The following is a 56,154-nucleotide window of genomic DNA, read 5'->3' on the forward strand; positions in this document are numbered from 1 at the left end:
GGACGGACCAGCACTACGCAAGGCTGTCCGAGCAGCTCAATTTCGGCAACTGGGCAGCCCTCGACTGGCTGAACAGCGTCGGTGCCAATTATGACGGCTATGGTCTCGACGGCAGCCAGGTGGCGATCCAGAAACTTTCGGGCATCGTCACCCAGCAGTCCTGGCTCCTGTCCTTCATCGACGTCTTCACCATCCTCACGGTGCTGTTTGCCAGCCTGCTGGTTCTGGTGACGCTGATCGCCAAGCCCTCGGGCCAGGCTGGGGGTGGGGGCGGTCACTGAGACCGCCGCCAGTCGCCCGGGAAGAGGCGGCGCGCAGCATCCAGATCGATTCCGACCATAAATTCAGGGAGGCCGCTGTAAAAACGCGAACTTTCCGGTCTTCGACGAGTTGAGGCCAAAGAGACCCCGCAACGCGCCCGCAGCACTGGTAGTCACGGCAGCATGACCCAACTGGATCGACCCACAATGATCGTCATCGCAACGCCGGGGTCGCTCTCGTCGGCCACCGTCGAAGCCTGGCGGCAGAGCGGCATCGAGATCATCGGCCCGCTGCTTCCGGAAAGCTTTCGCCCCAAGCTTCTTCACTGCGCGATCGGTGTTGCCATCGATGTCATGGAGCCTCCGGAGGAGGTCTTCCCCATCGTGGTGACGCTCGAACGGATGGCGGTGCCACACGTCTTCGTCGTGCTCGACGATGCAATGGACGGTGACGGACCATTTCAGTTCGGCTCACACGTGGGCCAGATCGGGACCATCATCAATACCCTGGTCGACCAGCAATCCAACGGCGTCCGGCATTAGCGCAGGCCCAGCCTCTGCAGCACGATCTCATGCATGATTCGAAACAGATGGGCATCGAGCGCGGTTTTGACGGCTCCGGCCTCCAGGTCTCTCCTGGCCTTTGCAAGGGTTGCCCGGGCAAGCTCGGCTGCCGCCTCGCGGGAGTGCATGAAGCGGTCTGCCATGTGATGGACGGAGGGCGCCATTGTTTCGATCAGACGCTCCCTGTCCCGGGTCTCCGTATCAGCCGGTTTCCTGGAGGTGACGTTCATTTCGGACTCCATCAATGGAAGAAGAACGTGACACGCATTCAGGTCGTTCCGGTACGCTAGCGCACCATATCCGGGCGCTTTTGGACGCCGCCTGCGGTGGCCTCCGGAAGCCGGAGCGACTAAGAATTTGCGCCCGGAGCTTTGAGGCACTAACTATAGGTATCGTTCGCTACTGAAAGGGCATGAACGGCTGGGAGATGTCGTGCTCTTGCCCCAAGAGAGGGAAGCGCACATGTCTGCTCTCCCGCAATCGGCAGTGCGCAACAAGCTGCTGAGCCTTCTGCCCGCGAAGGACTACCAGCTGGTCGCCAGGGATCTGACCCATGTCACCATGCCACGGGGAACCCTCGTTGCAGCGTCCGGCAAGCCGATCGAGAACGTTTTCTTCCTGGAATCCGGCATCGGATCGATCCTCATCACGACACCGGAAGGGCATCGTGCCGAGGGCGGCCTGTTCGGGTTCGAGGGATACGTACCGACCGCGGCCATTGCGGATGTCGAGTTGAGCGCCCACGAGATCTGCATTCAGCTCCACGCGGAAGCCTATCGGATGGAATACCAGGCCTTTCGCGGATGGATGGAGCGGAATGTGAATTTCCGCAGGCTGATGATCCGCTCCATCGAGGCGTTCTCGGTGCAACTGGCCTATACGGCTGTTTCCAATGCCGTTCATGCCGTCGACGAAAGATTGGCGCGCTGGCTGCTGATGTGCCACGACCGGGTGGCTGGGCATGAGATCCAGCTGACCCACGACTACATCTCGCTGATCCTGGCCGTCAGGCGGCCGAGCGTGACCACGTCGCTGCATGTGCTGGAAGGCAATGGCTACATCAAGGCCGAGCGAGGTGTCATCACGATCCGGAACCGTCCGGGCCTGGAGGAATTCGCCCGCGATGCCTACGGCCGGCCGGAAGAGGAATACCGGCGTCTGATGAAGGATCTGTTCTGAGGCCTTGCGCTGCACGCGCCTTCGCTGGCGGTCTCCTGCAGCAGAGAACTTGATCAATGATCGCCCCTCAATGGCATGAGGTGCGCCACCAATCGCATCCGATGATCTTCCCAGCCGTCTCGTTCGAGAGGTCCGTGTAAACCTGATGAAGGCTCCCTCCTAGAAGTCCCCGATCAGACGCCGGTATTCCTCTTCCGGCCGGCCGTAGGCATTGCCCGCAAACTCCTCGAGGCCGCTGCGGTCCCGGATCGTGATGCGGCCGCGTTCGGACCAGATCAGCTTCTTGCCCTCCAGCACGTGCAGCGCGGTGGTCACGCTCGGACGACGGACGCCGAGCATCAGCGAGATGAAGTCATGGGTCAGGGCAATCTCGTTGCCATCGACCCGGTCGTGGCACATCAGCAGCCAGCGTGCGAGCCGCTCGTCCACCTGATAGCCGACGTTGCATAGCGCGGTATAGGATATCTGCGTGGCGAAAGCCTGGATGAAACGGGCGAGCAGGTTTACAAGCGTCGGGCTTTTCGGAAGCAGGGCGTCAAACGCGCTGATGGTCACGCGGTGACCATGACCCGCGACCTGCATGAAGACTTCGTGGACGCTGCTTCTTCCGCCGACGCCTGCAGTTGTCGGGGAAAACCCCTCCCGCCCGAACATTCCCGCCTCGGCCTTCTGGCCGTCGGGCGAGACCGTGACAACCGAGCCGATGCCGCAGCAGAGAAAGTATACGTAATCGATCACGCCATCCGCCGCCACGATCAGGAAGCCTCGCGGAAGGTCGACCGGCTCCAGGACCTCGGACAGCTTCAGGAACTCGAGTTCGGGCAATGAGGCCAGAAGCCGATTGCGTATTTCTGATTGCATCGAAACAGACACGCTTTTCACTGATGAGGGAGAGAGCATTTCACTCCCAACCGCCATGATTGAGCCAAATCGGACGGGTGGCGAATCTATAGCATCCTGTTGTTCCCGTTGATTTTGTGTACGCTGGCAGACGATCCGCTTGCCGTCCGGCAGGCGTGGCGACCATGCGCCCCTGAGTTGCGAAGACCGGCCATGCCGAGGCAAAAGGGACGAGGCTTCCCTGCTGGTCTAAGATCCGGCGCGGATCGTGTCTCCGTGCAGTCGCTTCTTCAGCTGGTGGGCTGCGATCACATGCTCCGCGAGCCGTTTCGGATGAACAAAACCGCAGGCCGGGGGTTGAAGGCCCATTGTCGGGAAAGGACCTTGCCGTGGAGTTCACGACGCTAGTCCGCGATCTGGAAGTCTGGTTCAGAACCTTCGTTCTGAACGAATGGACACTCTATCAGGCCGCCATCATTGGGGTCGGCGTCATCGTGTCCGTGCTGCTGGGCTTCCGCACGGAACCGCTCGTCGAGGCCCGGGCGCGCCGGATCAAGGGCAACCCCGATCTGCTGCGCGTCATCATTGCCTTCATGCGCCGGCTGAAATGGCTTTATCTGGTCGCGTGGCTGTGGCTCTCCACGGTGATCATCGCCCGCTATACCTGGCCGTCACAGAGCTGGATCCTGGCGACGGCGCTGACGCTGGTCGCGGCCTGGTTCGTGATCTCGGTGCTGACCAAGATTATCCGCAACCCGACGCTGTCGCGTCTCGTTGCCTTCGCCAGTTGGGGCTATGTTGCCATTCACGTCCTGGGTCTCGACGAGCCGCTGTTTTCGGCACTGGATCAGGCCGCGCTGACGGTGGGTTCGCTGCGGCTCTCGCTTCTCGTCATCCTGAAGGCAATCTTCTTCACCGTTGCGCTCATCTGGCTTGCCGCCTTGACCGGCAATGTGCTGGCGCACTGGATCCAGCGGTCTGCAGATCTTTCCCCGTCGTTCAAGGTCCTGATCAGCAAGCTCGTCAAGATCGGGCTCATGACGGTGGCGGGCGCCATTGCCCTGTCGGCGACCGGTATCGACCTCACCGCGCTGACCGTTTTTTCGGGTGCCGTCGGCGTCGGCATCGGCTTCGGGCTGCAGAAGGTGGTGTCGAACTTCATTTCCGGCATCATCATCCTGCTCGACAAGTCCATCAAGCCCGGCGACACCATCACGCTTGGCCATACCTTCGGATCGATAAGGGACCTGCGCTCGCGCTTCGTCTCGGTCATCACCCGGGAGGGCAAGGAATATCTCATCCCGAACGAGGACTTCATCTCGCAGCAGGTGGTCAACTGGTCGTTCTCGAGCGATTTCGTCCGCATCGATGTGGACTTCGGCACCTCCTACGAGGACGATCCGCATGAGGTGATCCGCATTGCGCTGGAAACGGCCGCCGCCGTGCCGCGCGTCGCCAACGCCTACAAGGCGCCGGTCTGCTGGCTGACCGGCTTTGGCGAATCCTCCCTCGACTTCAAGCTGCGGTTCTGGATCTCCGACCCCGCCAACGGCCTCACCAATATCCGCGGCCAGGTGCTGCTGGCGCTCTGGGATGCCTTCAAGGCGGCGGGCATTTCGATCCCGTTCCCGCATCGCGAGATCATCATGAAGACGCCGGTCGAACTGACGCGCCGCCGGCCCGTGGACGACGCGGACTAGGCCGGGTGCGATCTCAGCGGATCAGCCAGGCGGCGGCGATCGGCACCACCGCGGCGGTCGCCACCGCATTGAGCGCCATGGCGATGCCGGCAAACAGCCCCGCCGTCTCGTCCACCTCATAGGCGCGGGCCGTTCCGATACCATGCGATGTGAGGCCGACGGCAAAGCCGCGGGCGGCATAGTCGCGGATCTGCATCAGGTTCATGAACGGCGTGACGATCAGGGCGCCGATGATGCCCGTGAGGATGACCAGGACCGCCGTCAGCGACGGATTGCCGCCGAGCGAGGCGGAGATCGCCATGGCGACGCCCGCGGTTGCCGACTTCGGCAGGAAGGAGATCATCACCTCGTCCGACAGCCCGAGCAGAGAGCCCAGCGCGACGACGGAGAGGACGGCCATCAGCGAGCCGACCATCAGCGCCGCCGCAATCGGCAGCAGCAGTCGCTTCACCCGCGCCCACTGCCGGAACAGAGGGACGGCGATGGCAACCGTCGCAGGGCCGAGCAGGAAGTGCACGAACTGAGCCCCTTCGAAAAACCGCTCATAGGGAATGTCGAAGATCGTCATCACCAGCGACAGGAACAGGATCGAGGTCAGCACCGGATTGGCGAGCGGATTGCGGTCAAGCCGCCGCGAGATTTCCGAGGCGCCGATCCAGGTGCAGAGCGTCAGCGTCAGCCAGATCAGCGGCGAGGTGGAGAGATAGACCCAGAGATCGACGGGGCTCCTCATGCCTCGCCCGCCTTCCGGCCCAGCAGTCGACGCACCGCGAGGAAGGTCCAGACCGTGACGGCGAGGGTGAGGACGGCGGAGATCACCAGCACGATCGCGATCGCCGCGCCCTCCGACTGCACGACGCCCCAGAGCGCCACCACGCCGACGCCGGCCGGTACGAAGAAAAGTCCGAGATTGCCGAGCAGGGCGCCTGCCGCCGCTTCGATGGCGGGCGCCGAGTCCCGCCCGCGTCCTCTGGCAAGCTGCAGCGCGGCAAAGAGAAGAACCAGCCCCACGACCGGGCCCGGCACCGGAAGCTTGGTGAGGAAGACGAGGCTTTCGCCGAGAAGCTGGAAGAACAGCAGTGCTGCTATGCCGCGTAGCATGAAGACCTCCGGAGGTTGCGGGAGGCGGAGACTAGCGGATCGGTGCAAGGAGGTCACGCCCGCGAAAGGCGAGCGCGGGCGTGACATCGTCGGATACGTGTGATCGCGAAGGTCAGGCCGGAAGGCGCCGGTCGTAGTCGTCGCGAAGGCGTGACCAGCCGTCCCAGAACGTCTCCGGCTTCCTGTTGGAAAGCCGTGCGGCGAGGATGTTGAGGTGCATGTGCCAGCCGGCGCCGATCATCACCGTGTTCGCCCGGTCCGAGATGCGCCGGTGGATGATGGTGAGCAGCACCTGGTCTCCCTTCGGCGTCAGCTGGAAGGAGACCTCGCCCTGGCGCCAGGCGAAGGTGAGACGATGCGGCGGCTCGGCTTCGATGACATGGCTCTCCATGCGCTGTTCTTCCGGAAAGCCCTCCGGCCGCTTGCCCGGCGGATCGGACAGCTCCTCGTTGCGCCAGACGAGCTCGAAGGCCGCGCCCGCCTTCATCGGCATGTCTCCCGAGGCCAGCCAGAGGCGACGGAGTTCGCTTTGCGTGAGATAGGCCCAGATGCGCTCGACAGGACCCGGCAGCAGCCGTTCGATTTTCAGCGTGGCCGGTTCGATGAGAACGCCATAGGCGTCGAGACGGGCGGTATTGGTGTCGAGGGTGGCGGTATCGTTCATGTGCTTTCTCCTGTGTTGTCATGGGCTGTCAGGGGGCGGGTTTGCCTTGGTCCTCCTCCCGGAGGATGCGATCGAGCACGTCGAGGCGGCTGTTCCAGAAGCGCTCGTAGAAGTTCAGCCATTCCTGGGCGGCGGCGAGCGGCCCGGGATCGAGGCGGCAGATATGGGTGCGTCCGCGCACCTCGCGGCGGATCAGCCCCGCATGCTCCAGCGCCTTGATGTGCTTGGAAGCGGCGGCAAGCGAGATCGAAAACGGCTCGGCGAGCTGGCTCACGGTTCTCTCGCCGTCGGAAAGCTCTCGCAGCATGCTGCGGCGCGTGGCGTCGCCGAGGGCGTGGAAGACAGTGTCGAGCTGGGGTGCGTGTAATTCAACCATGGGGTTGAATATCGGTTAGATTGAAAAAATAGTCAACCAGATGGTTGAATAATTTTCGGAGGCGGGAGGCGTGTGGCCTGCGGAGGACGGAGAGGCGCGGAGATGGCCTTGACAGCGTCAGGCGGCGGCATGCAGGGGGACGACAGCAAATTACCAAGTCGAGGACTGACCGTGAAATCTCTTGCATCCTTCTCCGCCTTTGTCGGCAAGACCTTTGCCCTGTGGGTCATCCTGTTTGCACTGGCCGGCTTCTTCTTTCCGGAAACCTTCCGGCAGCTGGCGCCCTGGATCGTCACCCTGCTGGCGATCATCATGTTCGGAATGGGTCTGACCATTTCCCTCGACGACTTCCGCGAGGTGGTGAAGCGGCCGATGGAAGTCGGCATCGGCGTCGTGTCGCAGTTCCTGATCATGCCGCTGCTCGCGGTTCTCCTGACCCGGATCATCCCGATGTCGCCGGAAGTCGCGGCAGGCGTTATCCTGGTCGGCTGCTGCCCCGGCGGCACGTCGTCGAACGTCATGACCTACCTCAGCAAGGGTGACGTCGCCCTGTCGGTCGCCTGCACCTCGGTGACGACGCTGGCTGCGCCGATCGTCACGCCCTTCCTGGTCTGGATGTTTGCCAGCCAGTATCTGCCGGTCGACGCGATGGCGATGTTCATCAGCATCGTCAAGGTCGTGCTGGTGCCGCTGGCGCTCGGCTTCGCGCTGCAGAAGCTGGCTCCAGGCCTGGTTCGCGGTGCGCTGCCCGTGCTGCCACTGGTCAGCGTCACCGGCATCGTACTCATCGTTGCCGCCGTCGTTGGTGCCAGCAAGGGGGCGATCGCCCAATCGGGCCTGCTGATCTTCGCCGTCGTCGTCCTTCACAACGGACTGGGATACTTGATCGGCTTCTTCGCCGCCAAGGCGTTCGGCCTGTCGCTGGCCAGGCGCAAGGCGATCGCCATCGAGGTCGGCATGCAGAACAGCGGCCTGGGCGCGGCTCTCGCCAACGCCTATTTTTCGCCGGTCGCCGCCGTGCCGAGTGCCATCTTCAGCGTCTGGCACAATATCTCCGGCGCCTTGCTGGCGAACTGGTTCTCCAGCCGCACCGAGGGTGAGGGCGAAGCCGGGATCGCGCCGCCGCGCATCTGAAAAAAGGGGAGCGCCTTCCGGGTAACGGCAGGTGCTCCCGCCATCGCCGCGCCCTTGGCGGCGATCCCGCTTCCGGCTTGCCACCGGGATGTCCTAAGCATACCATTGACAGGTTGTCAGACATCAATGTATGACTTTCGGTATTGGTAAGGCCAGCTTACCAATACGCGTCGTGGAGGGCGCGTTCGGGAGGGGTCATGTTTTCGGTCGTGGAATCACGCCGCCTGTATCATCAGGTCGCGGATCAGATGCGCAGTCTCATCGACAGGGGGGTATTCCCGGATGGTTCACGGCTTCCGGCCGAGCGCGAGCTTGCCGAGCTGCTGGCCGTATCCCGCCCCACCGTCCGCGAAGCCTTGATTGTTCTAGAGGTCGAAGGGCGCGTCCAGATCCGCATGGGCTCCGGCGTCTACATCATCTCGCAAAAACCGGCCGCTGCCGAACCCGTTGCGATGGATGAGCTCGAGGGTCCCTTCGAACTCCTGCGGGCCCGCGCCATCGTCGAATGTGCGATTGCGGAGGAGGCGGCCCGGGTGGTCCGGCCTGACCAGATTGCCGTTCTGGACAATATTCTCTCGCGCATGGAAGTGAGCCTCGAGGATCGCCCCATGGCGCTGGCGCTCGATCGGGACTTCCACATCGCAGTCGCCGCCATCATCGACAACGGCACGTTGAACCGCTTCGTCGGCAGCATTCACGACCTGCGCATGACGCCCTACTTCGAAAAGCTCGCGAGCTACTTCGAAAATCCTGCCACATGGCGTGCGGCGATGGAGGAGCATCGGGCAATTCGCGATGCCATTGCAGCCGGCAGCCCGGTGGGCGCCCGCGCCGCCATGCGCGCCCATCTGGACCAATCCCAGCTTCGCCTGTCGGAAAGTTTCGAGGAGGAACCGACTGACGGCGTCATCCCTGCCGCATGGAGACATGCCGGCGGACAGTAGCAGACCCTACAGACTTCAACCGGGAGGAAAAACGATGAAGTTCAAGCTCACCACCATTCTAGGCGCCACCGCGGCGGTCCTGGCCTCGGCCCTGGCGGCCCAGGCGCAAACCGCGCTCAAGTGGGCCCATGTGTATGAAACATCCGAGCCGTTCCACACGGAATCGGTCTGGGCGGCGGAAGAGATCGCCAAGCGCACCGACGGCCGCTACACGGTCGACGTCTTCCCGGCCTCGCAGCTCGGCAAGGAAGCCGACATCAACCAGGGCCTGAAGCTCGGCACCGTCGACATCATCATCTCGGGCTCCAGCTTTGCGTCCCGCGAGTATGCGCCGATCGGCGTCACCTACTTCCCCTACATCTTCCGCGATCCTAGCCATCTGATCGCCTACACCAAGAGCGACGTGTTCAAGAAGCTCTCCCAGGGTTACGAGGAAGCGTCCGGCGGCAACCACATCACCGCCGTCACCTACTACGGCACGCGCCACACCACGGCGAACCGGCCCATCGAGAAATGCGCTGACATGCAGGGCCTGAAGATCCGCGTTCCGGATGTTCCCGCATACCTTGCCATGCCGCGCGCATGCGGTGCCAACACCACCCCGATCGCCTTCGCCGAAGTCTACCTTGCGCTGCAGAACGGCACTGTCGAGGCACAGGAAAACCCGCTGACGACCATCGAGGCCAAGAAGTTCTACGAGGTGCAGAAGCACATCGTGCTGACGGGCCACATCGTCGACCACCTGAACACGGTCGTGTCGCCGACCCTGTGGTCGAAGCTGTCGGATGAAGACAAGCAGATCTTCACCGAAGTCATGCAGGAAGCCGCCGAGCGCAGCACCAAGATCATCGAAGAGCGCGAGGCAGCGCTGGTCGGTAAGTTCAAGGCCGACGGCATCACCGTCACCGAAGTGGACAAGTCCGACTTCGAAAAGACCGTCATGGAAAAGGTCACCTTCGAGGAATTCGGCTACGACAAGGCCGATTGGGAAGCCATCCGCGCCGTGAAGTAACCATGCCACTGGGCGCCCGGTAGCAGTTGCCGGGCGCCCGCTCCTTGTCTGAGATTGGCGGAGTTTTCCGATGAACGAACACAAGCACGCTCCTGTCAGCGTCGAAGAAATGGCGCACGCCTTCGAGGGCAACACGGGCCCGGTCAATCTTTCTCCCTATGCGGTCGAGGACTGGCTGAACCTGGCGATCTTCTGGGTCATGGCCATCTGCGTCTTCCTGCAGTTCTTCACCCGCTATGCCTTGAACAACAGCCTTGCATGGACAGAGGAAATCGCCGCCAACTGCCTGGTGATCATTGTCTTTCTGGGATCGGTGATGTGCGTGCGCATGGCGCGGCATATCGCGGTCGACCTTCTCCACCGGCTCCTGCCGCACAGGGCCAGCCGCGCCATGGAGCTCATCGTCGACGTGATCGTCATCGGCTTCTTCGCCTATACCACCTGGCTGATGTGGCGATATGTGGCCATCGTCGGCAACGAGCGCATGGTGACCGTCAACCTGCCGCGCGGCTACGTCTTCTATACGGTTCTGGCCGCCTTCGCGCTGATGCTGGCGCGCTCGGTTCAGAACTTCATCAAGGACTTGATCAACGAAAAGACAGTTCGCGAAACCGCGAGCGAAACCGGCATTCAGGGGGTCTGACCAGTGCTGCTTCTCATAGGATCCTTCCTGCTTCTCATGATCGTCGGCGTACCGATCGCGGTCTCGCTCGGCGTTTCGTCCCTGCTGTATCTGGTTCTCTACGGCGTTGCGCCCGACATCATCGCTGCCCAGCGGATGATTGCCGGCGTCGAAAGCTTTCCGCTGATCGCCGTGCCCTTCTTCATCCTCGTCGGCAACCTGATGAACATCGCCGGCGTCACGGGTCGCATCTACCATTTCGCGCTGTCGCTGGTCGGCTGGATGAAGGGCGGCCTGGCCCAGGTCAACATCATCGGCTCGGTCGTCTTCTCCGGCATGTCCGGCACGGCGCTCGCGGATGCCGCTGGCATTGGCACCATCGAGATCAAGGCGATGAAGGATCACGGCTATCCGGTCGAGGCCGCGGTCGGCGTCACGGCTGCTTCGGCCACGCTCGGGCCGATCTTCCCGCCCTCGCTGCCCTTCGTCATCTACGGCATGATGGCCAATGTCTCGATCGGCGCCCTGTTCATGGCTGGCATCCTGCCCGGCATCGTCATGACGGTGCTGATGATGCTGACCGTCTACATCTTCGCCCGCCGCAAGGGCTGGGGGTCGGACACGCCGTTCGAACTGAAGAGGCTGGCCGCTGCCTCGCTCGAGGTCGGCATCGTTCTCTGCTTCCCGGCCGCGGTCTATCTGCTGATCCTCGCGGGCCTGTCGATCAACATCGCCGTCCTGATCGCGCTGGTCGTGCTGATCGCCCTGGATTGGTACTTCGATTTCTCCGCCGTCATGGCGCTGATGACCCCGGTGCTGCTGATCGGCGGCATGACCATGGGCTGGTTCACGCCGACGGAAGCAGCCGTTGCCGCCGTCATCTGGTCGCTCTTCCTCGGCCTGGTGCGCTACCGCACCATGACCCTGCGCACGCTCGCCAAGGCAAGCTTCGACACCATCGAGACGACCGCCTCGGTGCTCTTCATCGTCACCACGGCCTCGATCTTTGCATGGCTGCTGACGGTCAGCCAGGCGGCCCAGCTGTTCTCCGACTTCATGTTCTCGCTGACGGACAACTGGTGGACCTTCCTGATCATCGTCAACATCCTGCTGCTGATTGTCGGCGCCTTCCTCGATACGATCGCGGCGATCAGCATCCTGGTGCCGATCCTGATGCCGATCGCGGCCCGCTACGGCATCGATCCGGTCCACATGGGGGTGATCTTCACGCTGAACCTGATGATCGGTCTCCTGACGCCGCCGGTGGGCATGGTTCTCTTCGTGCTGTCGCGCATATCGAAGCTCTCGGTCGAACGAACGACGCTGGCGATCCTGCCCTGGATGATCCCGCTCTTCGCCGCTCTGCTGCTGATCACCTTCATTCCCGCCATCACGCTGTGGCTGCCGACGCAACTCGGGCTGTTGCGATAAGGGAGGGCAGACGATGCAGACGCGGTTCGCTCGTCTCTACGGCCAACGCGACCTGAAGGTCGAAGACGCGCCCGTGCCCTCTCCCCAGGCGGGCGAGGTGCTGCTGAAGATGGCCGCGGGCGGCATCTGCGGCTCCGACCTGCACTACTACCAGGATGGCGGTTTCGGCCCCGTGCGGGTGCGCGAACCGATCATCCCGGGACACGAGGCTTCGGGCCATGTGGAGGCGCTGGGAGACGGCGTGTCCGGCCTTGCCATCGGCGATCTGGTGGCGGTCAATCCGAGCCGGCCCTGCGGCAGCTGCCGCTTCTGCCGGGAGGGACTGGCGATCCACTGCCTGGACATGCAGTTCATGGGCAGTGCCATGCGCCTGCCGCATGCCCAGGGCATGTTCCGGGACTGGCTGGTGGTGCCGGCAATTCAATGCGTTGCGGTGGGGCCTGAGGCGACGGCGGGGGAGGCGGCCTGTGCCGAGCCCCTGGCGGTCTGCCTCCATGCCGTCTCGCGGGCAGGCGACCTGCAGGGCAAGCGGGTGCTCGTCACCGGCGCGGGTCCCATCGGGGCGCTGACGGTCGCCGCCACCCGCCATGCGGGTGCAGAGGAGATCGTCGTCACCGACCTGGCGGATGCGGCCCTGCAGCGGGCTGTGGACATGGGGGCAACGCGCGTCATCAACGTCGCGACGGACGCCGCGGCATTGGCGGCCTTCGAAGAGGACAAGGGCTATTTCGACGTCGCCTTCGAATGTTCGGCAGCGGCGCCGGCGATCCGCAGCGCGATTGCGACCGTGAGGCCGCGTGGCGTGATCGTCCAGGTCGGGGTCACCGGCGATGTCACCGTGCCGCTCAATGCCCTGGTCGGCAAGGAGCTGCAGTGGATCGGCTCGCAGCGCTTCGACAGGGAGTTTGCAGAGGCCGCCGATCTGATCGGCCGGCGGGAAATTGACGTGCGGCCGATCATCTCGCACAGTTTCCCGATCACCGATGCGGTGGCCGCTTTCGAACAGGCCGGCGACCGTTCCGCAGCCTGTAAGGTTCAACTTACGTTTCTCTCCTGAGGAGTTTTCATGCGGCATACGTGGCGATGGTTCGGCCCGGTCGACAAGGTCGGCGTACAGGATGCGGCGCAGGCCGGCGCGAAGGGCATCGTCAGCGCGCTCCATCACATCCCGACCGGTGATGTCTGGCCCGTCGACGAGATCGCCCGGCGCCATGAGGAGATCAAGGCCGGTGGCCTGGTCTGGGATGTTGTCGAAAGCGTCCCGGTCTCCGAAAGCATCAAGACGCAGACGGGCGACTGGCGCCAGCATGTCGCCAACTGGCAGGAAACGCTGCGCCGCCTCTCGGCGTCCGGCATCCGCACCGTCTGCTACAACTTCATGCCGGTGCTCGACTGGACCCGCACCGATCTGCGCTGGGAGACGCGCCACGGTGCCCGTGCCATGCGGTTCGACCTCGTCGATTTCGTTGCCTTCGATATCCATCTCCTCCAGCGTCCCGCGGCAGCGGAAGACTATGACGAAGCGATCCGCGACAAGGCGGCCAAACGTTTCGCCGAGATGCCGGACGAGCGCCGCCTGTCGCTATCAAAGAACGTCGGGGCCGGTCTTCCGGGCTCCGCCGACGGCTACACGCTGCCGCAGCTGCGCGATCATCTGGCGACCTATGATGGCATCAGCCGCGAAAAGCTGCAGCAGCATCTGATCGACTTCCTTGCCGAGGTGACGCCGGTCGCCGAAGCGGTGGGCATCAACATCTGCGCCCATCCGGACGATCCGCCGTGGGCACTGCTCGGCCTGCCGCGTATCCTCTCGACCGAAGCGGACTATGCCCACATGCTCGACTACGTTGACAGCCGGGCCAATGGCATGACCCTCTGCACCGGGTCGCTGGGGGCACGCGCCGAAAACGATCTGCCGGCGATCGCCCGGCGCTTTGCCTCGCGCATTCATTTCGTGCACCTGCGCAACGTCCACCGTGAAGAGGAGGGCGCGCCGTGTTCCTTTTATGAGGACGAGCACCTGGAAGGTCACACCGACATGGTTGCGGTCATCGCCGAACTACTAAAGGAGGAGAAGCGTCGCCGGTCGGAAGGCCGTTCCGACCACGAGATCCCCATGCGCCCCGACCATGGCCAGGAGATCCTCGACGACCTGACCCGCGGCGCCCAGCCGGGCTATCCGGCGATCGGCCGCCTCAAGGGTCTGGCCGAACTGCGCGGCATCGAACGCGCGCTGACACACTCGAACTACGGAATGGAATGACGATGGAAAGACTCTCTGGTGCAACCCGCTTTGCCAATCCGGTCGCGACGCCGGATTACGACCGCAAGGCCCTGAAGCCGGGCATCCTCCATTTCGGCCTCGGCGCCTTCCACCGTGCCCACCAGGCCGTCTACAACGAGGCGGCGCTGTCGCAGAACTTCGGTGACTGGGGCATCGTCGGTGTCAGCCTGCGCTCGCTCGACATCGTCCGGGACCTGCGTGCGCAGGACCAGCTCTATTCGGTCATCACCCGCAGCGGTGCCGGCGACAGCGCGCAGGTCGTCGGCTCGATCATCCGGGGCATTTCGGCCGTGGAAGATCGCGACGAGCTGCTGGCGCTGCTCGTCGATCCGGCCATCAAGATCGTCACCATCACCGTCACGGAAAAGGCCTATGGTCTCGATCCCGTCACCGGCGGTCTCGACCGCAACCATCCGGCGGTGGCAGCCGATCTCGCCAATCCGACCGCGCCCACGGGCGTCATCGGCTATATCGTCGAAGGGCTGGCGCGCCGCCAGCAGGCCGGCATGGAGCCCTTCACGGTTCTCTGCTGCGACAACCTGCCGAGCAACGGCCGCGTCGTCCGCCGGCTCGTTCTCGAAATGGCGGAGGCGCGGGACGCGGCGCTCGCCGGCTGGATCGCCGAGCACGGCGCCTTCCCGTCGAGCATGGTCGACCGCATCGTGCCGGCCGCGACCGACGAAGGGCGTGCCAGGGCGGCACAGATGCTTGGCGCTGAGGATGCCCTGTCGCTGGAAACCGAGCCCTTCATGCAGTGGGTCATCGAGGACCACTTCCTGTCCGACCGGCCCGCATGGGAGGCCGCCGGCGCGCTCTTCGTCGATGAGGTCGAGCCCTACGAAAAGATGAAGCTCCGGCTGCTCAACGGCGCCCATTCGATGATCGCCTATCTCGGCCAGTTAAGGGGACTGGAATATGTCCGCGACGTCATGGCGGTGGCGGAGTATCGGGACCTTGCCCGTCGGCACATGAAGTCGGCGGTGAAGACGCTCGATCCGGTCCCCGGCATCGACCTCAATCGCTACATCGACCAGCTGATCGAGCGCTTCGAGAACCCGACCATCGCGCACCGCACGAAGCAGATCGCCATGGACGGCAGCCAGAAGCTGCCGCAGCGCATCTTCGCCGGCACCGTCGAAGCCCTGAAGGCAGGGGACGAGGCCGACACGTCGGCGCTGGCGACGGCGCTCTGGATCGCCTACGCGAAGCAGACGCCCGACATCGACGATCCCCGCCGCGAGGAATTGCGCAAGGCGGCGGCCGTCCCCGCCGGCGACGACGCCTCGGCTGCCTTCTTCGCTGTGCCGGGCCTCTTCCCGCAGGCGCTGATCGACAACCGCGCCTGGCGCGACCGGGTCAATGGCAAGCTGGCGGATATCGAAGCGGGGCGGATCTAGGCCTACAAGTCGTGCCCCTCACCCCAACTCTCTCCCCGCTTGCGGGGAGGGGACGTGCCTTGCTCGGCGTTGAGAGGGAAGGGACCATAACCACGAGCACCTTCTCCCCCCAGCGGGGAGAAGGTGGCGGCAGCCGGATGAGGGGCGCTGCCTCGGTGGCACTCACCCCCGGAACGTATATTCCGCGATCGACTCCGGCTTCATTTCAATCGAGAAGCCCGGCCGCGATGGCGGCATGTAGGCGGCGTCCTTGATGATGCAGGGGTCGATGAAGTGCTCGTGCAGGTGGTCGACATATTCGATCACGCGGCCTTCCTTGGTGCCGGACACGGCGACGTAATCGATCATCGACAGGTGCTGCACGTATTCGCACAGGCCGACGCCGCCGGCATGCGGCCAGACCGGCAGGTCGTATTTCGCGGCAATCAGCAGCACCGCCAGCACCTCGTTCAGCCCGCCCATGCGGCAGGAATCGATCTGCACGATGTCTATCGCGCCCTCGGCGATGAACTGCTTGAACATGATGCGGTTCTGGCACATCTCGCCGGTGGCAACCTTCACCGGGCCGATCGCCTGACGGATCTTGCGGTGGCCGGCGACATCGTCGGGGCTCGTCGGCTCCTCAATGAAGAAGGGATTGGCGAAGGAGAGTTTCTTGACCCAGTCGATCGCCTGGTCGACCTCCCAGACCTGGTTGGCGTCGATCATCAGGTAGCGATCGGGACCGATCACCTCGCGGGCGATGGTGAGCCGGCGAATGTCGTCCTCGAGATCGCGGCCGACCTTCATCTTGACGTGGTTGAAGCCGGCATCGACTGCCTCCTGGCAGAGGCGCCGCAGCTTCTCCTCCGGATAGCCGAGCCAGCCGGCCGACGTCGTGTAGCAGGCATAGCCTTCCCGCTGCAGTGTCGCGATCCGCTCTGCCTTGCCGGTTTCCGCCTTCTTGAGGATCGCAACCGCCTCGTCGCGGGTCAGCACGTCGGTGAGGTAGCGGAAGTCGACGATATCGGCGATCTCGTCGGGCGAAAGTTCGGCGACGAGCTGCCACACCGGCTTGCCCTGCTGCTTGGCCAGGAGATCCCAGAAGGCGTTGACGACGGCGCCGGTGGCCAGATGCATGGCGCCCTTGTCGGGGCCGATCCAGCGCAGCTGGCTGTCGCCGGTCAGATGCCGCCAGAATTTGCCGGGGTTCCGGCGGAAGCTTTCAAGCTCCTGACCGACCACGAGATGCCGCATCGCCTCGATCGCCATGCAGCAGATGTCGTTGCCGCGGCCGATGGTGAAGGTCAGCCCGTGCCCGTTCAGACCCTCGGTGTCGGTATCGAGGATGACATAGGCCGCCGAATAGTCGGGATCCGGGTTCATCGCATCCGAGCCGTCGAGGCTTTGCGAGGTCGGAAAGCGCAGGTCGAAGACGCGAAGATCGGTAATGCGGGTCATGGCAATCTCTGTGGTCCGTAAGAGGTCAAATGGTCCAGCCGCCGTCGATGCAGAAGGCTTGGCCTGAGGTATAGGTGGCGCCGGCGATGTAGACGGCGAGATCGGCGATTTCCTCCGGCGAGCCGAGGCGGCCCATCGGCTGGCGGGCGATGAAGGCGGCGCGGGCCTCGTCGTAATTGCCCTGGGCGCGCATGCGGTCCTGCAGCGACGGGCTTTCGACGGTGCCGGGGCAGATGCAGTTGCAGCGGATGCCCTGCGTCACGTAATCGGCGGCGACATGCTTGGTCAGGCCGATCACTGCGGCCTTGGTGGTGCCGTAGGCGAAGCGGTTGGGCACGCCCTTGATGCTCGAGGCGACCGAGGACATGTTGATGATCGCGCCGTCCTTGCGTTCCAGCATGCCGGGCAGCACCGCGCGGATGGTGCGGATCATCGCCTTGACGTTGAGGTCGAAGGCGAAGTCGAGGTCGCTGTCCTTCATCTCGAGAATAGAGCCGCCATGCACGACACCGGCGCAGTTGAAGAGGATGTCGACCTGGCCGATCTTGTCCACGGCAGCGTTCACCGCCGCCTCGTCGAGGACGTCGAGCTTCATGGTCGAGAGGTTGGCGAGCTGCGGCAGTTCGCCGAGCGCCTTCTCGTTGATGTCGGTGGCATGAACCGTCGCGCCGGCGGCGGCAAAGGCGAGCGCCGAGGCGCGGCCGATGCCCTGGCCGGCGGCGGTGATGAGAACGGTCTTTCCTTCAAGCATCTTGGTCATGTCGTTCCTTGCATGTGGCTCTGGCCTTGAATTGGCTCGCGTGGCGGTTCAGTCGTGGTGGAAGACCTCTTCCATCATCGCCCACCACTCCCCTTCCTTACGGCTTTCGAGCGGCTTTTGGCAGGGGATGGTGAACGCCCACCACTCCTGGTTCTTGGGGTCGGCGGCCATCTTCGCCATGTCGGCTTCGAAGTCCGTGCCGTGATACTCCCAGGTGCCGAACAGCAGGTTCTCCGGCTCGCGCAGGAAGATCGTGTAGTTCCTGATGTTGCAGCGGGAAATCAGGTCGAGGATCTCCGGCCAGACGGCGACGTGCAGCCGCTTGTATTCTTCCACCATGCCCGGCGCGACGCCGATCACCATGCCCATGCGTTGCATTGCCGTTCCCTCAGATTTCGACGATGGCCTTGACCACCCCGGCGGCCGGGTCGGTCAGCCCGGAAAACCGCTCCGGAACCTCCGAAAGCGTCATGCGATGCGTGATCAGCGCTTCCGGAATCGCACCGGCGCGCATCGCCTCCATCACCCGCTCGAAATCCTCCACAGTCGCGTTGCGGCTGCCGAGCAGGGAAGTTTCGCGCTTGTGGAATTCGGGATCGGAAAAGCGGATCTCGCTGGAAACGATCGAGACGAGCACATAGGTGCCGCCATGGCCGACGAAGCCGAAGCCGCGCTCCATGGCTTTCGCGTTGCCGGTGGCATCGAACACCACGTCGAAGAAGTCACCGCCGGTGATCTCCGAGAGTGTCTCCGTGTCGTCGTCCCCGAGCTTCACGGTGTGCGGGACGTCGAGATAGTTGGTCGCGAAATCCAGCCGGTCGGTGCGCCCGTCGAGGAATGTCACCTCGCCGCCGTTGAGGCGCGCGAAGATGGCCACCGCCATGCCGATCGGGCCGGCGCCAACGACGAGCACCTTCTGGCCGTCTTCGACCCTTGCCCGGGAAACGGCGTGGGCGCCGATCGCCAGGAATTCCACCATGGCGGCCTGATCCAGGCTGAGGCCGTCCGCCTTCAGCACGAATTTTTCCGGCAGGCTGAGGTATTCGGTCATGCCGCCGTCGCGGTGGACGCCAAGCACGCCGATGTTGCGGCAGCAGTTGGTCATGCCCTTGCGGCAGGCGCTGCAGTGGCCGCAGGAGATATAGGGGACGATGGAGACGGTATCGCCGACCACCAGATGGCTGGAGGCCGATGTCTCCTCGACCACGCCTGCGAGCTCGTGGCCCATGACGCGTGGATAGGAGAGGTAGGGCTGGTTGCCCGTGAAGATGTGGAGGTCCGTGCCGCAGACGCCGACCCGCCTGATCTTGACCAGCACTTCGCCTTCCCCGCGGGTGGGCTTGGGCCGGTCGATGGCGGAGAGGGTTCCGGGGGAATCGCAGATGATTGTCAGCATGGGAGGAGGCCCGTCATAAGGTTTTGCGGCGCTGGCCGCCGAGATTGTAGAAACGGAAGGCATTGCTGCCGAAGACCGCGTCGTGATGTTCGGCCGGCACGATGTCGAGGCATTGCGCCAGCCAGCGCTGGTAGTCGCCGGCAAGCCGCAGGACCGGCCAATCGCTGCCCCAGATCACCCGTTCCGGGCCGAACAGCTCGAGCACGGTTTCCGCGTAGGGACGCACCGCCTGCGGCTTCTGTTCGCCGGCTTCCGTCAAGAGACCGGAGAGCTTGCAATGGACGTTGGGAAGCGCTGCCAGCGCCGCCATTCCCTGGCGCCAGTCCGAATAACGGCCCTCGGAAATCTGCGGCTTGGCGGCATGGTCGATGACGATCGGCAGCCGGGTGGAGCGGCGCGCGAAATTGAGGAGCGGTCCGAGGTGCCGCGGCAGGACCAGCGCGTCGAGGACCAGGCCGTGATCGATCATCGCCGAGACGGCGGGCTTCAATCCGGGATCGTCGATCCAGTCGTCGTCGTCGATGTCCTGGAGCATCGGCCGAAGTCCCTTGAGCTTCGGGTGCTGCGCCAGCTCGGCGATCGCATCGGGCGCATCCTCTGCCTTCATGTCGGCCCAGCCGACGACGCCGAGGATCGAGGGTGTGCGGTCTGCAAGCTCGAGCATGAACGCCGTGTCGGCCTCGCTCTCCATCGTCTGCACCAGCACCGTCCCGTCGACATCCGCCTCGGCGAGCAGCGGCTGCAGATCCTCCGGCATGAAGTCGCGGTGGATTGCGGCAAGCTCTGCCGGAGGCCATTGGCCTTGCCGGTCGGCGATCCGCCAGAAGTGCTGGTGGGCATCGATCCGCATCGCCTCAGGCTCCGGCACGCGGAAGCGGCACGCCTTCGGCGATCAGGCCGCGATGACGCAGCTCGGTCCAGAAGGACGCCGGAATGATTTCGGAAAACCAGGCGACATTGGCAGTGATCTGCTCGGCGGTCCGTGCACCGGAGACAACCGTCACGACGGCGGGATGCGTCAGCGGGAAATGCAGCGCAGCCGATTGCAGCGAGACGCCCTGTTCCTCGCAAGCCGCCCGCAAGCCATCGACGCGGGCGAGGATGTCGGCAGGCGCATCCGCATAGTTGAACTTCCTGTTGCCGGCGAGGATGCCCGAGTTGAACGGCCCGGCGACGACGATCCCTATGCCGCGGCGGGCGCATTCGTCCATCAGCGGCAGGCTGTCCTGCTCCAGCAGGGTATAGCGCCCGGCGAGCATCGAGACGTCGATGTCGAAGACGTCCATGGCGTCGCGAACGGCCTGCCATTCATTGACGCCGAGGCCGATGGCCCTGGTGGAACCCTCGTCGCGCAGCTTGCCCAGCGCGCGAAAACCGCCGCCGTCGGTCAACTGGCTCCAGTAATGATCGTGACGGTCGCCATGGGTCATGCGGCCGATGTCGTGCACATAGAGGATGTCCGGCTTCAGGATGCCGAGCCGCTGCTGGCTTGCCTCGAAGGACCGCATGATCCCGTCATGGGTGTAGTCGTAGACGGGACGGAAGGGCAGCGGCTGGATATATCCGTCCTCCTCCTCGCCCACCGTCTCGTCCGGCGTCATGATCCGCCCGACCTTGGTGCTGAGCGTGTAGCTGTCGCGGGGGAGGTCCGTCAGCATCGTCCCGACCCGGCGTTCCGAGCGGGTGTAGCCATAGAAGGGTGCGGTGTCGAAGTAGCGGATCCCCGCATCCCAGGCAGCCTTGAAGGCGCCCTCGGACTCGGCGTAGCTGGTCACCCGGTAGAGGTTGCCCATCTGGGCGCAGCCGAGGCCCATGAGGGTGACTTCGACGTCGGCGCGCGGGAGCTTGCGGGTATCGGCAACATTCATGATGGCATGTCCTTGGTAAATGGATGCGCATCCATCATGGATGCGCATCCAGCGGGAGGAGGTTCAGTAGAGAACGTTTTTCGCTTCCGGCTTGTCGATATTGTCCTTGGTGACGATCACGACACCGGTATCGACGAACTTCTCGACCTTTTCCTTGTTGATCAGCTTCGTCACGGTGTCGATCCCGAGTTCGCCCATCTGGAAGGAGCCCTGCACGGCGATGCCGGCCAGTGTGCCATCCTTGACGAACTCCTGAAGGTCCTGGTTGCCGTCGAAGCCGAAGGCCACGACCTGCCCGGCCTTGCCGGACTGCTTGAGCGCGCGGCCCATGCCGATGGCGGTCGGCTCGTTGGCACCGAACATGCCCTTGAGGTCGGAATTCGCGGCCAGAACGTCCGTCGTCTGGTTGAGAGCGGTCGCCATCTGGGACTGCGAGTAGTAGGGCCCGACGATCTCCAGCTTGGAGTTGGCCTTGATGTAGTCGGTAAAACCGCCGACGCGACCGATTTCGGAACCCGCACCCGCGACATAGGACATGATGGCAATCTTGCCTTCGGTGCCGACCTTCTCGATCAGCGCCTGGGCGGCCAGCTCGCCGGCCTTCTTGTTGTCGGTGGAGAGGAACGACTGGTAGTACTGCTCCGCACCCTCGGCGAGCATCGAGTCGATGATTACGACGGGGATGCGGTTCTCCCAGGCCTTCTTCACGGCAGGCACCAGCGCGTCCGGATCGGACGGTGCAAGCACGATGCCGGCAACGCCGCGGTTCACGGCGTTCTCCACCATGTTGACCTGATCGGCGATCGCCGATTCCGATGCGGGACCCTGGAAGGTCATCGTATGCTCCGAGACGTCTTCCATCGCCGCATCGGCGCCCTTCTGGACGTTCTGCCAGAAGGTGGAATTGACGGTCTTGACGATGACGGCGATCTCGCCGGCCTGAGCGGCCGAAAAGGTCCCGAGCGCAATGGCGGATGTCAGTAGGGCAGTTGCAAGCTTCTTCATGTTGTCCTCCAGTGGAATTGGCCTGACCGGCCGTGGTTTCGAGAGCTCCTCACTCTCAAGTTCGTGCGGAACGGGTCCGCACCCCCTTCATCGACGGTTGCGCAACTGGTCGATCCAGACGGTGCCCAGAATGACGAGGCCGATGATGATCTGCTGCGTGAAGGCGGAGACGCCGTTCATGTTGAGGCCATTGCGCAGGATGCCGATCACGAAGGCCCCGATCAGCGTCCCGGAGATCGTGCCGACGCCGCCGATCAGCGAGGTGCCGCCGATGACTGCGCTGGCAATCGCGTCCAGTTCGTACATGACGCCTTCATTCGGCTGCGCCGTGACGAGGCGGGACATCAGCACGCAGCCCGTCAGGCCGGCGAGCGTGCCCGACAGCACATAGGTGAAGCTGACGACACGGCTGACGTTGACGCCCGACAGGCGCGCGGCGTCGGCGTTCGATCCGACCGCATAGATATGGCGGCCGAGCACCGAGCGGTTCAGCATCAGCGCGACGGCGACAGCGATCACCACCATCAGGATGACCGGATAGGGGATGCCCGGGAACACCACGTTGGGAAAGCCGTCGTCGCCGATGGTGACGACGCGAAACAGGGAGCCGTTGCCGAGCACGCCGAAGGATTCGCCAAGGCCGGAGACGGCACGGGCGCCCGTGATCTGCAGTGCCAGGCCGCGGGCAATCAGCATCATGCCGAGCGTTGCGATGAACGGCGGCAGCTTCATCTTCGTCACCAGAATGCCGTTGATCCAGCCACAGGCCGATCCGGTCAGGATGCCGATCAGCATGGCGAAGGGAACGGGAATGCCCCAGTCGCGGACGGCAAGGGCCGCAACGACACCGGCGAGCGCCAGCACGGATCCCACCGACAGGTCGATGCCGCCGGTGATGATGACGCAGGTGGCGCCGATCCCGAGGAGAGCGATCGACGTCACCTGGAGCGCGATCGTCATGCCATTGTTGACGGTGAAGAAGGCGCTGCTGGTGGTCGAGAACACCGCCACAAGGGCAAAGAGGCTGCCGAGCGCGGCAAACTTCTGGATGATGTCCTTCTGACGGTCGCTCAGCCGGCCGCTTTTCTGTTCGCTTGTATCCGCCATTGTCACCTCAGTGCGCCGTCGGGCCGTAGCCGGAGGCGTATCGCATGATTTCTTCCTGATCGGTCTTCCGGGTTTCCAGAACACCGGTGATGCGCCCGCCGTGGAAAACGGCGACGCGATCGGTCATTCCCATGATTTCGGGCAGTTCCGAGCTGATGAGGACGACCCCGATGCCCGCCGCCGCCAGTTCGTCCATGATCTTGTAGATCGCGAACTTCGCGCCGACGTCGATGCCGCGGGTGGGTTCGTCGAAGAACATCACCTTCGGCTTGCGGAACAGCCACTTGCCGATGATGATCTTCTGCTGGTTGCCGCCCGACAGAAGCCGCACCGGCTGCTTGATCGACGGAGTACGGATATCGAGGAGCTCGACATATTCGTCGGCGACCTCGTCGTGCCTGTTGAAGTCGATGAGGCCGAAGCGGCTCGACACTGCTTCCATGTTGGCGAGCGTCATATTGGCGTCGACCGGCATCTTGATCGCCAGCCCCTGCGCCTTGCGGTCTTCCGAGAGATAGGCGATGCCGGCGGCGATGGCATCGCGCGGCGAGCGGATAGTCAGCGTCTCGCCATGCAGCGTGATCGTGCCGGAATCGAGCGGGTCGGCGCCGAAGACGGCGCGGGCGACCTCGGTGCGCCCGGCGCCCATGAGGCCGGAAAAGCCGAGGATCTCGCCGCGCTTCAGGGAGAAGCTGACATCGGAGAATACGCCCTCGCGCCGCAGACCCGAGACGCTGAACAGCACCTCCTCGGAGGGAATGGAGGTGCGCTCGGGAAACTTCTCCTCCAGCGAACGGCCGACCATCTTGGCGACGATGTCGTTGACGGTCGTCTCCGCGAAGCGGTCGGTGGCGATGTAGCGCCCGTCGCGCAGCACCGTGACGCGATCGACGATCTCGGCCATTTCGTCCAGTCGATGGGAGATGTAGGCGATGCCAACGCCGGACGCCTTGAGGTCGCGGATGACCTGGAACAGCAGCCGCGTCTCCTGCTCGGTGAGCGATGAGGTCGGCTCGTCCATGATCAGGACTTCGGCATCGAGAGACAGGGCCTTGGCGATCTCGACCATCTGCCGTTGCGCCACCGACAGCGTCCGCACCTGCACGTCCGGGCTGATGTCGACGCCGAGGCGGTCGAGGCAGCGCTTGGCGTCGGTGCGCAGCTTCTTGCGGTCGACGAGGAAGCCGCGACGGGGCTCGCGCGCCAGATAGATGTTCTCGGCAACGGTGAGATGCGGAACGAGGTTGAGTTCCTGGTGGATGATGGCAATGCCTGCGGCTTCGGATTCCAGCGGCGAGGCGAAGCGGCTTTCCTTGCCCTTGTAGACGATCGTACCGGAAGTCGGCTGGTAGACGCCGCTGATGATCTTCATCAGGGTCGACTTGCCGGCGCCGTTTTCGCCGCAGACCGCATGGACTTCGCTTGGCAGGAGGTCGAAACTGACGCCTGACAGCGCCATGACGCCGGGAAATTCCTTGGTGATGCCGTCGAGGCGCAGCAAGGCGGCGCGATCGCTCGATCGCGGGTCCAGATGCTGAATGTCAGCCGATGTCTGCACGACGGCCTCCTCCCTTTTTCGCTGGCCAAGCTCCAACCGCCAACTGCTAATGGGTAAACCCCCAGACCAAAACTGGTCAAGCCAATTTTTGCGATTAAACGGTTCGGATCGGAAAGGAGTGGACGAAGAGGCCGCAAAACAGGCGGTTCCGTCTGCGGATCGACCTTGCTCAGTCAGATGCGAATGGGTATGGTAAGGCCAGATCGACAAATGGCGTGGACATGAACGGACCCATCAAGGCGGCTGAGCCGCGCAGGCTCTACCAGCAGATCGCCGACCAGATCCGTGCCCTGGTCCAGGGTGGCCATTTCGCGCCCGGCGCCCGGCTGCCGGCGGAACGGGACCTGGCACAGCAGCTCGGCGTCTCGCGGCCGTCTCTGCGGGAGGCGCTGATCGCGCTGGAAATCGAAGGCAGCGTCGAGATCCGCATGGGGTCCGGGATCTACATCACAACCGAGCCGGATCGTCGTCCCTGGCAGACGCGCTCCATGGGCGAAAGTCCTCTGGAGCTGATGCAGGCCCGCGCCGCAGTCGAGGGGACCGTCATCACCCTCGCGACCGCCCGCATGACCCCGGAGGCGCTGCAGTCCATCCGCCAGACCCTGGACGACATGCGCGTCGAGATCGAGGAAGGCCGCAAGCCGCTCGACCAGGACCGGCAGTTCCACCTGACGATCGCCGGCCAGAGCGGCAACAGCGTGCTGTCGCGCATCGTCGGCGAGCTCTTCGACGAGCGCCACAGTCCCCTGTCGGCGCAGATCCGCACCCGCTTCGAAACGCCGGAAACCTGGAGCTTCGCCCTCTCCGAGCACGAGGCGATCTTTGCAGCACTCGAGGCAAGGGATCCGCTGCAGGCGCAGGCGGCGATGCGGGCGCATCTGGAGGAGTCCAAGCGCCGCTGGATGGAAAACGAACCGCGCTAGTCACAACCGAACTTGAAGAACACACAGGAGTCCCCTCCTGGGAGGAGGAAGCAGTCAATGGATGTCATCGTATCACCCATCATCATTCTGAACGCAGCCGACGACGTCGGCGTCGTCCGGCGCACCGTCCAGCCGGGCAATCTCGTCGGGCATGGTGACCTTATCGCCCGCGGTCTGGTCGGCCGTGGCCACAAGGTTGCGATCAAGCGGATTCCATCTGGGGGGGAGGTCAGGAAATACGGCCAGGTCATCGGCGTTGCCACGCAGGATATCGAGCCCGGCGACCACGTGCATCTGCACAACCTCGCCATGCTGCCGTCCGAGCACGTGCATCAGTTCAGCGTCGACATCGAGGAAAAGGGCATGCTGCCCGAGGCCGAGCGGCGCACCTTCATGGGCTACGATCGCGGCATCGGCGGCGCCGGCACCCGCAACTACATCGGCATCATCTCGTCGGTGAACTGTTCCGCCACCGTCTCGCGCTACATCGCCGACTACTTCAACCGCATGGGCGGGCTCGACGGCTTCGACAACATCGACGGCGTCGTCGCCCTGACGCATGGCACGGGTTGCGCCCTCAACAACAAGTCGGAAGGCTACCGGGTGCTGATCCGCACCATCCAGGGCTATGCCAAACATCCGAACTTCGGCGGCATCCTGATGATCGGACTCGGCTGCGAGACCAACCAGATCGGACCGATCCTCGAACACTACAAGATGGAGGAGGGCGACAGGCTGCGGACGATGACGATCCAGCAGCACGGCGGCACCCGCAAGACGATCGACGCGGCCATCGAGATCATCAAGGAGATGCTGCCCGGAGTGAATGCGGCGGTGCGCACGCCGCAGCCGCTGTCGAAGCTGAAGGTCGCGTTGGAGTGCGGCGGTTCGGACGGCTATTCCGGCATCTCGGCCAATCCCGCCCTCGGCTATGCCTCCGACCTGATGGTGCGCAACGGTGGCACCACCGTGCTCTCCGAAACCCCCGAGATCTACGGCGCCGAGCATCTGCTGACGCGCCGTGCCATCACCCCCGACGTTGCCCGTAAGCTTCTGGAGCGGATCGACTGGTGGCGGGACTATACCGCCCGCAACGGTGACGAACTCAACAACAACCCGTCGCATGGCAACAAGCTCGGCGGCCTGACCACCATCCTGGAGAAGTCGCTCGGTGCTGTGGCCAAGGGCGGCTCGATGCCGCTGAAGGCGGTCTACGAGTTCGGCGAGACCGTGACAGAGCAGGGCTTCGTCTTCATGGACACGCCCGGCTACGACCCGGTCGCGGTGACAGGCCAGGTGGCCGGCGGCTGCAACGTCATCTGCTTCACCACAGGCCGCGGTTCGGTCTCCGGCTTCAAGCCGTCGCCCTGCATCAAGATCGCCACCAACTCCGAAATGTACGAGCACATGAAGGAGGACATGGACATCAACTGCGGCGGCATCGTCACCGGCGAGGAAACCATCGAGCAGTCGGGTCAGCGGATTTTCGAGGATATCATCGCGGTGGCGTCAGGGCGCAAGACGCTGAGCGAAATCTACGACTACGGCGACAACGAGTTCGTGCCGTGGCAGATCGGGGCGGTGACCTGAGCCACCGCCCGCGGATCTCTATCAGTTGGCGACCTTCGCCTGCGGCTTCATGCGGGCAGGCGGAGTTTCAGGCGTCCCGAAGAACTTCTCACGCTCGCGCCAGATGGCCGGGACTGCCAGAAGCCCCACGCCGACGAGCGCGATCGCCGTCTTCGTCAGCTCGCTGAGTTCCGGCGAGCGACCGTCGAAGTAGTAGACGGCGTAGACGATGGCGACATGCCAGACGTAGACATAAAGGGAGTGGCGGCCGATCAGCTGCAGGAACTTCAGCGAGAAGATCCAGGTGAGGACGCCGGCGGCATTGCGCACGAAAGTCGACGGGTGCCTGGGGCCGGCGGCCAGAAGCCATGTCACCAGGGCCGCGACAGCCAGGAAGTTCAGAAGGTAGACCGGGCCGAAGTCCGCGCGCACTTCCATGGACGCGAACTTGCCGAGCATGAAGTCGGGCATCAGGCCGTTGGCTGTCATGATCCGCAGCGGCAGGAAGAACAGCACGACGATCAGGGCCATCTTCGGAATGAAGGTGTTTTCCGGCGTCAGGATCCGGCCCCAGTCGATCTTGCCGGCAGAGGTCATGGCACCCAGAACCAGACCCGAGTAGAACACGATCTGCCAGCCGAGCAGGTTGAAGCTTGCGCGAATGCCCTGGTCGTCAGGCCCCATCACGATCTGGTGCAGAGGATCGGTCACGATCCGCTGCAGCCCGAGCTGAGCCGCCATCCACAGGACCAGCGAGCCGGTCAGCACGTAGACCCACTTGTCTTCCAGCACGAGCTTCACCAGCCAGGGCGCAAACAGCATGTAGACGATGTACTGCGGCAGGATGTCCATGAAGGTGGGCTGGAACAGGAAGGTCGCGATGGCGGCCAGCCGCAGCGGGTCGTCGAAGGTCGTATAGCCCAGCCAGTTGTACCAGACGGTATAGGCGTCGGGCAGGAACATCTGCGCGACGAGCACGGCGAGCACGATCCCCATCGCATAGCGGTAGAGTTCGAAAGCGCGCGAGTAGATCGCCTGACGGCCCGCGGCATAGCCGTTCTTCACCATCTTGCGGGCATAGACCATGCCGATCAGAAGACCCGACAGGAAGACGAAGCCCTGCGCATCCTCGACGAAGGCGAGCTGGTTGTGGTTGACCTTCACCAGCCAATAGCCGCCGGCAAAGATCAGGTGGTTGATCAGCATGAAGACGAGGAAATATCCCCGCATACCATCAATGATATCAAACCGTTTCATCGGTCTCGGTCTCCGTTCTGCCGATCCGATGCGCTTGGGTCGCCCGGTTCGTCAGGCCTCTCAGGGGCCAGAAATCATGCGCGCTTAACGCAGCAATCGGCGAGAGTGTTCCGCAGATGCGTCGCGCGATCTGCTTCCTAGGCGAGGCTGGATGACTGGTGGATGAACGGTGCGCGCTATTCCGCGGCAATTCTCTTGATGCCGGCGACCTGCGTCAGATAGGCGCGCAGGGCGGCGGGGCGCACGGGTTTATGTTGCACTGCAATGTCGTAACGCTCTGCTTCTGCGCGCACTTCCGGCGTGCGGTCGGCGGTCAGCAGCAGGGCAGGGATCTCGGCCTGATACAGCTGCCGAAGCCGGACGATCGCCTCCACGCCGTTGCCGTCGCCGAGATGAAAATCGGCAACGATGACCTCCGGCGGCGGCTCCCTGGCGGCCACGATGGCCTCGATCCCCGCAAGCGATGTCAGCTGGCCCACGGTGCAGCCCCAGCCTGAAACGAGCAGGCTCATGCCCTCCAGAATCTTCGGCTCGTTGTCGATGCAGAGCACCCTCAGTCCGTTGAGCGGTTGCGACCGGCGCCGCCGCTCCGGCTGTTCCGCCGGCTTCGCGGTTTGAGGCGAAGCGAGGTCGCGCGGCACGCGGACCCTGAAGATGGTGCCCTTGCCCGGCACCGAGGAGAGCTCGACGGGGTGGTTCAGCACCCGCGAGATACGGTCGACGATCGACAGCCCGAGGCCCAGGCCTGCTGCCGTGCGCGCACCCTCGTCGAGACGCGCGAACTCCTTGAACACGGTCCGAAATTTCGCGGCCGGAATGCCGATGCCCGAATCCAGCACCTCGATGACCACCTGGTCGCCGCGGCGCCGGGCACCGATGACGATCTTGCCGTTGATCGTGTATTTGATCGCGTTCGACACCAGGTTCTGCACGAGCCGGCGCAGCAGGTTGACGTCGGACCGGATGCGCAGCGAGCTGGGGACCACCGTGAACTTGAGGTTCTTCTCCCGGGCCATCGGGGCAAAGTCGGTCTCGATCCGCCGCAGGAGGTCGTCCAGCGCAACCGACGTCATGCGCGGCTTCATCGCGCCGGTGTCGAGGCGGGAGATGTCGAGCACCGCGCCGAGGATCGCCTCGACCGATTCCAGCGCGGAATCGATGTTGCGCACCAGTGCACTGTTTTCGGAGGCGCCAAGACGTTCCACCAGGGCGGATGAGTAGAGGCGTGCGGCGTTCAGCGGCTGCAGGATGTCGTGGCCGGCCGCCGCGAAGAAGCGGGTCTTGCCGAGATTGGCTTCTTCCGCCGAAGCCCGCGCTTCGGCCAGTTCGCGGTTGACGCGGGTCAGTTCGGCCGTGCGCTCCTCCACCCGCTGTTCGAGCGTCTCGTTCGCCTGCTTCAACGCCCGGTCGGCGGCCACGCGTTCGGTGATGTCGGTCAGCGTCGCGACGATGCCCTTGTCCGGCATCGCATTGGAGCGCACCTCGATGATCCGCTTGCCGCCGCTGAGCACCAGCGGGAAGGGCGCGTCCAGCGTCTGGAAGTGTTGGACGACATCGGCACGGTCTTCCGCGCGGATGTCGCCACGCTCCACCAGGATGGAGATGATGTCTGACAGCGGATAGCCGACCTGACCGACCTGCTCGGGAAGATCGAGGAGATTGCGGAACCGCCGGTTCCAGATCGTCAGGCAATAGGAGCTGTCGAAGACGGCGATGCCCTGGTCCATCTGGGAAAGGGCGGTCTGCAGCATGTCCTGATTGTACTGCAGCGCTTCGCTGGCCTGGTCCAGCAGCCAGACGGTGTCGGAATTGGCATCCTCCGCCTTCTGCAGGATGAGCGACAGGACGAGCCGCGCCGACGACGAGCCGATGGCGCTGCCCAGCAGCTGCTCGGAGTAATGGATCAGCGCCATGTCCGCCGGCTGGTCCTCTTGCAGCGGCCGGCCGCTGCCGCGCGCATAATTGTCGAAGGAGCGCTCCATCCGCTCCTCGCCGAGGTAGCGGGCAATCGTGGTCTTCAGGTCGCCGACGCTGACCCGGGTCTTCCAGCCACGCGTTGCGAACTGGGCTCTCCGATGGCGCTTCACGAAGATGCCGGCCTGGATCCGCTCGACGGGCTTCGGGTTGCGCGACAGCGACCCCAGCACGAAGGCCAGCGTGTTGAGGATCAGGCTGAAGAGTGTGGCGGTGACGAGAGGATCCGAATCGGCATTGAAAAGCGCCGTGCCGGGGAAGAGGAAGTGGAGAATGGCACCCGCCAGGTGAACGTTGTTCGGGCCGCCCAGGCTCGGGACGAAAAGCAGATAGGCCCAGGCGAGGAAACCAAGCGACATGCCGAGGATGGCACCCCTGGCATTGGCGCGGCGCCACACAAGCCCTCCGATCAGGCTGGGAGCGATCTGGGCGATGGCGGCAAACGACAGAAGTCCGATCGAGGCGAGGCCGGTTTCGCTGTCGGCGGCCCGGTAGTAGGCATAGCCGAGCATCAGCACGATGATGATCGACAGGCGGCGCACCCGCAGCAGCGTCTTGGTGAAATCGGCCCGGTGGACGGAGCGCCGCATCAGCTTGCGCCGCAGCAGGACCGGCATGACGATGTCGTTGGAGACCATGATCGACAGCGCCACCGAGGCGACGATCACCATGGCGGTCGCGGCGGAAAAGCCGCCGATGAAGGCGATCAGCGACACCAGCGGCATCTCGTTGGCAAGCGGCAGCAGCAGCACGTAGAGGTCGGCATTGCCGGTGCCGCCGAAGGAGATGAGGCCCGCCATCGCGATCGGCATCACGAAGAGATTGATGGCGACGAGGTAGAGCGGCAGCAGGTAGGCGGCCATTCTCAGTTCACGCGGCGTCCGGTTCTCCACGACGGTGACGTGGAACTGCCGCGGCAGCATGATGATCGCGAAGGCCGACAGGCCGATCAGCATCAGCCAGCGGCTGATGGGTGTCTCGTAGGACATTGCCGAGGTGACGAAGAGGTTGTCGGAGGCGCGCGACAGGAGGTCCGACGGCCCTTCGTAGAGCACGAACATGACGGCGATCCCGACCGTCGCGAAGGCGACGAGCTTCACGACCGATTCCATGGCGACCGCCAGGATCAGGCCATCCTGATGCTCGGTGGCATCCGTATGGCGCGTCCCGAAGATGACGGCAAAGCAGGCCATCAGCAGGGTGACGATCAGGGCAAGGTCGATGAAGTAGAGATTGCCGCTGCCGATCCCGTAGGCCGAGGCATCGACCATGGCCGCAACGGAGCTCGAGACCGCCTTCAGCTGGAGCGCGATATAGGGGATGGCGCCAATCAGCGAGATGACCGCGACGATCATCGCCACCGTGGAATTCTTGCCGTAGCGCGCGGCGAGGAAATCGGCGACCGAGGTCAGCTTCTCCGCCTTCGCCAGTTCGACGATCCGCCGGATGATCGGCATGCCGAGCGTGAAGGCGAGGATCGGGCCGATGTAGATGCCGGTGAATTCCAGCCCCCGCTGCGAGGCCAGCCCGACGCCGCCGAAATAGGTCCAGGAGGTGCAGTAGATGGCCAGGCTGAGGGCATAGACGACGGGCCTGCCACCCTCGGCCACGCCAAAGCGACGGCTCCGGCGGTCGCCATAACTGGCCACCGCAAACAGAAGCAGAATATAGCCGAATGCCGCCAGGAAGATCAGCCAGCCGGGAACCATGTCTCCTCCGCTCCGGGGCAAGTGCTTGATGACGATAGAGCAAAAGCATCTGCTTGGAAATCGCTACGGACTTGGCATAAAGTTGAAAGCGCCGGTACCCGCGATCTGGATAAATGCTGCCGCAGCGCCAGGTTCCGGCAGTCTCAATCTGCTTCAGAAAGGAGCGCCTATGGCCGTCGTGTCGGAATTCAGGTCGTTTATCGCCAAGGGCAATGTGATCGATCTTGCGGTCGGCATCATCATCGGCGGGGCCTTCACCGGGATCGTCAACTCGCTGGTGAACGACATCATCACGCCCGTCCTCGGTGCGATCATCGGCGGTATCGATTTCTCCGATTACTTCATCCCACTGGCCGGGGGCGTGACGGCGCCCACGCTCGCTGCCGCAAAGGAGCAGGGGGCGGTCTTCGCCTATGGCAGCTTCATCACGGTCGTGTTGAACTTCCTGATCCTTGCCTGGATCATCTTTCTGATGGTGAAGGCGGTGAACCGCATTCGCATTACCGAAGAGAAGAAGCCCGACGCCGCCGTGCCCGCCGCGCCGCCACCGGCCGATGTCCAGCTGCTGACGGAGATCCGCGATCTCCTGAAAAGCCGATAGGCACATCCATCACTCGAATCGATACCATCCTCACGGATTGTCATGGGATTGCGTGGGGATGGTAGGCTATGAAAGGCAATCAGCCGGAGAGTGAATCGAATGTCCATCCTGAGCAGCCTCAGCCCCCGCGCCCTTTCCGCACCCGAAAGCGGCATTGTCGAAGTGATCACCTATGCGCGCGGCCAGGAGGGTCTCATTCCGCTCTGGGCGGGGGAAGGCGACCTGCCGTCTCCCGACTTCGTCAACCAGGCGGCAAGCCAGGCGCTTCTCGGCGGCGAGACCTTCTACACCTGGCAGCGCGGCATTCCGGAACTGCGTGAGGCACTGTCGCGATACTACGCCCGGCATTTCGACAAGACGCTGTCGAGCGACCACTTCTATGTCACCGGCTCCGGCATGCATGCGATCATGCTGGCCGTGCAGGCGCTGACCAATCCCGGCGACGAACTGATCTACCTCTCCCCCTCCTGGCCGAACATCGTTGCCTCGGTCGAGATCGGCGGTGCCAAGCCCGTTGTCCTGCCGCTCGATTTCGTCGATGGCGGCTGGTCGCTCGACCTGCAGAAGCTCGAATCTCTGATCACGCCCCGGACGCGGGCGATGTTCATCAACACGCCGTCGAACCCGACGGGCTGGACTGCCTCCCGGGAGGAACTGGCCGCCATTCTCGACCTGTCGCGCAAGCACGGGGTGTGGATTATCGCCGACGAGATCTACGCGCTCTACTACTACGGCAAGGAGACGCGGGCCTCCTCGTTCCTGGACGTCATGGAAGAGGGCGACCGTGTGATCTTCGCCAACTCCTTCTCCAAGAACTGGTCGATGACCGGCTGGCGGCTCGGCTGGCTGGTGGCGCCGCCCGAGATCGGGCAGGTGATCGAGAACCTCATCCAGTATTCCAATTCCGGCGTCGCGCAATTCATGCAGCGCGGCGGCGTGGTGGCGCTGGACAAGGGCGACGAATTCGTCCGCGAAAACATCGAGCGGGCGAAGGTCTCGCGCGACATCCTGTGCGACACGCTGATCGCCACCAACCGCGTCGAGACCCTGAAGCCGGAGGGCGCTCTCTACGCCTTCCTGAAGGTCGACGGCATCACCGACAGCCGCGCTGCAGCCCTCGACATCGTCGACAAGGTCCAGGTGGCGCTGGCGCCGGGCTCCGCCTTCGGGCCGGGCGGCGAGGTTTTCCTGCGGGCCTGCTTCCTGCGGGATCCGCAACGGGTCCGCGAAGCCGCAGCCCGGCTGGCCGATTACGTTCTCAAGCTTTGAGCGGGACTGAAAAAGGCTAAAACTTTAGCGAATTCATTGGCGTGGCCTTAGCCTTGGCGCGCAATATACCCACCCGACAGCCCCTCCGGGTAAGCATTGATGAAGGGGAAAAGTGTTTCGCTTCCTGCCAACGAACAAAGGCAGGGAGTATAAGAATGGCCGTTCTTGTTACCGGCGGTGCCGGATATATCGGAAGCCACATGGCTTGGGCTCTGCTGGATGCCGGCGAGGATGTCGTGGTCATCGACAGGCTTTCCACCGGCTTTCGGTGGGCGGTGCCGCCGGCGGCCCGTTTCTACCTCGGCAACGTCGGCAATCGCGACCTCCTGGCGCAGATCTTCGCGGAGAATGACATCGACGCCATCCTGCATTTTGCGGGCTCGATCGTCGTGCCGCAGTCGGTCGCTCATCCGCTCGAGTACTACGAGAACAACACCAGCAACACCCGCCTTCTGGCAGCCGCCGCTGTGGAAGCCGGCATCCGCCATCTCGTCTTTTCCTCCACGGCCGCAGTTTACGGCGAGGTCGCCGACACGCCGGTACTCGAGACGGCGCCGACCTTGCCGAAGAACCCCTATGGCCAGTCGAAGCTGATGTCGGAACTGATGCTGAAGGATGCGGCGGCGGCGCATGATTTCCGCTTCGTCGCTCTTCGCTATTTCAATGTCGCCGGCGCCGATCCCATGGGACGGACCGGCCTGTCGACCGATGGCGCAACGCATCTGATCAAGATCGCCTGCGAAGCTGCACTCGGACAGCGCGCCGGTGTCGACGTCTATGGCACGGACTACCCGACGTCCGACGGCACGGGCGTGCGCGACTATATCCACGTCAGCGACCTCGTGAACGCTCACCTCAAGGCGCTCAGCTATCTGAGGCAGGGTGGCGAAGCGCTGATTGCCAACTGCGGCTACGGCAGGGGCTATTCGGTGCTGGAAGTACTGGAGACTGTGACGCAGCTCGGCGGCAATGCGTTCGAGATCAACTATCGCCCGCGTCGGACAGGCGATGCGGCAAGCGTGGTGGCAAACTCCACCCTCGTGCGCGACCGTCTGGGCTGGGTGCCCCGCCATGACGATCTGACAGTCATCCTGAAGACCGCGCTCGCCTGGGAGCAGTCCCTGCTGGAACGGAAGGGTGGCGAGCTGCATGCAATTCGGCAGAGGCTCGTCTCGGCGAGTTTCTGAGTGGGCAAGGGCAGAAGAGACGGATTGTTTGCAAGGGCGCTCGTTAATTGAATGGTTTCTTAATTAGCGAGTGGTTTTGTGAGCATGGAAGGGAGAACGTCTCATGCTCAGCCTGTTGCGCCAGATCGTTGCCGCTGCCACCGTCGTCTGCCTCTCCCCTCTCGCGGCCAATGCAGCGGATTGCCATATCGAGAGAACCACAGCCGAGGTGAACTTCATCGTCGACAAGAGGACGTGGTTCCCGGTTCGCGCTGACCTGGCAGTCCCGGATAGCGCCCGGATATCCATCGATCCCCGTGGTCGCGTGACGGTGATGACTGAGCGTCGATGCACGGGCAACCCTGTCGGGAGGACCGTGCCCTGAGACCTTTGCTTCGCCAGTGGATCAGGCTCGAACAGCCGCGCAAAACAACAGCGCGGCTGCTGGCCGCTGCCGCACTGCTGTTGATGCCGTTTGCGCTGCCGGCTTCGAAGCTGGTTCAGCAGCTGGACGATCAGCTGTTCGACCTTCGGGCAGAGCTCGCGCCCCGCAACGCCTCGGACAAGTTTGTCTTCGTCGCCATCGACAAGGAAAGCCTGGATCAGGTGGGGATCTGGCCCTGGCCCCGTTCCGTCCATGCAGCGGTCATCGATGCGCTGGTCGAAGGGGCTGCCGGCGACATCTTCCTGGACATCGATTTCAGCACGCCCTCTTCTCCGGAAGAAGACCGCCAGCTTGCCGATGCGCTCGAGCGCGCCGGAGGCGTCATGCTTCCTGTTTTCGAACAGCATCAGCACGTGAGTGATGCTGCAGCGGTTTCGGTGACCCGGCCAATCGATGATCTGGCAAAGAATGCCTGGCTGGTTGCTGCCAATGTCGCCCTGGATCCGAATGGCCTGTTCCGGAGCCTCGACACCAGCGTCACGCTGGATGGCGATCCGCTCTCCTCTGCGGCGGTGGTCCTGTCCGGGGTGGCGGATCCGGGAGTGCCGGAACTGGCGGTCGACTTTTCCATACGTCCCGAAACCGTCGCCGCCGTCTCCGTCGCCGATCTGCTGCAGGGCCGCGTGGAGCCGGGCTTCTTTGCCGGTCGGTCGGTCGTGGTGGGCGCCTATGCGACGGAACTGAAGGATCTGTTTCCTGTGCCGATCTATGGCATCCTGAGCGGTCCCATGCTCCACATCCTGGCGGCAGAGACCCTGGTGCAGGGAAGGGTGCCCGAGCGCCTTCCCGTCTGGCCGCTCGGTCTCGTTCTGGCGTTTGTGATCCTCGCGGGCTCCCCGAAGCTGCGCGAACAGCGCTTGGTTCCCGTCATAGCCAGCGCCGCTGCATTTGTGGTCTGCGTGGAAATCGGGGGCTACTTCCTGCAGAAGGAGTACTCGCTGCTCCTGCCTTCCGCGACGCTCCACCTCATGCTGATTACGGCGCTGGTGGTCCTTCTCATGGAGAAGATCGGAGTCAGTACCTGGCTCGCCGAGATTGCGAGTGCCGAGAAACGCAACAGCCGCCGAATCCTGAAGCGCGTGATCAGCGATAGCATCGATGCGGTGATCATCGTTGATGGCGACGGAAAGATCCTCGATCAGAGCCGGGCGGCGGCGAGGTTCTTCGGGCCGCGTCACGAGTTGAAGCGAGGCGGGGATTTTCGTCTGATGGGGCCGCCGGAGATCACCCAGGCCCTCGACCGCATCATCGAGGCCGGTAGTCAGGAGGAAAAGCTCCTGCCTGCTGCCCATGAGGAGGTCACGCTTGTCAGTGACGGACAGTTTCGCCATCTCGAGGCATCTCTGACGCTCTCCCGGATCGAAAACCTGACGGGCCGGTACGAGTCGTCCAGATCCTTCGTCGCCTGCATCACGGTACGCGATGTCACGGCTCGCAGGGTCTATGAGGACAAGCTTCGCAGACTGGCCCAGCTGGACGACCTCACGGGCGTCTTCAACAGGCGGGAACTCATCAACCGTGTCGATCAGAGCGTCAACGAAGGCATGACCATGGCGGTGGCCGCGGTGGACCTGCATCGCTTTGCGACAATCAACTCGACCTTCGGCCGTGCGACCGGCGACCAGCTTCTGCATGCCGTGGCGCGGCGTCTGATGGCCGGCGTCCGCGACATCGGGCATGATCCTAACCACGCCTTCGTCGGGCGGCTGGGCGGCGACGTCTTCTGTGTTGCCCTGGCTCTGGCCTCAGATACGGATATCGCAGACCTGCCGCAGGCACTCCTGTCGCTGTTCGAGAAGAACTTCGACGCCCGCAGCGCAAAAATTCATGTTGATGTCCGGATAGGCGCCTCTCTTGCCAACGAGGGCCTCGACAATGCGGCAAACTGGATCGACGCCGCCGAGCTCGCCCTCGACCAGGCAAAGAAGGTGGGCGGCTCCGGTTGGCATGTCTACGAACCCCTGGCGGCCATCGCGCAGGCGCGCAGCATGCGTCTGGAGCAGGAAATGCGCTCTGCGCTGCGCGACAACCAGTTCTATCTCCTCTACCAGCCGCAGGTGAACCTCGACTCAGGCGAGATAACAGGCAGCGAGGCTCTGATTCGCTGGAAGCATCCGGAGCTCGGGCTGGTGTCGCCCCTCCAGTTCATCGAGGTCGCCGAGTCCAACGGCTTCATCTGCGACCTGGGTCGGTGGGTTCTGCTGGAGGCCTGTTCGACAGCATCCAGGTGGCCGTCTCATCTGACCGTTTCAGTCAACGTATCCGCCGTCCAGTTTGCCAAGGGCGATCTCTGCGCGGATGTCCGCGAGGCGCTGGCCATCTCCGGACTGGAGCCACACAGGCTCCATATCGAGGTGACGGAATCAACCTTCCTTCTGGATCCGGAACGGCTTCTCGAAGAGATACAGGAGCTCAAGTCGCTGGGAATCGCTGCGGCGCTGGATGACTTCGGCACCGGCTATTCCTCGCTCAGCTATATCGCCCGCTTCCCGTTCGACAAGATCAAGATCGACCAGTGCTTCGTGCGGGGCATCGTCGCGAGCCCTTCAAGCCAGGCCATCGTCCGCTCGGTGAAGTCATTGGCCGATGGTCTGGGCATGACGGTGGTCTGCGAGGGTGTCGAGGAAGAGGCCGAATGGCAGCTGCTGCGCAGTTTAGGCTGCCAGGAGGGGCAGGGGTATTATTTCGGCAAGCCGCAGACGGCGCAGGAGTTCGTGGCGCTGGCAGGCGGCCGGCAGTTCGTGACGCTCAAGGCAACAGCATGATCCCGCCGGTCCGGGACAAAGCTGCCTGTCAGCGATGGCTGCAGCCGGTTCCGACCGTCTCGGCAGCGGACAGTACCTGATAGAAACGTGTGGCACGCTCCTCGCGAAGCCGAGAAATCTTCTGCTCAAGCTGCTCGCGGGCTGCCCGGCTCAGCATTTCGGCAAAGGCATTGGGCTCCATGCCGTCGGCCCGCAGCATCAGGGCGATCAGAGGATCGGATACGGCTTCGGAGATTGAAAGATCGTTTGTCATGTCATGACCTCCATTTGCAGGCATGTTACCCAGACATTGCGACAACAATATCTCCAGGCTGTGGCGCCGAGACGAAGGATGCCTTTCTTTGGATCTGCGTTGCGGACTGCCTCGTCGGCGGCTGCGACTAACATCCGCCGGCACCGGAACGACTTGCGCTATGTCAACTTGCTGCCGCGCCGCACTGGTATTGTCATGCTCATCGGCGCGCACGGTCGGATGAGGCGCTTCGCCTGACTGCCGATGGGGCTGCCGTTCTGGTTTCCCGACCCATATCATGCTGATTGTCCCCGTCGCACGGTCTCTATCTGCGCCGACCACATTCCTAGAAACCAAAGGCTCGAGACGAAATGGCTTTCATCCTCTGCGTCGCTCTCAATCCCTCGATAGATCTCGCCAACGAAACGGATCGCGTCGTACCGACGAAGAAGGTGCGCATCCGCAACCAGCGTCAGAACATCGGCGGTGGCGGCGTCAACGTCGCCCGCGTCGTGGCGGAGCTGGGCGAGCGCCCGGATCTCCTGGTCATGTCTGGCGGCGCGACGGGGGAGGTCTTCCTGGATGCTGTCCGCCAGCTGCCGGTCAACCTGCACACGATCCCCATCGACGGCGCCATCCGCGTCGCCTTCATGGTCAAGGAAACGGAGACCGGGCAGGAGTATCGTTTCGTACCGGAGGGGCCGGTGGTCAGCCAGGAGGAGTACGGCGAGGCCCTGCGTTTCCTGGCGCAGGCGACCGCGGACTACATCATCGTCAGTGGCAGCCTGCCCCGTGGTCTGCCGAAGGACGCCTATGGGGAGATGGCGCGCATCTGCGCCGCCAAGGACACCCGCTTCATCCTGGACGCCTCCGGCGAGGCGCTGGCGGAGGCGCTGAAGGTCGGCGGGCTCTTCATGATCAAGCCGAGCCTCGACGAACTGGAGGGCATCGTCGGGCGCAGCCTGGACGAGAATGGCGCGGTGGCCGCCGCCCAGGAACTGATCGGCCAAGGCTCGGTCAAATACGTCTGCATTTCCATGGCGCGGGAGGGAGCCTTGCTGGTCACCGACGAAGGCGCCATCAAGGTGCCCTCCTTTGCCGTGCCGGTCGGCTCGACGGTCGGTGCCGGCGACAGCTTCGTCGGCGGCATGGTCTGGGCGCTGACCAATGGCTATCCGCTGGAAGACGCCTTCCGGCTGGGAGTGGCGGCCGGGGCCGCAACCGTGATGAGCCCCGGCACCGAACTGTGCCGGCGCGAGGACGTCTTCACGCTCTACGAGCATGGGGATGCAGCCTTCCGCGACGGGGAACCGGTCGTACGCTGACCTCGTGATGCCCGACTACGCTCACTGAAACGGCACCGTCCAGACTGTGCGCGGCGGTCTCCTTTCCGCTTCGGCCAGGTCTGTGCCGGCACCTCGGGCGCGGCCATGATATTCCGTTCTGATCGCTGACATCGTCGCCTGTCCTGCCGTCTGGCCGCACCGCACGTGTTGCGCAACGGCATCTTTGACCGGCATCAATGCGCAACGTCCTTGCGAGATTTAGCCTCCTTGAATTCAAGGGCTCTACCTCCCAAGCAGGGGAAGCCTGCATGATACGGAACTGTCCATGGTTTTCCATTACGAGATCGAGAGTCTGAGCCATCGGGACGTGGTCCGGGCTTTTGCAGTCATGCAGGTCGTCGTTCCGGCGCTTGATCTCGAGACGTGGAGGAGGCTGACAGCAACGGAGGCGCAGCGAAGACAGTGGGCGGCCGCCAAGGATGCGCGGGGCTACATACGCGGCATCTTCAGGATGACGCCCGTCAAGCACCCGCTTCTCGGAGACCTGCTCGATGTGCCGGTCTTTGCGTCGATCAGCCTGATCGACGAGAGCGGCGTCAGTCGGGAGATCATCGCCTTCGCACGTCGCTGGGCTGAGAGAGAGGGCTGCCGGATGATCCATATATGGAGTTCCGCCCCTGCAAGCATCCACGTCCTCGAACAGCCGCAGAGCGTGCCGGATGTGGGCTTCGGCATGATCTACAGCGTCGAATAGGGAATGTCTCAGGTCCGCGAGACGGTCCCGGTGAAGACATAGCCGACGCCCCGGACGGATTTGACCAGCTGCGGCCGTTTGGCATCCGCCTCGATCTTGCGCCGCAGCCGCACGATTTGCGCATCTACGGCCCGGTCGAACGCCTCCAGCTGGCGCCCGCGCGTCAGGTCCATCAACTGTTCGCGGGTCAGGACCCGCCCCGCATGCGTGACGAAAACGGCAAGCATGTCGAATTCGCCGGTGGTAAGTTCCACGGTCTGCCCGCCGGGGTCCTGCAGCACCCGCCTGGTGAGATTGAGTGTCCAGCCGTCGAAACACACGGCCTGTTCCTGCTGTGGCTCGACCGGTGCGGACGACACAATACTTCGCCGCCTTAGGATCGATTTCAGCCGGGCATGCACCTCCCGCAGGTGAAACGGCTTGGCGATGTAGTCATCGGCGCCGATCTCGAGGCCGACGATCCTGTCGACGACATCGTCGCGGCCCGTCAGCATCATGATCGGCACATCGGACTGTATCCGGATTTCCCGCGCCAGGTCCAGGCCGTCCTGCCCGCCGGGAAGCGAGAGGTCGAGAAGGATCGCGTCGAAATCCGTCTGTTTCATGCTCAGCCGCATGTCGCGTCCGTCGCCGGCGCAACTGACGCGATACCCTTCGTTCTCGAAGTATCGCGCCAACATGTTGCGGATGCGCAGATCGTCGTCGACAACGAGAAGATGGAGGCTGTTGCTGGTATCCGGGGTCATGAGCCTGTGGGATCTGGGATGTTACGGAGTGTTACACGATTGCACCCATTATCACAGTCAAACCATTCGCGTGTTACGACCGCAGGGTCAACTGCCACCATCAAGAAATGGAGGCGGACATGTTGATGGAAAACGCTACGAGATCCGGTCTCGCGACAATGGCTTCGCGGGCGATGCCGCCGGTAAGCCTGCACTCCCTGTTTGCCAGGCAGCAGGTCGAGAATTTCGTTTCGGGCCAGATTCTGTTCTTTGAGGGTGACGAGGCGAAATCCATCTTCGAGGTTGTCGAGGGCACGCTGCGCATCGTACGGATACTGCCGGACGGACGGCGCGTCATCACCGGGTTCCTGCATGCCGGCGATCTCCTCGGTATCTCCTTCAAGAGCCATTACATCTACACCGCCGAGGCCATCAACAACGTGACAATCCGTCGATTGTCGCGCAGGGCGTTCGAAACGGAGCTCGCCAATTCCGACGAAATCCGCCCCGCAGTCTTCCACCAGATGTCGGACGAGATGGCGGCGGCCCAGGACCAGATGGTGCTCCTGTCGACGAAGAACGCCGAAGAGCGCCTCTGCAGCTTCCTCCTGAAGGAGTTGCAGCGGGAAATGCGGGCCGGCGGATTGGCGCCCATCGTGAAGCTGCCGATGACGCGGCTCGACATCGCCGACTATCTCGGCCTGACGATCGAGACGGTCTCTCGGACGATGACCAAGCTCGCGAACAAGGGGGTCCTGACGCCTTCCGGGCGGCATGCCGTCGAAATTCTGCGTCGCGGCATGCTTGCACAATTGGCCGGCGACGGCGATGAATGCGAAATTGAATGGCGGACGACAAACACCTCTCGCGAGGAATTCAGACGGCACTAGCCTGGTAGACACATGGACATGACGATGAATGAAGATGCCGCGCTCCAGAAGGCAGAGGCGAACGACCTGGACGCAGCACTTCGGCTCCTGAACCACGCAAACCTGATCGTCCACGCCTGGAACGGTGTCGTGACGCACTGGACGGAGGGTTGCGAGGCTCTCTACGGCTGGCGCCGGGAAGAGGCCGTGGGCAAGGTCCTGCACGACCTTCTGCAGACAAACTTTCCGCAATCCCGTGAAGAGGTGCGCGCTCAGGTGCTCGCCACCGGGATCTGGGAAGGCGAGGTCGTCCATCGTCACAAGCAAGGCCACTCGATCTTTGTGGCCACCCGCTGGGTCGCCGTGCAGACCGGCGACGACGAGCGACCGATGATCATCCAGATGAACAACGACGTGACGAACATGAAGGTGGCGGAGAACAATCTGGCGGAACGGGAGGCGCATCTGCGCTCCATTCTCGACACCGTGCCCGATTCGATGATCGTCATCGACGAGGCCGGTCAGATCAGCTCCTTCAGCGCGGCCGCCGAACGCCTGTTCGGCTATGCTGCAGACGAGGTCCGGGGGCGCAACGTCAAGGTCCTGATGCCGTCGCCGGACCGCGACAGGCATGACGGCTATCTGGAGCGCTATGTCGCCACCGGCGAGCGGCGCATCATCGGCTACGGCCGGGTTGTGACCGGGCAGCGCAAGGATGGCACCCTCTTTCCGATGGAACTCGCCGTCGGCGAAACCAGGGTGAACGGCAAGCGGATCTTCACCGGTTTCGTCCGCGACCTGACGAGCCGCCACAAGATCGAGGAGGAGCTGCGCCAGTCGCAGAAGATGGAAGCCATCGGCCAGTTGACCGGCGGCCTTGCCCACGACTTCAACAACCTGCTGACGGTGATCAGCGGCAATCTGGAAATGGTCGAGAGCAAGATCTCCGACGAACGCCTGCTGACCATGCTGCGCGAAGCCCAGGACGCTGCCGACGACGGTGCCAAGCTGACGGGGCAACTGCTCGCTTTCGGGCGCAAGCAGCCGCTGAATCCGAAGATCGTCGATGTGGGCCAACTGGTCTCCGGTTTCTCCGACCTGCTGCGGCGGACGGTGGGCGAAACGATCGAACTGCGCACCGTGATCACCGGGTCGGCCAATGAGGCGCTCGTCGACGCATCGCAGCTGCAGAACGCCATCCTGAACCTGACGCTGAATGCCCGCGATGCCATGCCGCGCGGAGGCCGCCTGTCGATCGAGATTGCGCGGGTGAAGCTGGATGTCGATTACGCCCAGATGTATCCGAATGTGCGCACCGGCGATTACGTGCTCGTCAGCGTCACTGACAACGGCGAGGGCATGCCGCCGGAGGTCAAGCAGAGGGCGTTCGAGCCTTTCTACACCACCAAGGGCGTGGGATCGGGCACCGGTCTCGGCCTCAGCATGGTCTATGGCTTTGCCAAGCAATCCGGCGGCCAGATCCAGCTCTACAGCGAGGAGGGGCAGGGTACGAGCGTGCGGATCTTCCTGCCGGCCACCCAGCCGGCGGTCGATGCCGCCGCCGCTCCGGACGGAAAAGCGACTGCCCCGCAAACTCTCCCGGGTGGATCGGAGAAGATACTGGCCGTGGAGGACGATGCGCGCGTGCGCCGCATCGCCGTCTCCCGACTGACGGATCTTGGCTACGCCGTCGTCGAAGCCGAGAATGGGGTGCAGGCACTGGCGAAGCTGCGCGAGAACAAGGACATCGCGCTACTGTTCACCGACGTGGTGATGCCGGGCGGCATGACCGGCGACGAACTGGCGCAGATCGTCCGCGCCGAGCATCCGCACGTCAAGGTCCTGTTCACCTCCGGCTATGCCGAACCGGAAATCGCCGGTCGCGAACTGGCGGTGTCCGGCAGTTGGCTGAAAAAACCCTATACCGCCCGCGAACTCGCCCTTCGGCTGCGCGAGCTGCTCGATTAGGGACGTACCACCGGATCGGGCCTGGCCTTGAACGAAAAATGGCGCCACGGGGCGCCATTTTCAGTCTCTGTCGTTCGGGTCATGCCGCCTTGATGTCGACCTTCCGCTCGTTCTGCTGTGCGTCGGCCGTCTTGGGCAGGGTGACCGTCAGGATGCCCTTCGAGAAGCCCGCTTCGATCCTGTCGCGGTCGATGCCGGCCGGCAGCGGGAAACTGCGCTGGAACGAGCCGTAGCGTCGCTCCGACACATGGTACTCCTTCTGCTTTTCTTCCTTTTCGTCCTGCTTTTCGCCGCGGATCGTCAGCATGCCATTGGAGACTTTGACCTCCAGGTTCTTCTCGTCGATTCCGGGGATTTCTGCGGTGATCTCGAACTTCTCGTCCTTTTCGACGAGGTCGACCGCCGGCATCAACGTCCATCCCGGAGTCACCAGGGAGCGTCCGGAGAAGGGACGCCACGCCCCCGGCGTGAAATCGTCAAACAGCCGGTCGATCTCGGCTCGAAGGGTTTCGAAGGGAGACCACAACCCGCCCGACGTCGCGGGCGTGCCGGTCTGCTCGTTCTTGATCGGTAACTTGGCATCAGCCATGGCTACACTCCTCATCACCAGTTGCGTTGACCTTGCCGGCCCATCGCCGGCAACGTCGGCGGCTACGGCAGTTTCGCCGCTCCGCCGCCGCCCTGCATGACAGCACAGGTGCAGAGGCTGCTCATTGATGACGATCAAACTCCGGGACGGCATGACCCCCAAGGGGGAGACACACCATGAGCCCGTATTCCGCCGGTGGCGCGCTGCACCCCTGTTTGCCGTCAGCTTGCCTTCGCCAGACCCGCCTCCGTCGCCAGGATCCTGTCGAGTGCTGCCGTCATGCGGTCGACCTCTTCGACCGTATTGTAGTGCACCATCGAGACCCGCAGCATGCCGCCGTGGTCGGTGAGGCCGAGATATTCGGCCAGTCGCCGCGAATGGAAGTCACCGAAGCGGATGGCGATCTTCTCCTCGTCCATCGCCCTGCAGATGTCTCCGGCCTCGCGACCGTCGAAGCGGAAGGCGATGGTCGGAACGCGGCTGCTCTCGCGGTTCTGCGCCTGGCCGACGATCTGGCAGTCGTTGCGCGACCGCAGATAGCCGAGGAGGCGGTCGGCCAGGGCATTCTCCTGGGCGGTGATGGCGCCATACGCTGCCTCGATCTTCTGGCGGATTGTGCCCCCTTCGCCGGCCTGTTCGCCCAGCGCCACCAGATAGTCGACGATGCCGCAGGTCGAATAGGCAAGCTCGTAGTTGGGGTTGCCCGGCTCCAGCTTGCCCGGCACTTTGTCCTTGCCGTAGAAGTAGTGGTAGAGGGGGTCGAGCTCGAGCAGCAGGTCGTGCTTGCCGTACATCAGCGCGTAATGAGGCCCATAGGTCTTGTAGAGGCTGAAGACGTAGTAATCGACGTCGAAGGCCTGGACGTCGACGGCCCGGTGCGGGGCATAGGCGACCGCATCGACGCAGATCCTGGCGCCGCGTTCATGGACGAAGTCGGCGATCTCGCGGATCGGATTGATCGAGCCGAGCAGGTTGGAGCAATGGGTGACGCAGACGAGCTTCGTGCGCTCGCTCATCAGCGGCGCCAGGTCGGAAAGCTGGAGTGCCATGCTCTCCTTGTTGAGCGGCCAGACTTTGAGAACCACGCCGCGCTCCTGCAACCGGTCCCAGGGACCGATGTTGGATTCATGGTCGGCCACCGTGACGATGATCTCGTCGCCGGGTGAGAGCTGGCTGTGCATGGCGCGCGCCAGGTTCTGCAGCAGCGCCGTCGTCGAATTGCCGAAGACGATCTCTTCCGGGCGGCGGGCGTTGACCAGGTGCATCGCGGCGGTGCGGGCTTCGTATAGCGCGCTGGCAGCCGCCTGGGAGACCTCGTAGGAGCCGCCGATCTGGACGTTCTTCTCGATCAGGAAGGTGTTGATGCGGTCGAGCGCACCCTGGAGGATCTGCGATCCGCCAGCATTGTCGAAGAGGGTCCAGCCGCGGTTAAGGCCGGGAAACTGGCTGCGGACGAAGTCGAGGTTGAGCGGCGAATTGGTGGCCATCCTTGTGTCCTCCGGTGTGTTTTTCTTGTTCAATGATTGAGGACGGCGCGCAGGAAGCCGCGCGTCCGTTCTTCCCTGGGGGTGTCGAAGATCTCCGCCGGCGTCCCGATTTCCACCAGACGTCCGCCGTCCATGAAGATCACCCGGTCGGCGACCTGGCGGGCAAAGCCCATCTCGTGGGTGACGATCACCATGGTGACGCCGGTCCCGGCAAGCTTGCGCATGACGTCGAGAACCTCACCGACCATCTCCGGATCGAGCGCCGATGTCGGCTCGTCGAAGAGCAGCACCCGCGGCTCCATCGCCAGCGCGCGGGCAATCGCCACGCGCTGCTGCTGGCCTCCGGAAAGCTGTCCGGGAAATTTCTCCGCCTGTTCGGAGATGCCGACGCGGGCGAGCAGCTCGCGCGCCTTGCGCTCAGCATCCGCAACGGTGGTCTTGCGCACCCGCATGGGCGCCAGCATGACGTTCTTCAGCACGCTCATGTGCGGGAAGAGATTGAAGGACTGGAAGACCATGCCGACTTCGGCCCGGACCTTCGCCAGCGCCGGCCCCGGTTGCACGCGGGTGCCGTCGACGGTGATCCGGCTCTCCTCGGCAAAGGCTTCGAGATGGTTGATGCAGCGGATCAGCGTCGATTTGCCCGAGCCGGACGGCCCGATGACGCAGACGACCTCGCCTTCGGTAATGTCGAGGTCGATCCCGTGCAGGACGGTGAAATTGCCATAGGCCTTCGTCAGCCCGCGGACCGTGATGAACGGATTTGCGGCGGTCTCCATCAGCGGCTCCCCCGGCTGAAGTGCTTTTCGAGGCGGGCGACGACGGCGACCATCGGCCAGAGCAGCGCGATGTAGATCAGCGCCGCGCCGATCAGCGGCGTCGGATTGGCGGAAAGCGCCTGCGCCTGCGTCGCCTGCTTCAAGAGGTCCGGCATGGCGACCACGGAGGCAAGGGCCGTATCCTTCATCACGTTGATGCAGTTGTTGGTGAGCGGGGGAATGACGATGCGGATCGCCTGCGGCAGGATCACGTCGATCATCGTGTGCCTGTTGGAGAGGCCGAGCGCCGCAGACGCCTCGAACTGCCCGTGCGGAATGGCCTCGATCCCGGCGCGAAAGATCTCTGCCGTATAGGCGGCCGAGACGAGCGACAGCGCGGTCACCGCCGACATGAAGGGCGACAGGCGGATGCCGACGAAGGGCAGCGCATAATAGACGACGATCAGCAGCACCAGCAGCGGGATCGAGCGGAAGATGTCGACATAGCCGCGGATCAGCAGCCTTGCGACGGCGGGCGCATAGAGCCGGCTGACGGCGAGAAACAGCCCGCCGGCAAGGCCGACGAGAATGCTGGTCACACCGATCTGCAGCGTCACCACCAGCCCCCAGAGAAGCTGCGGCAGGCTGTCGACGAGCACCGGCACGTTGAAGAATGTATTGATCAGGTTCATGCCGTTTGAGGCTCCCTTGGCAGCCCGGCGGAGCATGCTTGCCCCGCCGGATGCAGTTCAAGCCTTACTTGCCCTTCGGCATGTCGAGAACGGTGACGGTCGAGGTCGTATCCTCGGCCTTGGCGCCGAACCAGGTCTCATGCAGCTCTGCGATGAAGCCTTCTTCCTTCAGCGTCGTGATCACGGCATTGACCTCTTCGGCCAGCGGATCGCCCTTGTTGAACATGATCGAATACTTCTCGCCGGTCGGGATGCGCTCGACCACCTTCAGCTCCGGCTTGTCCTTGACGTAGTAGAGGAGCGCCGGGATATCGGAGATGTACCCGTCGACACGACCGGCAACGAGATCGAGCATGGCGGGCTGCAGGCCTTCGTAGCGGCGGATCTCGCCGAAGCTGTGCTCGGCGGTATGCGCTTCCGCCCACATGTCGCCGGTGGAGCCGGTGTCGACGCCGACGACCTTGCCGTTCATGCCGGAAAGGCCGGTGATGCCGGAGCTTGCGGTGACCGTCAGCGACTGGTCACTGTCGTAGTAGGGCTGCGCGAAGGAGACCGATTCCAGGCGCTTCTCGGTGATGGTGATCGAGGAGATCGCCATGTTGATGCGGCCCGACTGGACGGCGGAAAACAGGCCGTTGAACGGCGTGTTGACGAATTCGGCGGTCTTGCCGAGACGCTCGGCGATCTCGTTGACGAGTTCAACCTCGAAGCCGGTGATCTTGCCGCTGGCGTCCTGGAATTCCCAGGGCACGTTGCCGATGTTGGCGCCGACGGTCAGGTCGGCGGCCTGGAGGGTGGTGGTTCCCAGCAGGCCGACGAGGCCTGCGATGAAGGCTGTCTTGAGGGTGGATGCACGTGTCATGAGGTTCCCCTTGTTTTTTGAACGTAACTCACTCTACATTTGGTCCGACTGGTCAGACCAGTAAGGCCAGACAATCATGCCGGTTTCTGCTTTGCAAGATGGCATTTGAAAAAATAGGGTACGTCGCCCGACGGGGGCATCTGAGGCGGAATGCTATGTTGAACAAAACGCTCCTTCCACAATCGGTGGCGCGGGAGATCCAGACGATGATCCAGACCGGCGCCCTAAAGGCCGGCGAGAAGATCCCGTCGCAGCGGGAGTTCTCCCAGAAGTTCGGAATCAGCCGGGCCTCGCTGCGCGAAGCGCTGCTGACGCTCGAGACACTGGGGCTTCTCAAGACGGAAGCCGGACGGGGCACCTACGTCGCGGCGGCGGGAAGCCGGAGCGAGAGCGGCCACATGGCGCCCTGGCGCTACTCCGACAGCTACCCCGCCTTCGACGTGTTCCAGACCCGGATCCTGCTGGAAGGGGAAATCGCGCGGCTCTCGGCCGGCCGGCTGACCCAGCTGCAGCTGGATGCCATGGAGACGGCGACAAGAACGATGGAGGAGGCCTGGGCGAAACAGGACCTCGTCAGCAATGTCGAAGCCGACCTGCTGTTCCACGGCACCATCGTCTCGGCCTGCTCGAACGCTATGCTGAAGGCGCTCTATCAGACGGTGCGGGACCAGGTGACGGAGACGCAGCGCCAGCCGATCCCGATCACCGACCCGGAGCGCATGGGCCAGTCGATTGCCGAACACCGCCGCATCATCACTGCGCTCAGGGCCAACGACGGCCCCGCCGCCCGCCACGAGATGGAAAATCACATCCGCAATACGGCGCGCTGCGCAGGGCTGACGCCCTGATCCGGCTCAAGGCCCCATCTTCAATCGCCAGCACAAAGGACCCCCGCCCATGACCCTGGATCTCGCCATTCGCGGCGGCACGATCGTGACCGCCACCGACATCTACAAGGCGGACATCGGCATTTCCGGCGATAAGATCGCCGTGATCGCCGACCGGGTCGGGGCCGCCACCCGCGAGATCGATGCGACCGGCCTCTATGTCATGCCGGGCGGCATCGACAGCCACGTCCATGTCGCCCAGCCGCAGGGACCGGGCATCACGCTGGCCGACGATTTTGCCTCCGCGACCGCATCGGCCGCCGCCGGCGGCAATACCTGCATCATGCCCTTTGCGCTGCAGCAGCGGGGCACCTCGCTGCGCCAGTCCGTCGAGGACTACCGGCGCACGGCGGAAGGCGAGTGCCATATCGACACCTCCTTCCACCTCATCATTTCCGACCCGACGCCCGCCGTCCTAGGTCAGGAGCTGCCGGCGCTGGTGAAGGACGGCTATACCTCTTTCAAGGTCTTCATGACCTATGACGACCTGGTGCTGAACGACCGGCAATTGCTGGAGGTCTTCGAGGTGGCGCGCAACGAGCGGGCGCTGGTGATGGTCCATTGCGAGGGCTACGACACCATCAAGTTCATGACCGAACGGCTGGAGCGGGCCGGCAAGACGGAACCCTATTACCACGCCGTGTCCCGTCCCGAGGTCATCGAGCGGGAAGCGACCCATCGCGCCATCAGCCATGCTGAGCTGATCGACGTGCCGATGATGGTCGTGCATGTGTCCGGCCGCGAGGCCATGGAGCAGATCCGCTGGGCGCAGCAGCGCGGCCTGAAGGTGTTCGGCGAGACCTGCCCGCAGTACATCACGCTGACCGCCGAGGACCTGAAGGGTCTCAACATGGAGGGTGCCAAATACGTCTGCTCGCCGCCGCCGCGCGATACGGCAAGCCAGGCGGCCATCTGGGAAGGCATCACCCAGGGCGTGTTCCAGACCTTTTCCTCAGACCATTGCCCCTTCCGCTATGATGCGACCGACGGCAAGCTCAACGAGAAGGGCAGGACCTCCTTCCGCTGGGTGCCGAACGGCATTCCGGGCGTCGAGACGCGGCTGCCGATCCTCTTTTCCGAAGGCGTCTCCAAGGGCCGCATCACGCCGCAGAAGTTCGTCGAACTGTCATCCACCAATCACGCCAAGATGTACGGGCTCTACCCCCGCAAGGGCTCGATCGGCATCGGCTTTGATGCCGACATCGCGCTCTGGGACCCCAACCGCAAGGAGACCATCCGCCAGGACATCCTCCACCACGGCTCCGACTACACCCCCTGGGAAGGTTTTGAGGTCACCGGCTGGCCGGTGATGACGATCGCCCGCGGCACGGTGGTGATGGACGATGGCGAGATCGTCGGAGCGAAGGGGTACGGGCAGGTGTTGTCGCGGCACGAGAGCGATTATGTGGGGTGAGGGGGAGTGATTAGGCAGAGGCTGCCATGCATGGCAGTCCGACGAATCGAAGCGGTGATTGAATCGGGGAAAGAATGGTGCTGCTAGAGAGATTTGAACTCTCGGCCTCTCCCTTACCAAGGGAGTGCTCTACCCCTGAGCTATAGCAGCTTAGGCCCGTTTCGGTTTGGTCGTCCGTGGGCGAGGGGCCTATTGCCATAGGTTCACAATGAGCGCAAGGCGCAATTTCAAGTTCCGTCGTCTCCCGGCCGCAAGTGGCGCTCTTTTTTCCCGGCTGCTTTTCGGCTAAGCGGGAGCCATGACCAAGGACGATGCGGAAATAGCGGCGGAAGAGCGCAGGGCGGCGGGCAAGCGGCAGGCGGAGGCCCGTGCCGAGGAGCGCAAGGCGCGCGCCGCCGCCAAGCTTCGCGAGAACCTCATGCGCCGCAAGGGACAGGCGCGGGCGCGTCGTTCAGGGGCCGCCGACGAGGCCTTCGGCCTGCCTGCCGCAAAAAAAGACGAATCGGACTGACAGGATGTTCATGGGAACACTCGGTTCCAAATCATTTGAAGCGACTTGGCTTTTCCGCTAAGCACGCCGCTTCGCGCCTGCACTCGCAACAAAAGGACGGGTTCAACCCCGCTTGACCTCATGGATCGCATCAGAATTCGCGGTGGCAACAAGCTGAACGGCATCATCCCGATCTCCGGGGCGAAGAACGCCGCCCTGCCGCTGATGATCGCCTCGCTCTTGACCAGCGATACGCTGACGCTCGAAAACGTGCCGCATCTGGCCGACGTGGAGCAGCTCTTGCGCATCCTCGGCAACCACGGCGTCGACGTCTCCGTCAACGGCCGGCGCGAAAGCCAGGGCGAGAGCTATTCCCGCACGATCCATTTCACCTGCCGGACGATCGTCGATACCACGGCCCCCTATGATCTCGTCTCCAAGATGCGCGCCAGCTTCTGGGTCATCGGCCCGCTTCTCGCCCGCGAGGGCAGGGCGCGCGTTTCGCTGCCGGGCGGCTGCGCCATCGGCACGCGGCCCGTCGATCTGTTTCTCGAAGGGCTGCAGGCACTCGGCGCGATCATGGAGATCGACGCCGGCTATGTGAATGCCACGGCCCCGAAGGGCGGCCTCGTCGGCGGCCACTACACCTTCCCGAAGGTCTCGGTCGGCGCCACCCATGTGATGATGATGGCAGCCTCGCTCGCCAACGGCACGACGGTGATCGACAACGCCGCCCGCGAGCCGGAAGTGGTCGATCTGGCCAAATGCCTGAACGCCATGGGCGCCAAGATCTCCGGCGCCGGCACGAGCAGCATCACCATCGAGGGCGTCACCTCGCTGTCCGGTGCGCGCCATCGGGTCCTTCCGGACCGCATCGAGACCGGCACCTATGCCATGGCGGTCGCCATGACCGGCGGAGACGTGACGCTTGAAGGAACCGACGCCTCGCTTCTCGACACCGCGCTCGACGCGCTGCGCATGGCGGGCGCCGAGGTGACGCAGACCGACAGCGGCCTTCGCGTCGTCAGAAACGGCAACGGCATCCAGCCGGTCGACATCGTCACCGAACCCTTCCCGGGCTTCCCGACCGACCTGCAGGCCCAGTTCATGGCGCTGATGACCCGCTCTTCCGGCGTCTCGCACATCACCGAGACGATCTTCGAGAACCGCTTCATGCACGTGCAGGAACTGGCGCGGCTCGGCGCCCGCATCACCCTGTCGGGACAGATGGCCCGCATCGAGGGTGTCGATCGCCTGAAGGGCGCCCCGGTCATGGCGACCGATCTGCGCGCCTCCGTGTCGCTGGTGATCGCCGGCCTCGTCGCCGAGGGCGAAACCGTCGTCAACCGCGTCTATCATCTCGACCGTGGATTCGAACGCCTCGAAGAGAAGCTGACGCGATGCGGCGCCGACGTGGAACGTGTCAGCGACTAAGGTTCCGGTGGCGTTGCGGATCGTGCCGGGTCATCCTATCTCCGTGGCAGGATGAACACACGCCGACCGGCGTCTCGACTGGAAATGGAAACCATGGCGGACCTCAAGCTTCTTGCTCTCGACCAGGATGATCTCGCGATCGTCTCCGCATATATGCAGGACAGTGTCTTCCGCGTCGCGGACCTGAGCTATGACGCGCGCGGCCGCCAGTTCATGGTGGTCTTCAACCGCTTCGTCTGGGAAAAGGCCGACCGGAAGAACAAGGGTTTCGAACGCCGCCGCTCCGTCATTTCGTTCAAGCGGGTGGAGGCGGTTTGCACGCTCGGCGTCGACCGCAGCAACCCCGACGCGGTGTGCTCGCTGCTGGCCATGCGCTTCGACCAGAAGGGCGACGGGCCGGAGGGCACCGTCGAGCTGATCCTGGCCGGAGGTGCTGCCATCAGCCTCGATGTCGAATGCATCGAGGTGCAGATGATGGATACGGGCGGCGCCTGGGAGACCGAACGGATGCCGCGGCATCCCAAAGGGGACTGATTTTCTGGCGCCTTGGGGCGCATGCATTGAGGGGACTGTCGAGTGGCGATCTGGCTGGAGCAGGCATCGGGTGATTTCGAGGAGCGGTTTTCCGCATTCCTGTCGACCAAGCGGGAGGTCTCCGACGATGTGAATGCCGTCGTCAAGGCGATCATCGACGACGTCCGTGCCCGTGGGGATGCCGCACTTATCGATTATTCCGCCCGCTTCGACCGGGTCGATCTTGCCGCCGTGGGCCTCAGGGTCGCCGAAGAGGAGATCGATGCGGCGGTGGCCGCAACGGAACCGGCGGTTCTCGACGCCCTGCGGTTCGCAGCCGAGCGCATCGAAAAACATCATGCCCGACAGATGCCGAAGGACGATGTCTACGAGGATTCCCTCGGCGTCGGCCTCGGCTCGCGCTGGACGGCGATCGATGCGGTCGGCCTTTATGTGCCGGGCGGCACGGCAAGCTATCCGAGCTCGGTTCTGATGAACGCCCTGCCAGCCAAGGTTGCCGGCGTGCCGCGGATCGTCATGGTCGTGCCGGCAACCGGCGGCGCGATCAACCAGACGGTTCTGGCGGCGGCCCGCATCGCCGGGGTCTCGGAGATCTACCGCGTCGGTGGCGCCCAGGCGGTTGCAGCACTCGCCTATGGGACGCAGACGATCGCGCCGGTCGCCAAGATCGTCGGCCCCGGCAATGCCTATGTGGCCGCTGCCAAGCGTCAGGTCTTCGGCCAGGTGGGCATAGACATGATCGCCGGCCCGTCCGAAGTCCTCGTCATCGCCGACCGCGACAATGATCCGGACTGGATCGCCGCAGACCTGCTGGCCCAGGCCGAACATGACGTCGGCGCGCAGTCGATCCTGATCACCGACGACCGGGCGTTCGGAGAGGCCGTCGAGCAGGCGGTCGAGCGCCAGTTGAAGACGCTGTCGCGCGCCGAGACGGCCGCCCGCAGCTGGGCCGATTTCGGGGGCATCGTGCTCGTCGCCGATCTGATGGCGGCGCTGCCGCTGGCCAACCGCATTGCGGCCGAGCATCTGGAGCTGGCGGTCGCCGATCCCGACGCCTTCATCCCCGGCATCCGCAATGCCGGCGCCATCTTCGTCGGCCGCTACACGCCGGAGGTGATCGGCGACTATGTCGGCGGCTCCAATCACGTCCTGCCCACCGCCCGCTCGGCGCGCTTCTCTTCCGGCCTTTCGGTGCTCGATTATGTCAAGCGCACCTCGATCCTGCGGCTCGGGCCGGACCAGCTGGCAGCACTTGCGCCTTCGGCCATCACGCTTGCCCATTCCGAAGGGCTCGACGCCCATGCCCGTTCCGTTGCCATACGGTTGAACCGCGGGGGCTGAGGATGACGAAGGGCGATTTCCGTCTCTCCGACGTCGTCCTTGACGAATCCATCGGCCGTTCGACGCCGGACGTCGAACACGAGCGGGCGGTCGCCATCTTCGATCTGGTGGAGGAAAACGCCTTCGAGCCGGTCGGCCATCCGGGCGGGCCCTATCATCTGAAGCTGTCGCTGGTCGATTCCAAGCTGGTCTTCAGCATCACGACGGAGGCCGGCGAGGATGTCGCCGCGCATATCCTCTCGCTCACGCCCTTCCGCCGGATCATCAAGGACTACTTCATGATCTGCGAGAGCTACTACGAGGCGATCCGCTCGGCGACGCCGAGCCGCATCGAGTCCATCGACATGGGCCGGCGAGGCATTCACAACGAGGGCTCGCAGACGCTGATGGACCGGCTGGACGGCAAGGTGCGCATGGACTTCGACACGGCGCGGCGCCTGTTTACACTCGTCTGCGTCCTCTACTGGCGGGGATGACGGCGATGGGCGACGCGCCGGCCTCCTGGACGATGACGGAGAAGCCGGGCGCAGTCCTTTTCATGTGCGGATGGAACGCGATCCGCTCGCCGATGGCCGAGGCTATTGCCAAACGGCTGCTGCCACACGATATCTATGTCCAGTCGGCGGGCGTCCGCTCCGGGGAACGCGATCCCTTCGTGGACGCCGTCCTCGATGAGGTCGGGCTGTCGATCGGCAGGCACAGGCCGCGGACGCTGGACGATCTGGAGGATGATTTCTTCGACCTGATCATCACGCTGACGCCGGAAGCTCACCATTCGGCGCTCGAGTTGACGCGGTCAAGTCCAGTGAACGTGATCTACTGGCCGACCATGGATCCCACTGTGGAAACCGGTACCCGCGAGCAGCGGCTCGCAGCCTATCGCGAAGTCAGGGACTATCTCTGGAGGCGCATAGAGGCGCAGTTTTCGGGGTTCAGGAAACCCCCGGCAGCAGCGCTGTGAGGCACGAATCGAATTGGAATTATGCGAGTTCACAAACAGGACACGATTGTGTAGTTTCCGCGCAAATTTGCAGGCAGGCGCTTTCGCCTGGCCGAACACCCAACTGACAGGAAGAACATCCATAGATGGCTAAAGAAGAAGTCCTTGAATTCCCGGGCATTGTGACAGAACTCCTGCCGAACGCAACATTTCGCGTGAAGCTGGAAAACGAACACGAGATCATTGCGCACACGGCCGGCCGCATGCGCAAGAACCGCATCCGGGTGCTTGCCGGTGACAAGGTGACGGTGGAAATGACGCCTTACGATCTCACCAAGGGCCGCATCACCTACCGGTTCAAGTGACGCGCCTGAAGCGGCAGAACGACTGAAGCATCATGGCGTCTGATCAAAAACTCATCCTCGCCTCCGGCTCGCCGCGGCGTCTGGACCTGCTCAACCAGGCGGGCATCGAACCTGCGCGCATGATGCCGATGGATATCGACGAGGCGCCGAAGAAGTCGGAACACCCGCGCTCGCTCGCGCGCCGCCTGTCGACCGAAAAGGCCGAGG

The 56,154-nt window shown here is 63.7% G+C and carries 57 protein-coding genes and 1 tRNA gene (2 of these 58 only partly in view); 33 read left to right on the top strand and 25 right to left on the bottom strand.

All coding sequences use genetic code 11. The features are described 5' to 3' along the window. Together EO99_RS0115305 and EO99_RS0115310 are read left to right on the top strand one after the other, a co-directional pair. On the top strand, positions 1-281 hold the 3' portion of the coding sequence (locus tag EO99_RS0115305) for a DHA2 family efflux MFS transporter permease subunit (protein WP_029619500.1). 1,297 nt of this gene lie to the left of the window's left edge; 281 of the gene's 1,578 nt are visible here — the last part of the coding sequence; its start codon lies off the left edge, out of view; its stop codon occupies positions 279-281. A gap of 186 nt (positions 282-467) precedes the next feature. Then, on the top strand, positions 468-803 hold the full coding sequence (locus tag EO99_RS0115310) for a hypothetical protein (RefSeq protein WP_029619501.1): 336 nt from the start codon (positions 468-470) through the stop codon (positions 801-803). Here EO99_RS0115310 and EO99_RS0115315 read toward each other — a convergent pair. After that, positions 800-1,054: a hypothetical protein gene (locus tag EO99_RS0115315; protein ID WP_156034831.1), complete on the bottom strand. Its 255-nt coding sequence runs from the start codon at positions 1,052-1,054 to the stop codon at positions 800-802. The genes EO99_RS0115310 and EO99_RS0115315 overlap by 4 nt on opposite strands. Before the next feature lie 232 nt (positions 1,055-1,286). Here EO99_RS0115315 and EO99_RS0115320 point away from each other — a divergent pair, with 232 nt between their 5' ends. Beyond that, complete coding sequence (locus tag EO99_RS0115320) at positions 1,287-2,003, top strand: Crp/Fnr family transcriptional regulator (protein WP_029619503.1); 717 nt, start codon at positions 1,287-1,289, stop codon at positions 2,001-2,003. Positions 2,004-2,162: 159 nt separating this feature from the next. Here the strand turns inward: EO99_RS0115320 and EO99_RS0115325 are convergent, their stop codons facing one another. Beyond that, complete coding sequence (locus EO99_RS0115325) at positions 2,163-2,876, bottom strand: Crp/Fnr family transcriptional regulator (RefSeq protein WP_037112106.1); 714 nt, start codon at positions 2,874-2,876, stop codon at positions 2,163-2,165. A gap of 356 nt (positions 2,877-3,232) precedes the next feature. On the opposite strand from EO99_RS0115325, the gene EO99_RS0115330 reads away from it, so the two are divergent. Next, the gene (locus EO99_RS0115330; protein WP_029619505.1) at positions 3,233-4,543 is read left to right on the top strand and encodes a mechanosensitive ion channel family protein; all 1,311 of its coding nucleotides are present in this window, start codon (positions 3,233-3,235) and stop codon (positions 4,541-4,543) included. 13 nt (positions 4,544-4,556) lie between these two features. On the opposite strand, the gene EO99_RS0115335 is transcribed toward EO99_RS0115330, so the two are convergent. The 4 genes from EO99_RS0115335 to EO99_RS0115350 all read right to left on the bottom strand — a co-directional run bounded on the left by EO99_RS0115335 (position 4,557) and on the right by EO99_RS0115350 (position 6,684). Continuing rightward, positions 4,557-5,276: an LrgB family protein gene (locus tag EO99_RS0115335; RefSeq protein WP_029619506.1), complete on the bottom strand. Its 720-nt coding sequence runs from the start codon at positions 5,274-5,276 to the stop codon at positions 4,557-4,559. After that, positions 5,273-5,644: a CidA/LrgA family protein gene (locus tag EO99_RS0115340; RefSeq protein WP_029619507.1), complete on the bottom strand. Its 372-nt coding sequence runs from the start codon at positions 5,642-5,644 to the stop codon at positions 5,273-5,275. Before EO99_RS0115340 ends, EO99_RS0115335 begins: the two co-directional genes overlap by 4 nt. 112 nt (positions 5,645-5,756) lie before the next feature. Beyond that, positions 5,757-6,308, bottom strand: coding sequence for an SRPBCC family protein (locus tag EO99_RS0115345; protein WP_029619508.1), 552 nt, complete (start codon positions 6,306-6,308; stop codon positions 5,757-5,759). A gap of 28 nt (positions 6,309-6,336) precedes the next feature. After that, on the bottom strand, positions 6,337-6,684 hold the full coding sequence (locus tag EO99_RS0115350) for an ArsR/SmtB family transcription factor (protein ID WP_029619509.1): 348 nt from the start codon (positions 6,682-6,684) through the stop codon (positions 6,337-6,339). 171 nt (positions 6,685-6,855) lie between these two features. On the opposite strand from EO99_RS0115350, the gene EO99_RS0115355 reads away from it, so the two are divergent. From EO99_RS0115355 to EO99_RS0115390, 8 genes are all read left to right on the top strand, one after another. After that, positions 6,856-7,818: a bile acid:sodium symporter family protein gene (locus EO99_RS0115355; RefSeq protein WP_029619510.1), complete on the top strand. Its 963-nt coding sequence runs from the start codon at positions 6,856-6,858 to the stop codon at positions 7,816-7,818. 197 nt (positions 7,819-8,015) lie between these two features. Then, a complete protein-coding gene (locus EO99_RS0115360) occupies positions 8,016-8,762 on the top strand; it encodes a FadR/GntR family transcriptional regulator (RefSeq protein ID WP_029619511.1) in 747 nt (248 codons plus the stop codon). A 34-nt stretch (positions 8,763-8,796) separates the two neighbouring features. Beyond that, a complete protein-coding gene (locus EO99_RS0115365) occupies positions 8,797-9,774 on the top strand; it encodes a sialic acid TRAP transporter substrate-binding protein SiaP (RefSeq protein WP_029619512.1) in 978 nt (325 codons plus the stop codon). A gap of 70 nt (positions 9,775-9,844) precedes the next feature. Next, positions 9,845-10,417, top strand: a complete 573-nt coding sequence (locus EO99_RS0115370; RefSeq protein WP_029619513.1) for a TRAP transporter small permease — start codon at positions 9,845-9,847, stop codon at positions 10,415-10,417. Positions 10,418-10,420: 3 nt separating this feature from the next. Further along, positions 10,421-11,827, top strand: a complete 1,407-nt coding sequence (locus EO99_RS0115375) for a TRAP transporter large permease (RefSeq protein ID WP_029619514.1) — start codon at positions 10,421-10,423, stop codon at positions 11,825-11,827. Positions 11,828-11,840: 13 nt separating this feature from the next. Continuing rightward, entirely contained in the window at positions 11,841-12,884 is a 1,044-nt protein-coding gene (locus EO99_RS0115380; protein WP_029619515.1) for an L-idonate 5-dehydrogenase, read from the top strand. Positions 12,885-12,893: 9 nt separating this feature from the next. After that, complete coding sequence (uxuA, locus tag EO99_RS0115385; protein WP_029619516.1) at positions 12,894-14,090, top strand: mannonate dehydratase; 1,197 nt, start codon at positions 12,894-12,896, stop codon at positions 14,088-14,090. A gap of 2 nt (positions 14,091-14,092) precedes the next feature. Then, positions 14,093-15,508: a mannitol dehydrogenase family protein gene (locus tag EO99_RS0115390; protein ID WP_156034833.1), complete on the top strand. Its 1,416-nt coding sequence runs from the start codon at positions 14,093-14,095 to the stop codon at positions 15,506-15,508. 162 nt (positions 15,509-15,670) lie between these two features. On the opposite strand, the gene EO99_RS0115395 is transcribed toward EO99_RS0115390, so the two are convergent. From EO99_RS0115395 to EO99_RS0115435, 9 genes are all read right to left on the bottom strand, one after another. Beyond that, positions 15,671-16,948 (bottom strand): L-fuconate dehydratase, encoded by a 1,278-nt coding sequence (locus EO99_RS0115395; protein WP_029619518.1) that lies wholly within the window; start codon positions 16,946-16,948, stop codon positions 15,671-15,673. A gap of 25 nt (positions 16,949-16,973) precedes the next feature. Continuing rightward, entirely contained in the window at positions 16,974-17,708 is a 735-nt protein-coding gene (locus tag EO99_RS0115400) for an SDR family oxidoreductase (protein WP_029619519.1), read from the bottom strand. Between the two features lie 48 nt (positions 17,709-17,756). Then, a complete protein-coding gene (locus EO99_RS0115405; RefSeq protein WP_029619520.1) occupies positions 17,757-18,086 on the bottom strand; it encodes an L-rhamnose mutarotase in 330 nt (109 codons plus the stop codon). Between the two features lie 10 nt (positions 18,087-18,096). Beyond that, on the bottom strand, positions 18,097-19,104 hold the full coding sequence (locus EO99_RS0115410) for a zinc-binding alcohol dehydrogenase family protein (RefSeq protein ID WP_029619521.1): 1,008 nt from the start codon (positions 19,102-19,104) through the stop codon (positions 18,097-18,099). A gap of 13 nt (positions 19,105-19,117) precedes the next feature. Beyond that, a complete protein-coding gene (locus tag EO99_RS0115415) occupies positions 19,118-19,954 on the bottom strand; it encodes an amidohydrolase family protein (RefSeq protein ID WP_029619522.1) in 837 nt (278 codons plus the stop codon). A 4-nt stretch (positions 19,955-19,958) separates the two neighbouring features. After that, positions 19,959-20,972 carry an aldo/keto reductase gene (locus tag EO99_RS0115420; protein ID WP_029619523.1) on the bottom strand — a complete coding sequence of 338 codons (1,014 nt, stop codon included), beginning with the start codon at positions 20,970-20,972 and terminating at the stop codon, positions 19,959-19,961. A 63-nt stretch (positions 20,973-21,035) separates the two neighbouring features. Beyond that, positions 21,036-21,977 carry an ABC transporter substrate-binding protein gene (locus tag EO99_RS0115425; RefSeq protein WP_029619524.1) on the bottom strand — a complete coding sequence of 314 codons (942 nt, stop codon included), beginning with the start codon at positions 21,975-21,977 and terminating at the stop codon, positions 21,036-21,038. An 87-nt stretch (positions 21,978-22,064) separates the two neighbouring features. Then, the gene (locus EO99_RS0115430; protein ID WP_029619525.1) at positions 22,065-23,084 is read right to left on the bottom strand and encodes an ABC transporter permease; all 1,020 of its coding nucleotides are present in this window, start codon (positions 23,082-23,084) and stop codon (positions 22,065-22,067) included. A 7-nt stretch (positions 23,085-23,091) separates the two neighbouring features. Continuing rightward, positions 23,092-24,543, bottom strand: coding sequence for a sugar ABC transporter ATP-binding protein (locus EO99_RS0115435; RefSeq protein WP_156034835.1), 1,452 nt, complete (start codon positions 24,541-24,543; stop codon positions 23,092-23,094). 320 nt (positions 24,544-24,863) lie between these two features. Between EO99_RS0115435 and EO99_RS0115440 the strand changes: the two genes are divergently transcribed. Beyond that, positions 24,864-25,565: a FadR/GntR family transcriptional regulator gene (locus EO99_RS0115440; protein WP_029619527.1), complete on the top strand. Its 702-nt coding sequence runs from the start codon at positions 24,864-24,866 to the stop codon at positions 25,563-25,565. 57 nt (positions 25,566-25,622) lie between these two features. Further along, positions 25,623-27,155: a UxaA family hydrolase gene (locus tag EO99_RS0115445; protein ID WP_029619528.1), complete on the top strand. Its 1,533-nt coding sequence runs from the start codon at positions 25,623-25,625 to the stop codon at positions 27,153-27,155. Between the two features lie 21 nt (positions 27,156-27,176). Here EO99_RS0115445 and EO99_RS0115450 read toward each other — a convergent pair whose 3' ends face one another. Next, positions 27,177-28,391 carry an OpgC family protein gene (locus EO99_RS0115450; protein ID WP_029619529.1) on the bottom strand — a complete coding sequence of 405 codons (1,215 nt, stop codon included), beginning with the start codon at positions 28,389-28,391 and terminating at the stop codon, positions 27,177-27,179. Between the two features lie 176 nt (positions 28,392-28,567). Beyond that, on the bottom strand, positions 28,568-32,074 hold the full coding sequence (locus EO99_RS0115455; RefSeq protein ID WP_029619530.1) for a hybrid sensor histidine kinase/response regulator: 3,507 nt from the start codon (positions 32,072-32,074) through the stop codon (positions 28,568-28,570). Between the two features lie 169 nt (positions 32,075-32,243). Between EO99_RS0115455 and mscL the strand changes: the two genes are divergently transcribed. The 5 genes from mscL to EO99_RS0115480 all read left to right on the top strand — a co-directional run bounded on the left by mscL (position 32,244) and on the right by EO99_RS0115480 (position 38,320). Next, positions 32,244-32,675 carry a large conductance mechanosensitive channel protein MscL gene (gene mscL, locus EO99_RS0115460; RefSeq protein ID WP_029619531.1) on the top strand — a complete coding sequence of 144 codons (432 nt, stop codon included), beginning with the start codon at positions 32,244-32,246 and terminating at the stop codon, positions 32,673-32,675. Positions 32,676-32,774: 99 nt separating this feature from the next. Beyond that, a complete protein-coding gene (locus tag EO99_RS0115465; protein ID WP_029619532.1) occupies positions 32,775-33,944 on the top strand; it encodes a pyridoxal phosphate-dependent aminotransferase in 1,170 nt (389 codons plus the stop codon). Positions 33,945-34,099: 155 nt separating this feature from the next. Further along, positions 34,100-35,131, top strand: coding sequence for a UDP-glucose 4-epimerase GalE (gene galE / locus EO99_RS0115470; protein WP_029619533.1), 1,032 nt, complete (start codon positions 34,100-34,102; stop codon positions 35,129-35,131). A gap of 103 nt (positions 35,132-35,234) precedes the next feature. After that, positions 35,235-35,495, top strand: coding sequence for a hypothetical protein (locus EO99_RS0115475; RefSeq protein WP_029619534.1), 261 nt, complete (start codon positions 35,235-35,237; stop codon positions 35,493-35,495). A 5-nt stretch (positions 35,496-35,500) separates the two neighbouring features. Continuing rightward, positions 35,501-38,320, top strand: a complete 2,820-nt coding sequence (locus tag EO99_RS0115480; protein ID WP_051679894.1) for an EAL domain-containing protein — start codon at positions 35,501-35,503, stop codon at positions 38,318-38,320. Positions 38,321-38,348: 28 nt separating this feature from the next. Here the strand turns inward: EO99_RS0115480 and EO99_RS0115485 are convergent, their stop codons facing one another. Beyond that, positions 38,349-38,573, bottom strand: coding sequence for a hypothetical protein (locus EO99_RS0115485; RefSeq protein WP_029619536.1), 225 nt, complete (start codon positions 38,571-38,573; stop codon positions 38,349-38,351). Positions 38,574-38,923: 350 nt separating this feature from the next. Between EO99_RS0115485 and EO99_RS0115490 the strand changes: the two genes are divergently transcribed. Both EO99_RS0115490 and EO99_RS0115495 read left to right on the top strand, forming a co-directional pair. Beyond that, a complete protein-coding gene (locus EO99_RS0115490) occupies positions 38,924-39,877 on the top strand; it encodes a 1-phosphofructokinase family hexose kinase (protein WP_029619537.1) in 954 nt (317 codons plus the stop codon). 286 nt (positions 39,878-40,163) lie between these two features. Beyond that, positions 40,164-40,592: a hypothetical protein gene (locus EO99_RS0115495; RefSeq protein ID WP_029619538.1), complete on the top strand. Its 429-nt coding sequence runs from the start codon at positions 40,164-40,166 to the stop codon at positions 40,590-40,592. 8 nt (positions 40,593-40,600) lie between these two features. Here the strand turns inward: EO99_RS0115495 and EO99_RS0115500 are convergent, their stop codons facing one another. Then, positions 40,601-41,338: a response regulator gene (locus tag EO99_RS0115500; protein ID WP_029619539.1), complete on the bottom strand. Its 738-nt coding sequence runs from the start codon at positions 41,336-41,338 to the stop codon at positions 40,601-40,603. Positions 41,339-41,463: 125 nt separating this feature from the next. On the opposite strand from EO99_RS0115500, the gene EO99_RS0115505 reads away from it, so the two are divergent. Together EO99_RS0115505 and EO99_RS0115510 are read left to right on the top strand one after the other, a co-directional pair. Next, complete coding sequence (locus EO99_RS0115505) at positions 41,464-42,207, top strand: Crp/Fnr family transcriptional regulator (RefSeq protein ID WP_235776838.1); 744 nt, start codon at positions 41,464-41,466, stop codon at positions 42,205-42,207. Positions 42,208-42,231: 24 nt separating this feature from the next. Next, positions 42,232-44,154 (top strand): PAS domain-containing sensor histidine kinase, encoded by a 1,923-nt coding sequence (locus EO99_RS0115510; RefSeq protein WP_029619541.1) that lies wholly within the window; start codon positions 42,232-42,234, stop codon positions 44,152-44,154. Positions 44,155-44,233: 79 nt separating this feature from the next. Here the strand turns inward: EO99_RS0115510 and EO99_RS0115515 are convergent, their stop codons facing one another. From EO99_RS0115515 to EO99_RS0115535, 5 genes are all read right to left on the bottom strand, one after another. Further along, positions 44,234-44,743: an Hsp20/alpha crystallin family protein gene (locus tag EO99_RS0115515; RefSeq protein ID WP_029619542.1), complete on the bottom strand. Its 510-nt coding sequence runs from the start codon at positions 44,741-44,743 to the stop codon at positions 44,234-44,236. Between the two features lie 221 nt (positions 44,744-44,964). Beyond that, a complete protein-coding gene (locus EO99_RS0115520) occupies positions 44,965-46,230 on the bottom strand; it encodes a cysteine desulfurase-like protein (RefSeq protein WP_029619543.1) in 1,266 nt (421 codons plus the stop codon). Positions 46,231-46,259: 29 nt separating this feature from the next. Next, complete coding sequence (locus tag EO99_RS0115525) at positions 46,260-47,009, bottom strand: amino acid ABC transporter ATP-binding protein (RefSeq protein WP_029619544.1); 750 nt, start codon at positions 47,007-47,009, stop codon at positions 46,260-46,262. Beyond that, positions 47,009-47,680: an amino acid ABC transporter permease gene (locus EO99_RS0115530; protein ID WP_029619545.1), complete on the bottom strand. Its 672-nt coding sequence runs from the start codon at positions 47,678-47,680 to the stop codon at positions 47,009-47,011. Before EO99_RS0115530 ends, EO99_RS0115525 begins: the two co-directional genes overlap by 1 nt. 64 nt (positions 47,681-47,744) lie before the next feature. Beyond that, the gene (locus tag EO99_RS0115535) at positions 47,745-48,542 is read right to left on the bottom strand and encodes an ABC transporter substrate-binding protein (protein WP_029619546.1); all 798 of its coding nucleotides are present in this window, start codon (positions 48,540-48,542) and stop codon (positions 47,745-47,747) included. Positions 48,543-48,697: 155 nt separating this feature from the next. Here EO99_RS0115535 and EO99_RS0115540 point away from each other — a divergent pair, with 155 nt between their 5' ends. Together EO99_RS0115540 and hydA are read left to right on the top strand one after the other, a co-directional pair. Then, entirely contained in the window at positions 48,698-49,390 is a 693-nt protein-coding gene (locus EO99_RS0115540; protein ID WP_029619547.1) for a FadR/GntR family transcriptional regulator, read from the top strand. A gap of 49 nt (positions 49,391-49,439) precedes the next feature. After that, positions 49,440-50,843, top strand: a complete 1,404-nt coding sequence (gene hydA / locus EO99_RS0115545) for a dihydropyrimidinase (protein ID WP_029619548.1) — start codon at positions 49,440-49,442, stop codon at positions 50,841-50,843. A 75-nt stretch (positions 50,844-50,918) separates the two neighbouring features. Here hydA and EO99_RS0115550 read toward each other — a convergent pair. Further along, positions 50,919-50,993: transfer RNA gene (locus EO99_RS0115550), tRNA-Thr, on the bottom strand. A 148-nt stretch (positions 50,994-51,141) separates the two neighbouring features. On the opposite strand from EO99_RS0115550, the gene EO99_RS0115555 reads away from it, so the two are divergent. The 8 genes from EO99_RS0115555 to EO99_RS0115590 all read left to right on the top strand — a co-directional run. After that, on the top strand, positions 51,142-51,354 hold the full coding sequence (locus EO99_RS0115555) for a hypothetical protein (RefSeq protein ID WP_037112121.1): 213 nt from the start codon (positions 51,142-51,144) through the stop codon (positions 51,352-51,354). A 120-nt stretch (positions 51,355-51,474) separates the two neighbouring features. Continuing rightward, a complete protein-coding gene (gene murA / locus EO99_RS0115560) occupies positions 51,475-52,767 on the top strand; it encodes a UDP-N-acetylglucosamine 1-carboxyvinyltransferase (protein ID WP_029619550.1) in 1,293 nt (430 codons plus the stop codon). Between the two features lie 93 nt (positions 52,768-52,860). Further along, entirely contained in the window at positions 52,861-53,301 is a 441-nt protein-coding gene (locus EO99_RS0115565; RefSeq protein ID WP_029619551.1) for a DUF2948 family protein, read from the top strand. A 42-nt stretch (positions 53,302-53,343) separates the two neighbouring features. Further along, entirely contained in the window at positions 53,344-54,642 is a 1,299-nt protein-coding gene (hisD, locus tag EO99_RS0115570) for a histidinol dehydrogenase (RefSeq protein WP_029619552.1), read from the top strand. Between the two features lie 2 nt (positions 54,643-54,644). After that, the gene (locus EO99_RS0115575) at positions 54,645-55,118 is read left to right on the top strand and encodes a UPF0262 family protein (protein WP_029619553.1); all 474 of its coding nucleotides are present in this window, start codon (positions 54,645-54,647) and stop codon (positions 55,116-55,118) included. Further along, positions 55,115-55,603: an arsenate-mycothiol transferase ArsC gene (locus EO99_RS0115580; RefSeq protein ID WP_404820871.1), complete on the top strand. Its 489-nt coding sequence runs from the start codon at positions 55,115-55,117 to the stop codon at positions 55,601-55,603. Before EO99_RS0115575 ends, EO99_RS0115580 begins: the two co-directional genes overlap by 4 nt. 125 nt (positions 55,604-55,728) lie before the next feature. Then, complete coding sequence (gene infA / locus EO99_RS0115585; protein WP_029619555.1) at positions 55,729-55,947, top strand: translation initiation factor IF-1; 219 nt, start codon at positions 55,729-55,731, stop codon at positions 55,945-55,947. 32 nt (positions 55,948-55,979) lie between these two features. After that, positions 55,980-56,154, top strand: the 5' end (the start) of a protein-coding gene (locus tag EO99_RS0115590; RefSeq protein WP_029619556.1) for a Maf-like protein. The gene runs 446 nt beyond the window's last position; only the first 175 of its 621 coding nucleotides appear in the window; its start codon is at positions 55,980-55,982; its stop codon lies off the right edge, out of view.

The organism is Pseudorhizobium marinum (assembly GCF_000705355.1).
Classification (GTDB): domain Bacteria; phylum Pseudomonadota; class Alphaproteobacteria; order Rhizobiales; family Rhizobiaceae; genus Neorhizobium; species Neorhizobium pelagicum.

Coding starts and splice junctions, on each gene's coding strand:
- EO99_RS0115350 (WP_029619509.1), bottom strand. CDS start 6,684: ATGGTTGAATTACACGCACCCCAGCTCGACACTGTCTTCCACGCCCTC.
- EO99_RS0115425 (WP_029619524.1), bottom strand. CDS start 21,977: ATGAAGAAGCTTGCAACTGCCCTACTGACATCCGCCATTGCGCTCGGG.
- EO99_RS0115580 (WP_404820871.1), top strand. CDS start 55,115: ATGACGGCGATGGGCGACGCGCCGGCCTCCTGGACGATGACGGAGAAG.
- EO99_RS0115320 (WP_029619503.1), top strand. CDS start 1,287: ATGTCTGCTCTCCCGCAATCGGCAGTGCGCAACAAGCTGCTGAGCCTT.
- EO99_RS0115370 (WP_029619513.1), top strand. CDS start 9,845: ATGAACGAACACAAGCACGCTCCTGTCAGCGTCGAAGAAATGGCGCAC.
- EO99_RS0115430 (WP_029619525.1), bottom strand. CDS start 23,084: ATGGCGGATACAAGCGAACAGAAAAGCGGCCGGCTGAGCGACCGTCAG.
- EO99_RS0115535 (WP_029619546.1), bottom strand. CDS start 48,542: ATGACACGTGCATCCACCCTCAAGACAGCCTTCATCGCAGGCCTCGTC.
- EO99_RS0115445 (WP_029619528.1), top strand. CDS start 25,623: ATGGATGTCATCGTATCACCCATCATCATTCTGAACGCAGCCGACGAC.
- mscL (WP_029619531.1), top strand. CDS start 32,244: ATGGCCGTCGTGTCGGAATTCAGGTCGTTTATCGCCAAGGGCAATGTG.
- EO99_RS0115405 (WP_029619520.1), bottom strand. CDS start 18,086: ATGCAACGCATGGGCATGGTGATCGGCGTCGCGCCGGGCATGGTGGAA.
- EO99_RS0115340 (WP_029619507.1), bottom strand. CDS start 5,644: ATGCTACGCGGCATAGCAGCACTGCTGTTCTTCCAGCTTCTCGGCGAA.
- EO99_RS0115490 (WP_029619537.1), top strand. CDS start 38,924: ATGGCTTTCATCCTCTGCGTCGCTCTCAATCCCTCGATAGATCTCGCC.
- EO99_RS0115575 (WP_029619553.1), top strand. CDS start 54,645: ATGACGAAGGGCGATTTCCGTCTCTCCGACGTCGTCCTTGACGAATCC.
- EO99_RS0115565 (WP_029619551.1), top strand. CDS start 52,861: ATGGCGGACCTCAAGCTTCTTGCTCTCGACCAGGATGATCTCGCGATC.
- EO99_RS0115520 (WP_029619543.1), bottom strand. CDS start 46,230: ATGGCCACCAATTCGCCGCTCAACCTCGACTTCGTCCGCAGCCAGTTT.
- EO99_RS0115395 (WP_029619518.1), bottom strand. CDS start 16,948: ATGACCCGCATTACCGATCTTCGCGTCTTCGACCTGCGCTTTCCGACC.
- EO99_RS0115515 (WP_029619542.1), bottom strand. CDS start 44,743: ATGGCTGATGCCAAGTTACCGATCAAGAACGAGCAGACCGGCACGCCC.
- EO99_RS0115415 (WP_029619522.1), bottom strand. CDS start 19,954: ATGCGGATCGATGCCCACCAGCACTTCTGGCGGATCGCCGACCGGCAA.
- EO99_RS0115450 (WP_029619529.1), bottom strand. CDS start 28,391: ATGAAACGGTTTGATATCATTGATGGTATGCGGGGATATTTCCTCGTC.
- galE (WP_029619533.1), top strand. CDS start 34,100: ATGGCCGTTCTTGTTACCGGCGGTGCCGGATATATCGGAAGCCACATG.
- EO99_RS0115495 (WP_029619538.1), top strand. CDS start 40,164: ATGGTTTTCCATTACGAGATCGAGAGTCTGAGCCATCGGGACGTGGTC.
- EO99_RS0115485 (WP_029619536.1), bottom strand. CDS start 38,573: ATGACAAACGATCTTTCAATCTCCGAAGCCGTATCCGATCCTCTGATC.
- murA (WP_029619550.1), top strand. CDS start 51,475: ATGGATCGCATCAGAATTCGCGGTGGCAACAAGCTGAACGGCATCATC.
- uxuA (WP_029619516.1), top strand. CDS start 12,894: ATGCGGCATACGTGGCGATGGTTCGGCCCGGTCGACAAGGTCGGCGTA.
- EO99_RS0115465 (WP_029619532.1), top strand. CDS start 32,775: ATGTCCATCCTGAGCAGCCTCAGCCCCCGCGCCCTTTCCGCACCCGAA.
- EO99_RS0115505 (WP_235776838.1), top strand. CDS start 41,464: ATGGAAAACGCTACGAGATCCGGTCTCGCGACAATGGCTTCGCGGGCG.
- EO99_RS0115530 (WP_029619545.1), bottom strand. CDS start 47,680: ATGAACCTGATCAATACATTCTTCAACGTGCCGGTGCTCGTCGACAGC.
- EO99_RS0115335 (WP_029619506.1), bottom strand. CDS start 5,276: ATGAGGAGCCCCGTCGATCTCTGGGTCTATCTCTCCACCTCGCCGCTG.
- EO99_RS0115440 (WP_029619527.1), top strand. CDS start 24,864: ATGAACGGACCCATCAAGGCGGCTGAGCCGCGCAGGCTCTACCAGCAG.
- EO99_RS0115410 (WP_029619521.1), bottom strand. CDS start 19,104: ATGCTGACAATCATCTGCGATTCCCCCGGAACCCTCTCCGCCATCGAC.
- EO99_RS0115510 (WP_029619541.1), top strand. CDS start 42,232: ATGAATGAAGATGCCGCGCTCCAGAAGGCAGAGGCGAACGACCTGGAC.
- hydA (WP_029619548.1), top strand. CDS start 49,440: ATGACCCTGGATCTCGCCATTCGCGGCGGCACGATCGTGACCGCCACC.
- EO99_RS0115310 (WP_029619501.1), top strand. CDS start 468: ATGATCGTCATCGCAACGCCGGGGTCGCTCTCGTCGGCCACCGTCGAA.
- EO99_RS0115360 (WP_029619511.1), top strand. CDS start 8,016: ATGTTTTCGGTCGTGGAATCACGCCGCCTGTATCATCAGGTCGCGGAT.
- EO99_RS0115500 (WP_029619539.1), bottom strand. CDS start 41,338: ATGACCCCGGATACCAGCAACAGCCTCCATCTTCTCGTTGTCGACGAC.
- EO99_RS0115390 (WP_156034833.1), top strand. CDS start 14,093: ATGGAAAGACTCTCTGGTGCAACCCGCTTTGCCAATCCGGTCGCGACG.
- EO99_RS0115540 (WP_029619547.1), top strand. CDS start 48,698: ATGTTGAACAAAACGCTCCTTCCACAATCGGTGGCGCGGGAGATCCAG.
- EO99_RS0115365 (WP_029619512.1), top strand. CDS start 8,797: ATGAAGTTCAAGCTCACCACCATTCTAGGCGCCACCGCGGCGGTCCTG.
- EO99_RS0115525 (WP_029619544.1), bottom strand. CDS start 47,009: ATGGAGACCGCCGCAAATCCGTTCATCACGGTCCGCGGGCTGACGAAG.
- EO99_RS0115420 (WP_029619523.1), bottom strand. CDS start 20,972: ATGAATGTTGCCGATACCCGCAAGCTCCCGCGCGCCGACGTCGAAGTC.
- EO99_RS0115400 (WP_029619519.1), bottom strand. CDS start 17,708: ATGACCAAGATGCTTGAAGGAAAGACCGTTCTCATCACCGCCGCCGGC.
- EO99_RS0115345 (WP_029619508.1), bottom strand. CDS start 6,308: ATGAACGATACCGCCACCCTCGACACCAATACCGCCCGTCTCGACGCC.
- EO99_RS0115380 (WP_029619515.1), top strand. CDS start 11,841: ATGCAGACGCGGTTCGCTCGTCTCTACGGCCAACGCGACCTGAAGGTC.
- infA (WP_029619555.1), top strand. CDS start 55,729: ATGGCTAAAGAAGAAGTCCTTGAATTCCCGGGCATTGTGACAGAACTC.
- EO99_RS0115315 (WP_156034831.1), bottom strand. CDS start 1,054: ATGAACGTCACCTCCAGGAAACCGGCTGATACGGAGACCCGGGACAGG.
- EO99_RS0115475 (WP_029619534.1), top strand. CDS start 35,235: ATGCTCAGCCTGTTGCGCCAGATCGTTGCCGCTGCCACCGTCGTCTGC.
- EO99_RS0115555 (WP_037112121.1), top strand. CDS start 51,142: ATGACCAAGGACGATGCGGAAATAGCGGCGGAAGAGCGCAGGGCGGCG.
- EO99_RS0115435 (WP_156034835.1), bottom strand. CDS start 24,543: ATGGCGCTGTCAGGCGTCAGTTTCGACCTCCTGCCAAGCGAAGTCCAT.
- EO99_RS0115455 (WP_029619530.1), bottom strand. CDS start 32,074: ATGGTTCCCGGCTGGCTGATCTTCCTGGCGGCATTCGGCTATATTCTG.